The organism is Nocardia otitidiscaviarum NBRC 14405 (genome assembly GCF_000308635.1).
GTDB lineage: Bacteria > Actinomycetota > Actinomycetes > Mycobacteriales > Mycobacteriaceae > Nocardia > Nocardia otitidiscaviarum.
Genome location: NZ_BAGD01000104.1, coordinates 1 through 57,248, shown reverse-complemented (window position 1 = coordinate 57,248; position 57,248 = coordinate 1). Strand labels below are relative to the sequence as shown.

53 protein-coding genes and 1 tRNA gene (1 of these 54 running past the window's edge) are annotated in these 57,248 nt (G+C 69.2%); 34 read left to right on the top strand and 20 right to left on the bottom strand.

All coding sequences use genetic code 11. From position 1 onward, the window contains the following. Positions 1 to 1,063, bottom strand: partial view of a magnesium/cobalt transporter CorA gene (gene corA / locus ON31_RS23465; RefSeq protein WP_039816915.1) — the 5' portion only. The gene continues 8 nt to the left of window position 1, outside the view; the window shows 1,063 of its 1,071 coding nt (coding positions 1-1,063); it begins with the start codon at positions 1,061 to 1,063; its stop codon lies off the left edge, out of view. A 98-nt stretch (positions 1,064 to 1,161) separates the two neighbouring features. Here corA and ON31_RS23460 point away from each other — a divergent pair, with 98 nt between their 5' ends. Next, positions 1,162 to 2,025, top strand: coding sequence for a PHP domain-containing protein (locus tag ON31_RS23460; protein WP_039816873.1), 864 nt, complete (start codon positions 1,162 to 1,164; stop codon positions 2,023 to 2,025). Then, positions 2,022 to 2,291, top strand: a complete 270-nt coding sequence (locus ON31_RS23455; protein WP_081592682.1) for a hypothetical protein — start codon at positions 2,022 to 2,024, stop codon at positions 2,289 to 2,291. Before ON31_RS23460 ends, ON31_RS23455 begins: the two co-directional genes overlap by 4 nt. A 3-nt stretch (positions 2,292 to 2,294) precedes the next feature. On the opposite strand, the gene ON31_RS23450 is transcribed toward ON31_RS23455, so the two are convergent. Next, the gene (locus ON31_RS23450; RefSeq protein WP_039816871.1) at positions 2,295 to 2,735 is read right to left on the bottom strand and encodes a MarR family winged helix-turn-helix transcriptional regulator; all 441 of its coding nucleotides are present in this window, start codon (positions 2,733 to 2,735) and stop codon (positions 2,295 to 2,297) included. A 51-nt stretch (positions 2,736 to 2,786) separates the two neighbouring features. Here ON31_RS23450 and ON31_RS23445 point away from each other — a divergent pair, with 51 nt between their 5' ends. The 3 genes from ON31_RS23445 to ON31_RS23435 all read left to right on the top strand — a co-directional run bounded on the left by ON31_RS23445 (position 2,787) and on the right by ON31_RS23435 (position 7,129). Further along, entirely contained in the window at positions 2,787 to 3,809 is a 1,023-nt protein-coding gene (locus ON31_RS23445; protein ID WP_051037654.1) for a hypothetical protein, read from the top strand. 102 nt (positions 3,810 to 3,911) lie between these two features. Further along, complete coding sequence (locus ON31_RS23440) at positions 3,912 to 5,468, top strand: FAD-dependent oxidoreductase (protein WP_039816868.1); 1,557 nt, start codon at positions 3,912 to 3,914, stop codon at positions 5,466 to 5,468. Positions 5,469 to 5,911: 443 nt separating this feature from the next. Next, entirely contained in the window at positions 5,912 to 7,129 is a 1,218-nt protein-coding gene (locus ON31_RS23435) for an NAD(P)-dependent malic enzyme (RefSeq protein ID WP_081592681.1), read from the top strand. Between the two features lie 181 nt (positions 7,130 to 7,310). Here ON31_RS23435 and ON31_RS23430 read toward each other — a convergent pair whose 3' ends face one another. After that, positions 7,311 to 8,246, bottom strand: a complete 936-nt coding sequence (locus ON31_RS23430; RefSeq protein WP_051037652.1) for a glycine betaine ABC transporter substrate-binding protein — start codon at positions 8,244 to 8,246, stop codon at positions 7,311 to 7,313. Between the two features lie 274 nt (positions 8,247 to 8,520). Here ON31_RS23430 and ON31_RS23425 point away from each other — a divergent pair, with 274 nt between their 5' ends. The 5 genes from ON31_RS23425 (at position 8,521) to ON31_RS23405 (ending at position 12,779) form a co-directional block, all read left to right on the top strand. Further along, positions 8,521 to 9,414 carry an ABC transporter substrate-binding protein gene (locus tag ON31_RS23425; RefSeq protein ID WP_051037659.1) on the top strand — a complete coding sequence of 298 codons (894 nt, stop codon included), beginning with the start codon at positions 8,521 to 8,523 and terminating at the stop codon, positions 9,412 to 9,414. Between the two features lie 10 nt (positions 9,415 to 9,424). After that, positions 9,425 to 10,588, top strand: a complete 1,164-nt coding sequence (locus ON31_RS23420; protein ID WP_039816867.1) for an ABC transporter ATP-binding protein — start codon at positions 9,425 to 9,427, stop codon at positions 10,586 to 10,588. 252 nt (positions 10,589 to 10,840) lie between these two features. Further along, positions 10,841 to 11,578: an ABC transporter permease gene (locus ON31_RS23415; protein ID WP_051037651.1), complete on the top strand. Its 738-nt coding sequence runs from the start codon at positions 10,841 to 10,843 to the stop codon at positions 11,576 to 11,578. Beyond that, a complete protein-coding gene (locus tag ON31_RS23410; RefSeq protein WP_029931490.1) occupies positions 11,575 to 12,267 on the top strand; it encodes an ABC transporter permease in 693 nt (230 codons plus the stop codon). Before ON31_RS23415 ends, ON31_RS23410 begins: the two co-directional genes overlap by 4 nt. A gap of 89 nt (positions 12,268 to 12,356) precedes the next feature. Next, complete coding sequence (locus ON31_RS23405) at positions 12,357 to 12,779, top strand: CBS domain-containing protein (RefSeq protein WP_039816903.1); 423 nt, start codon at positions 12,357 to 12,359, stop codon at positions 12,777 to 12,779. A 111-nt stretch (positions 12,780 to 12,890) separates the two neighbouring features. On the opposite strand, the gene ON31_RS23400 is transcribed toward ON31_RS23405, so the two are convergent. Beyond that, on the bottom strand, positions 12,891 to 13,526 hold the full coding sequence (locus ON31_RS23400) for a TetR/AcrR family transcriptional regulator (protein ID WP_051037658.1): 636 nt from the start codon (positions 13,524 to 13,526) through the stop codon (positions 12,891 to 12,893). 69 nt (positions 13,527 to 13,595) lie between these two features. Between ON31_RS23400 and ON31_RS23395 the strand changes: the two genes are divergently transcribed. From ON31_RS23395 to ON31_RS23350, 10 genes are all read left to right on the top strand, one after another. Beyond that, the gene (locus ON31_RS23395) at positions 13,596 to 15,116 is read left to right on the top strand and encodes a flavin-containing monooxygenase (protein WP_039816864.1); all 1,521 of its coding nucleotides are present in this window, start codon (positions 13,596 to 13,598) and stop codon (positions 15,114 to 15,116) included. Between the two features lie 29 nt (positions 15,117 to 15,145). Beyond that, positions 15,146 to 15,976, top strand: a complete 831-nt coding sequence (locus ON31_RS23390) for an SDR family NAD(P)-dependent oxidoreductase (RefSeq protein WP_029931494.1) — start codon at positions 15,146 to 15,148, stop codon at positions 15,974 to 15,976. Positions 15,977 to 15,984: 8 nt separating this feature from the next. Next, positions 15,985 to 16,899, top strand: a complete 915-nt coding sequence (locus ON31_RS23385) for an alpha/beta hydrolase (protein ID WP_039816901.1) — start codon at positions 15,985 to 15,987, stop codon at positions 16,897 to 16,899. 125 nt (positions 16,900 to 17,024) lie between these two features. Then, complete coding sequence (locus tag ON31_RS23380) at positions 17,025 to 18,815, top strand: AMP-dependent synthetase/ligase (RefSeq protein ID WP_039816863.1); 1,791 nt, start codon at positions 17,025 to 17,027, stop codon at positions 18,813 to 18,815. Positions 18,816 to 18,909: 94 nt separating this feature from the next. After that, positions 18,910 to 19,329, top strand: a complete 420-nt coding sequence (locus ON31_RS23375) for a VOC family protein (protein WP_039816861.1) — start codon at positions 18,910 to 18,912, stop codon at positions 19,327 to 19,329. Between the two features lie 60 nt (positions 19,330 to 19,389). Next, positions 19,390 to 19,599 (top strand): type II toxin-antitoxin system VapB family antitoxin, encoded by a 210-nt coding sequence (locus ON31_RS23370; protein WP_039816859.1) that lies wholly within the window; start codon positions 19,390 to 19,392, stop codon positions 19,597 to 19,599. A gap of 259 nt (positions 19,600 to 19,858) precedes the next feature. Beyond that, complete coding sequence (locus tag ON31_RS37615) at positions 19,859 to 20,014, top strand: hypothetical protein (RefSeq protein WP_218007377.1); 156 nt, start codon at positions 19,859 to 19,861, stop codon at positions 20,012 to 20,014. Between the two features lie 184 nt (positions 20,015 to 20,198). Continuing rightward, positions 20,199 to 21,257, top strand: a complete 1,059-nt coding sequence (locus ON31_RS23360; RefSeq protein ID WP_039816900.1) for an NAD(P)H-dependent amine dehydrogenase family protein — start codon at positions 20,199 to 20,201, stop codon at positions 21,255 to 21,257. Then, a complete protein-coding gene (locus tag ON31_RS23355; protein ID WP_255222227.1) occupies positions 21,250 to 21,846 on the top strand; it encodes a TetR family transcriptional regulator in 597 nt (198 codons plus the stop codon). Before ON31_RS23360 ends, ON31_RS23355 begins: the two co-directional genes overlap by 8 nt. Beyond that, the gene (locus ON31_RS23350) at positions 21,834 to 22,541 is read left to right on the top strand and encodes a hypothetical protein (RefSeq protein WP_147286993.1); all 708 of its coding nucleotides are present in this window, start codon (positions 21,834 to 21,836) and stop codon (positions 22,539 to 22,541) included. The genes ON31_RS23355 and ON31_RS23350 overlap by 13 nt, the downstream gene beginning before the upstream one ends. 15 nt (positions 22,542 to 22,556) lie before the next feature. On the opposite strand, the gene ON31_RS23345 is transcribed toward ON31_RS23350, so the two are convergent. Continuing rightward, on the bottom strand, positions 22,557 to 22,874 hold the full coding sequence (locus ON31_RS23345; protein WP_039816853.1) for a hypothetical protein: 318 nt from the start codon (positions 22,872 to 22,874) through the stop codon (positions 22,557 to 22,559). Between the two features lie 139 nt (positions 22,875 to 23,013). Here ON31_RS23345 and ON31_RS36910 point away from each other — a divergent pair, with 139 nt between their 5' ends. Then, positions 23,014 to 23,238 carry a hypothetical protein gene (locus ON31_RS36910; protein ID WP_147286992.1) on the top strand — a complete coding sequence of 75 codons (225 nt, stop codon included), beginning with the start codon at positions 23,014 to 23,016 and terminating at the stop codon, positions 23,236 to 23,238. Positions 23,239 to 23,296: 58 nt separating this feature from the next. Here the strand turns inward: ON31_RS36910 and ON31_RS23340 are convergent, their stop codons facing one another. Together ON31_RS23340 and ON31_RS23335 are read right to left on the bottom strand one after the other, a co-directional pair. Further along, on the bottom strand, positions 23,297 to 24,238 hold the full coding sequence (locus ON31_RS23340; RefSeq protein ID WP_039816852.1) for an alpha/beta fold hydrolase: 942 nt from the start codon (positions 24,236 to 24,238) through the stop codon (positions 23,297 to 23,299). Between the two features lie 76 nt (positions 24,239 to 24,314). Beyond that, positions 24,315 to 25,208 carry an alpha/beta fold hydrolase gene (locus tag ON31_RS23335; protein WP_255222226.1) on the bottom strand — a complete coding sequence of 298 codons (894 nt, stop codon included), beginning with the start codon at positions 25,206 to 25,208 and terminating at the stop codon, positions 24,315 to 24,317. Between the two features lie 92 nt (positions 25,209 to 25,300). Between ON31_RS23335 and ON31_RS23330 the strand changes: the two genes are divergently transcribed. The 3 genes from ON31_RS23330 to ON31_RS34845 all read left to right on the top strand — a co-directional run bounded on the left by ON31_RS23330 (position 25,301) and on the right by ON31_RS34845 (position 28,581). Then, a complete protein-coding gene (locus ON31_RS23330; protein ID WP_039816848.1) occupies positions 25,301 to 25,861 on the top strand; it encodes a CGNR zinc finger domain-containing protein in 561 nt (186 codons plus the stop codon). Between the two features lie 238 nt (positions 25,862 to 26,099). Beyond that, positions 26,100 to 27,845 (top strand): sulfite oxidase, encoded by a 1,746-nt coding sequence (locus tag ON31_RS23325; protein ID WP_051037649.1) that lies wholly within the window; start codon positions 26,100 to 26,102, stop codon positions 27,843 to 27,845. A 115-nt stretch (positions 27,846 to 27,960) separates the two neighbouring features. Next, positions 27,961 to 28,581: a Uma2 family endonuclease gene (locus tag ON31_RS34845; RefSeq protein WP_051037648.1), complete on the top strand. Its 621-nt coding sequence runs from the start codon at positions 27,961 to 27,963 to the stop codon at positions 28,579 to 28,581. Here ON31_RS34845 and ON31_RS23315 read toward each other — a convergent pair. From ON31_RS23315 to ON31_RS23305, 3 genes are all read right to left on the bottom strand, one after another. After that, entirely contained in the window at positions 28,562 to 30,043 is a 1,482-nt protein-coding gene (locus ON31_RS23315; protein ID WP_051037647.1) for a DHA2 family efflux MFS transporter permease subunit, read from the bottom strand. The two genes, ON31_RS34845 and ON31_RS23315, sit on opposite strands and share 20 nt — an antisense overlap. A gap of 38 nt (positions 30,044 to 30,081) precedes the next feature. After that, positions 30,082 to 30,786 carry a PadR family transcriptional regulator gene (locus ON31_RS23310; RefSeq protein WP_255222225.1) on the bottom strand — a complete coding sequence of 235 codons (705 nt, stop codon included), beginning with the start codon at positions 30,784 to 30,786 and terminating at the stop codon, positions 30,082 to 30,084. 101 nt (positions 30,787 to 30,887) lie between these two features. Beyond that, positions 30,888 to 31,844 (bottom strand): helix-turn-helix transcriptional regulator, encoded by a 957-nt coding sequence (locus ON31_RS23305; RefSeq protein ID WP_039816847.1) that lies wholly within the window; start codon positions 31,842 to 31,844, stop codon positions 30,888 to 30,890. Positions 31,845 to 31,947: 103 nt separating this feature from the next. Between ON31_RS23305 and ON31_RS23300 the strand changes: the two genes are divergently transcribed. Next, entirely contained in the window at positions 31,948 to 33,072 is a 1,125-nt protein-coding gene (locus tag ON31_RS23300; protein WP_039816846.1) for an epoxide hydrolase family protein, read from the top strand. Between the two features lie 225 nt (positions 33,073 to 33,297). Next, positions 33,298 to 34,422, top strand: coding sequence for a GGDEF domain-containing protein (locus ON31_RS23295; RefSeq protein ID WP_255222224.1), 1,125 nt, complete (start codon positions 33,298 to 33,300; stop codon positions 34,420 to 34,422). Between the two features lie 47 nt (positions 34,423 to 34,469). Here ON31_RS23295 and ON31_RS23290 read toward each other — a convergent pair whose 3' ends face one another. From ON31_RS23290 to ON31_RS35775, 4 genes are all read right to left on the bottom strand, one after another. Continuing rightward, a complete protein-coding gene (locus ON31_RS23290; RefSeq protein ID WP_115061459.1) occupies positions 34,470 to 34,904 on the bottom strand; it encodes a PIN domain-containing protein in 435 nt (144 codons plus the stop codon). Further along, positions 34,901 to 35,116 carry a type II toxin-antitoxin system VapB family antitoxin gene (locus ON31_RS23285; protein ID WP_039816843.1) on the bottom strand — a complete coding sequence of 72 codons (216 nt, stop codon included), beginning with the start codon at positions 35,114 to 35,116 and terminating at the stop codon, positions 34,901 to 34,903. The genes ON31_RS23290 and ON31_RS23285 overlap by 4 nt, the downstream gene beginning before the upstream one ends. A gap of 152 nt (positions 35,117 to 35,268) precedes the next feature. Beyond that, positions 35,269 to 39,027, bottom strand: a complete 3,759-nt coding sequence (locus ON31_RS23280; protein ID WP_081592676.1) for a multifunctional oxoglutarate decarboxylase/oxoglutarate dehydrogenase thiamine pyrophosphate-binding subunit/dihydrolipoyllysine-residue succinyltransferase subunit — start codon at positions 39,025 to 39,027, stop codon at positions 35,269 to 35,271. 114 nt (positions 39,028 to 39,141) lie between these two features. Then, positions 39,142 to 43,365: an ABC transporter ATP-binding protein gene (locus ON31_RS35775; protein ID WP_051037645.1), complete on the bottom strand. Its 4,224-nt coding sequence runs from the start codon at positions 43,363 to 43,365 to the stop codon at positions 39,142 to 39,144. Positions 43,366 to 43,528: 163 nt separating this feature from the next. Here ON31_RS35775 and ON31_RS23270 point away from each other — a divergent pair, with 163 nt between their 5' ends. Then, the gene (locus tag ON31_RS23270; protein WP_218007376.1) at positions 43,529 to 43,756 is read left to right on the top strand and encodes a hypothetical protein; all 228 of its coding nucleotides are present in this window, start codon (positions 43,529 to 43,531) and stop codon (positions 43,754 to 43,756) included. Here the strand turns inward: ON31_RS23270 and ON31_RS23265 are convergent. The 3 genes from ON31_RS23265 to ON31_RS23255 are packed head-to-tail and all read right to left on the bottom strand — an operon-like array spanning position 43,736 to position 46,220. After that, positions 43,736 to 44,527 (bottom strand): ABC transporter permease, encoded by a 792-nt coding sequence (locus tag ON31_RS23265; protein WP_039816840.1) that lies wholly within the window; start codon positions 44,525 to 44,527, stop codon positions 43,736 to 43,738. The genes ON31_RS23270 and ON31_RS23265 overlap by 21 nt on opposite strands. 41 nt (positions 44,528 to 44,568) lie before the next feature. Then, complete coding sequence (locus ON31_RS23260) at positions 44,569 to 45,510, bottom strand: ABC transporter ATP-binding protein (RefSeq protein ID WP_039816838.1); 942 nt, start codon at positions 45,508 to 45,510, stop codon at positions 44,569 to 44,571. Beyond that, entirely contained in the window at positions 45,507 to 46,220 is a 714-nt protein-coding gene (locus ON31_RS23255) for a hypothetical protein (protein ID WP_029931518.1), read from the bottom strand. Before ON31_RS23255 ends, ON31_RS23260 begins: the two co-directional genes overlap by 4 nt. 479 nt (positions 46,221 to 46,699) lie before the next feature. On the opposite strand from ON31_RS23255, the gene ON31_RS23250 reads away from it, so the two are divergent. Next, on the top strand, positions 46,700 to 47,551 hold the full coding sequence (locus ON31_RS23250; protein ID WP_039816835.1) for a helix-turn-helix domain-containing protein: 852 nt from the start codon (positions 46,700 to 46,702) through the stop codon (positions 47,549 to 47,551). Between the two features lie 76 nt (positions 47,552 to 47,627). Next, positions 47,628 to 48,008, top strand: coding sequence for a VOC family protein (locus ON31_RS23245; RefSeq protein WP_039816886.1), 381 nt, complete (start codon positions 47,628 to 47,630; stop codon positions 48,006 to 48,008). A 173-nt stretch (positions 48,009 to 48,181) separates the two neighbouring features. Here ON31_RS23245 and ON31_RS23240 read toward each other — a convergent pair whose 3' ends face one another. Then, entirely contained in the window at positions 48,182 to 49,216 is a 1,035-nt protein-coding gene (locus tag ON31_RS23240; protein ID WP_039816833.1) for a glutathione S-transferase family protein, read from the bottom strand. A 98-nt stretch (positions 49,217 to 49,314) separates the two neighbouring features. Here ON31_RS23240 and ON31_RS23235 point away from each other — a divergent pair, with 98 nt between their 5' ends. From ON31_RS23235 to ON31_RS23225, 3 genes are all read left to right on the top strand, one after another. Next, on the top strand, positions 49,315 to 50,109 hold the full coding sequence (locus ON31_RS23235) for an enoyl-CoA hydratase/isomerase family protein (protein ID WP_039816831.1): 795 nt from the start codon (positions 49,315 to 49,317) through the stop codon (positions 50,107 to 50,109). Between the two features lie 114 nt (positions 50,110 to 50,223). Next, positions 50,224 to 51,468 carry a class I adenylate-forming enzyme family protein gene (locus tag ON31_RS23230; protein ID WP_039816827.1) on the top strand — a complete coding sequence of 415 codons (1,245 nt, stop codon included), beginning with the start codon at positions 50,224 to 50,226 and terminating at the stop codon, positions 51,466 to 51,468. Positions 51,469 to 51,765: 297 nt separating this feature from the next. Continuing rightward, positions 51,766 to 51,837 (top strand) — tRNA-Gln (locus tag ON31_RS23225). 1 nt (position 51,838) lies between these two features. Here ON31_RS23225 and ON31_RS23220 read toward each other — a convergent pair. Further along, a complete protein-coding gene (locus ON31_RS23220; protein WP_029931524.1) occupies positions 51,839 to 52,573 on the bottom strand; it encodes a tyrosine-protein phosphatase in 735 nt (244 codons plus the stop codon). 469 nt (positions 52,574 to 53,042) lie between these two features. Here ON31_RS23220 and ON31_RS23215 point away from each other — a divergent pair, with 469 nt between their 5' ends. Together ON31_RS23215 and ON31_RS23210 are read left to right on the top strand one after the other, a co-directional pair. Next, positions 53,043 to 53,480: a TetR family transcriptional regulator gene (locus tag ON31_RS23215; protein ID WP_081592674.1), complete on the top strand. Its 438-nt coding sequence runs from the start codon at positions 53,043 to 53,045 to the stop codon at positions 53,478 to 53,480. A gap of 117 nt (positions 53,481 to 53,597) precedes the next feature. Beyond that, entirely contained in the window at positions 53,598 to 54,773 is a 1,176-nt protein-coding gene (locus ON31_RS23210; protein WP_081592685.1) for an amino acid deaminase/aldolase, read from the top strand. Here ON31_RS23210 and ON31_RS23205 read toward each other — a convergent pair. Then, positions 54,770 to 57,248 (bottom strand): DEAD/DEAH box helicase (locus ON31_RS23205; RefSeq protein ID WP_157533758.1); only part of this gene is annotated, 2,479 nt, incomplete at its 5' end. The genes ON31_RS23210 and ON31_RS23205 overlap by 4 nt on opposite strands.

Here is a 57,248-nt window from a genome sequence, read left to right as displayed (position 1 = left end):
ACCTGTTGCGTCGGAAGAGCACGAGCAGCACGCCGCAGGCGCTCAGGATGATCCCCCAGATCAGTGGATAACCGAAGGGCCACTTCAGTTCCGGCATGTACTCGAAGTTCATGCCGTAGATGCCCGCGACCATGGTGGGCACCGCCGCCATGGCGGCCCATGCGGAGATCTTGCGCATATCGGTGTTCTGCTGCACGCTCACCTTCGCCAGCGCGGCATTGATGAGCGCGCTGAGCTGTTCGTTGAAATCGGTGATGCGCTCGGCCACCGCGGTGTGGTGGTCGGTGACGTCGCGCAGGTAGCGCCGGATCTCCTTCGGCAGCGGCAGCGCCGTGTCGTGGGTGAGGAATTGCAGCGGCAGCGCCAGTGGGTTCACCGCCCGGCGCAGTTCCACCACTTCGCGTTTGAGCTGGTAGATGGGTTCGACGGTGAGCTTGTTCCCCGGGGTGAACACCGCCTCCTCCATCAGGTCCACATCGTCTTCGATGCGCTCGGACACCTCCACGTAGGTGTCGACGACCCGGTCGGCCACGGCGTGCAGCACGGTGGCCGGGCCGAGGGCGAGATGGTCGGGGTCGGCCTCGAGTTCGTGGCGCACGCCGGTCAGGGCGGTGTGGTCGCCGTGGCGCACGGTGATCACGAAATCGGTGCCGAGGAACACCATGATCTCGCCGGTGCTCACGATCTCGCTCACGGTGTTCAACTCGTGTTCGTGGTAGTCGACGGTGCGCAGCACCACGAACAGCGTGTCGTCGTAGCGCTCCAGCTTGGGGCGCTGATGCGCCTGCACGGCGTCCTCGACCGCCAGGTCGTGCAGGCCGAACGTGCGCGCCACGTCCGCCATCTGGGTGGCGTCCGGCTCGTAGAGCCCGAGCCAGACGAAGCCCGCGCCGCGTTCGCGGACCTCGCGCAGGGCCTGCTCGTGGGCGAACCGTCCCGGAAGCCGCTTGCCCGCCACGTACACCCCGCAGTCCACGACGGCGCGCGCGGTCGGCACCGGAATGCGCGGTCGGTCCCCGTCGGCGGCGCGGCGCGGCCCGCGGAACGACGGCAGCGGCGGCATGGTGGGCACGGCCCGATGCTATCCGCGCGGGGGCGGTCGAACCGCGCGTGACGGGCGGGGGCGAACAAGATCGATACCGGCGCAGGCAAGATGGACCCGTGCGCATCGATCTCCACACCCATTCCACCGCCTCCGACGGCACCGACACCCCGGCCGAACTGGTCCGCAACGCCGCGGCCGCCGGACTGGACGTGGTGGCGCTGACCGACCACGACACCACCTCCGGCTGGGCCGCGGCGGTCGAGGCGCTGCCGCCGGGGGTGACGCTGGTACGGGGGATGGAGATGTCGTGTGTGGGCATGGGCGAGGACGGGTATCCGGTGCCGGTGCACCTGCTGGCGTACCTGTTCGATCCCTCCGACGAGTCGTTCGCGCAGGAGCGGGAGCGGCTGCGCGCCGAACGTGTGGTCCGGCTGCGCGGGATGGCCGAGCGCATGGCGGCCGACGGCCTGCCCGTCGATCCGGAGGAGCTGATGGCCTCGGTGGGTCCGTCGGCGGGTCGGCCGCATCTGGCGCGGGCGCTGGTGGCGGCCGGGGTGGTGCCCAGTGTGGACGCGGCCTTCCAGGATCTGCTCGCCCCGCACGGCCGCTACTACGTGGAGAAGGCGGATACCCCGCTGCGGCGTGCGGTGGAGATGGTCGCCTCGGCCGGGGGTGTGAGTGTGGTGGCGCACGCGCGGGCGCGCAAGCGCGGACGGCTGCTGGCGCTGGACGATATCCGCGATCTGGCCGCGATCGGCCTGGGCGGCCTGGAGATCGACCACCCCGACCACAATGCCGCCGACCGCACGGTGCTCACCGAGCTGGCGGCCGAACTGGGCCTGCTGACCACGGGCTCCTCCGACTACCACGGCAGCAACAAGACCATCCGGATCGGCGAATTCACCACCGATCCGGAGCAGTTCGAGGAATTGGTGGGCAAGGCGACGGGTGTGCCGGTGATCTCCAAGGGGACGTCATGAGGGTGGTGCGGGGGTTGAGTGGGGTGGTCGCCGGGGGGACGGCGGTGCTGGCGGCGACCGTGCTGGGAGCCGGAATCCTCGGGGCGCGCAAGGGTTTCCCGGGGCCCGGAGTCGGCGTGATCGCCTGGCACATCGCGGCGGCGGTGCTGGCGGTCGGGGTGCAGGTCTACGCCGATCGTCGGCGGACCTGGGGTGCCACGCTGGTCGGCGCGGTGATCGTACTGGCGACGGTCTCGGCGCTGCTGTGGACACAGTGGTGGGACTAGGTCTCAGTCGCTGTCGTTGTAGCGGCGCAGATAGTCCGCGAATCGGGCGACGTCGGCGTCGTCCCAGTCCAGGAAGCGCAGTGTGAACGCTTCCCGCCGCCGTTCGTCGGCCTCGCGGGCGATCTCGCGTCCGGCCGCGGTGGCGTGCAGGACATGGTTGCGCCGGTTGGTCGGATCCACTTCGCGCCGTAGGTAATTCGCCTGTTCGAGGGCACTGACCTGGCGGCTCACGGTGGACTTGTCCAGGGCGAAGTGCTGGGCCAGCTCGGCGGCCAGGCAGCCGTCGCGTTCGATCACCAGGTCCAGGATGGTGAACGCCACCAGGGACAGCTCCGGGTGCAGTTCCGCCGATCTGCCGCGGGCGCGGCGGGCGAAGGCGGTGAGTTCGCGCTGGATGCTCTGGATGGCCGCCGCACGGGTGGGGTAGGCGGGCTCGGAATTCATGGTTGTATCATACAACGATAATAGTTGTATTTACCAACCATTGGAGAGTGTATGGCCTCGCCTCAGCTGCGGCACCTCGCCGGTCACCTGCTCACACCGCTGCTCATGTGCCTCGGCATGGGCCTCGCCTACCTGGGCGCGTTCCACCAGCCCGAACCCCACCACCTCCAGATCGCCGTCATCGGTGACAGCCCGGAGGTCAAGGTCCTCGCCCAGACCCTGAAGGACGGCGGCGGCGCCGCGCTCGAGGTGGTGACCCTGCCCGACCGCGAGCAGGCCGTGGCGCGACTGCGCGACCGCGAGCTCTCCGGTGCGTACCTGCCCGGTCCGGGGCAGCCCGAACTGCTGGTCGCCAAGGCCGGTTCGGATACCACCGCCATGGCCGTGGAAGCGGTCTTCGGCCAGGTCGCCGCCCGGCAGGGCGCACCGCTGACCGTCACCGACGTGGCCGCACCCGCCGCGGGCGATCCCACCGCGCAGGGCCTGTTCTTCCTGCTGGTCGCGTTGAGCATCGGCTCGTACACCAGCGTCGCGGTGATCGGTGCGGCCGGTGCCGCGCTGCCCATGGGCGTGCGCGCTCTGCTCGGGCTGGGCATGTCGCTGGCGGTGAGCGTGATCGGCATCGTGCTGGCCGGTCCCGTCTTCCACATCGTGGATCACGGCTACGCGGGGGTCTGGGGTCTGGGCCTGCTGTACAGCGCGGGCATCGTGGCGGTGGGCATCGGCCTGCACACCTTCCTGCAACGCTGGACCACGCTGGCGCTCATGGTGCTGTTCGTCATGCTCAACTTCACCACCGCGGGCGGCGTGTACGGCCCCGAACTCCAGAACGGCTTCTTCGGCGCGCTGCACGCCTTCTGGAACGGCGCGGGTTTCGTGGAGGGCGCGCGCGGGCTGCTCTACTTCGACAATGCCGGACTGGGCGGACGGCTGCTGAGCCTGCTGCTGTGGTTGGCGGCCGGGGTGGCACTGGTGGTCGTGGCGGCGCGCTACGAACGCGCGCGGTCCGAGCGGTCGCGGCAGCCGACCGAGAGCGAGATCGAGGCGGAAATCGAGGAGGCCGTCGGCGTCTGAATTCCATTCCCCGAGTAATCGGTAACAACTCTGTCTCGGTGCGGAAATCGGAACGCGGATAACGGTTGCGGCCGGTTGAACTGTGGTCGAACATCTGTCGATATGACCGAGTTCGAGGCCGATGTGCTCGTATTGGGCGGTGGCCCGGCGGGCTGCTGGGCCGCCTTGGCGGCGGCCGCCCGCGGCGCTCGGGTTCTCGTGGTCGACAAGGCGCGCGCGGGAGCCAGCGGCCCCACCGCCTGCGGCACGGTCTCACTCTGGAATCTGCCGCCCGGTCCGGCCCGCGACGAGGCGGTGCGACAGGGCTTCGCGGGTGGCAAGGGCCTGGGTGATCCGGAGTGGATGTACCGGGTCCTCGACGAGACGCACCGGCGCGTGGAGCAATTGGTGCGCCGCGGGTTCCGGGTCGACGGCGAACCGGTGGCCGGACCCACCCGGGTGGTGCTCGACGGGGCCAAATACCTCGGCCGCATGCGGCGCAGCATGGTGATCGCGGGGGTGCGGATTCTCGACCGGCATCCCGCCCTGCAACTGCTCACCGATCGCGACGGCCTGGTCTCCGGCGCCGCCGGGATCGCCCTGGCCAAGGGGCACCGCACCTGGACCGCCCGGGCCGCCGCCGTGGTGGTGGCCACCGGCGGCTGCGCCTTCCTGTCCGGCGGGGCGGGCACCGACGTGGACACCGGCGACGGACTGCTCATGGCCGCCGAAGCGGGAGCCGAACTCTCGGGGATGGAATTCTCCAGCGCCTACGCCCTGGCGCCCACCGGGGTCGCGGGCGCGCCCGCGGTGTTCGCGCCGGATCTGCTCATGTACCTGGCGACCCTGCACGACGAGCGGTCGGCGGGCGGCGGTCGCGAATTCGGTTCCCGGGCCGAGGCGTTCGCCGCCATCGCGGACGGCCGACGGGTTTACGCCCTGGCCGACGACCTGCCGGACGCCCTGCGCACCCAGTTGATCCGCGCGGGCGGCCTGGACGCGGCCGGGCGGGTGCCGCTGCGGGCGGTGCTGGAGGGGACGGTGCGCGGTACCGGCGGCCTGCGGTTGACCGGACCCGACTGCGGTACCAACCTGCCGGGCCTCTTCGGCGCGGGCGATGTGACCACACGGGAGCCGATCACGGGTGCGGTGAGCGGCTTCGGCGGGCAGAACGGGGCCTGGGCGATCTCCTCCGGGGTGTGGTCGGGCGCCGCCGCGGCCCGGTTCGCGCGGGAGCGGCGCAAGATCGGCAAGACGCGCGCGGTGCCCGGAGCCGGACTGGGCGCGCGGTCCGGCATCGACCCGCGCGCGGTGGTCGGCCTGGTGCAGGAGCACACCCTGCCGCTGCGGCGTTCGTACTGGCGCAGCGAGGGCAGCCTGCGTGACAGCATCGGCGAACTGGACGGCGTGTGGCCGGGCGTGCGGTTCGATCTGGGCGGCGGCGGGGCGGACCGGTTGCGCGCCCGGCAGGCGGCGGCGCTGCTGGCGGTAGCGCGCTGGACCAAGTACAGCGCGCTCGCGCGCACCGAGACCCGCGGCATGCATCGCCGCACCGACCATCCGGGCCGCAGCCGCGCGGGGCGGGTGCGGCTGGTGTCGGGCGGCTTGGATTCGGTGTGGGTCCGTTCCGACCGGTCGGCGGCGAATACGGCCGTGGGGGAACTCACCGCAGCCGAGTAGACCGCATTGTGATGTCTCACCGAATCGTGACGCGGTCGTGCGAGTTCTCCCTTACCTCCGGTTAATTACCGTCCACTACGCTCTGAAAATGGTGAATGAGCGAGACGGACCGTAGGCCCGATTTGGCACGTCGTCGCGGCTGCTGGCAAGATATGACGATCCCCGTCCGCTGTCACCCCAGCCGGTCGGGAGATCCGGTGATCACGATCACCCCGGCACCATGCCCGGACACACCCGTCCGGTTTTCTCGCTCGACGATCTGTGCAGCGACACGCTCTTTCCAAACCGTCGGACCCTTGCCTATGTCACGTCGACCGACGACAGTGGCACAGTGCGTTTCGACGGCGTGGTCAGCGCACCTCAGAGCCCCCGAAAACCATTAATACCTATTACCGAACGGTAACCGTCAAACGGTTGAGTCCGCATCGAGCAGGAGTGAAATCGTGTCACCCGTGACTGAAGCAGTGAACGCCACCGCGACCCCGTCGACCAATGCGGCGAACCTGGCCGACATCACCACGGAAGAAATCTACGCGGGTCACCTCGGTGGCAAGCTGTCGGTCGAACTCACCGCACCGCTCGAGACCCAGCGCGACCTGTCCATCGCCTACACCCCCGGAGTGGCGAAGGTGTGCCTCGGCATCGCCGAGGACGAATCCCTGGCCAAGACCTACACCTGGGCCGAGCGCCTGGTCGTGGTGGTCTCCGACGGCACCGCCGTGCTGGGCCTGGGCGATATCGGCGCACGCGCCTCGCTGCCCGTCATGGAGGGCAAGGCGGCGCTGTTCAAGAAGTTCGCAGGTCTCGACTCCATCCCGCTGGTGCTCGACACCAAGGATCCGGACGCCATCGTGGAGACCCTCATCCGCCTGCGCCCGAGCTTCGGCGCGGTGAACCTGGAGGACATCTCCGCCCCCCGCTGCTTCGAGATCGAGAAGCGCGTCATCGAGGCGCTGGACTGCCCGGTCATGCACGACGACCAGCACGGCACCGCCATCGTGGTGCTGGCCGCCCTGAAGGGCGCGGCCGCGCTCCAGCAGCGCGATATGTCCGCCATGAAGGTCGTGGTCTCCGGCGCCGGCGCCGCCGGTGTGGCCTGCACGAACATCCTGCTGGCCGCCGGTGTCTCCGATATCATCGTGCTCGACTCCAAGGGCGTGGTGAGCCAGGACCGCACCGACCTCAACGACGTCAAGGCCGAACTGGCCCAGCGCACCAACCCGCGCCATATCACCGGCGGCCCGGCCGAGGCGCTCGCCGGTGCGGACGTGTTCCTGGGGCTGTCGGCGGGCACCGTCGCCGAGGAGCTCATCGCCGCCATGGCGCCGGAGTCCATCGTCTTCGCCATGTCCAACCCGAACCCGGAGATCCACCCGGAGGTGGCCGCCAAGTACGCCGCCATCGTGGCGACCGGGCGCAGCGACTTCCCGAACCAGATCAACAATGTGCTCGCCTTCCCCGGCGTCTTCAAGGGCGCGTTGGACGCGGGCGCGCGCCGCATCACCGAGGGCATGAAGGTCGCCGCCGCCGACGCCATCTTCGGCGTCGTCGCCGACGAGCTCTCCGCCGACAAGATCATCCCCAGCCCCCTCGACCCCCGCGTGGCCCCGGCCGTCGCCGAGGCCGTGGCCGCCACCGCCCGCGCCGAGGGCGTCGCGTAGCTCGGGAGACGTCACCGGGACGGGGGTCCGGCTCCATCGGAGCCGGACCCCCGTCGCGTGCGTCGGGCTAGCGCCGGGCTGTCCCCGGACGTGCGGTTCCGTCGGAACGTGCGATCCCGTCGGGCGTGGCGCGTCGGTGGTCCCCGCTGCGGCGGCGGGCGCGTGTGCGACCGACGTCCCGCTACAGGGCGTGGGCGTCGAGCCAGGAGCGGGCCAGGTCGGCGGGGGAGGCGTTGTGGTCGCGGACGTCGCGGACCATGGCGGCGAGGTCGGCGGTGGTGAGTTCGCCCGCCACGTAGTTCAGTTTGCGGGTCTGGTCGCCGGTGAGTGCGCCCTTGCGGATGACGGGGAGGACCTGTTGGGCGCGGAAGGCGTAGTCGGGGTCCGCGATGGTGGTGAGGTCTTCCGGGGTGGGGCCGGGCAGCAACGGCGGGGGGACGGACAGGACGGCCGCCTGGACCTCGCCGTTGAGCAGGGCGTTTCGGGTCGCGATATCGTCGGGGTACGCGGTGATCTGAGTGATGTTGCAGCCGTAGGTGTTTCGCAGCGGGTCCCGCACGTCCCGCGCGGGGTCGAGGGCGGGGCGCAGCGGATCGGTGGGTGTGCCGGTGGTGATGCCCACCCGCAGCTCGGCGCAGCGGGGAGCCAGGTCCGGCAGTGTGGCGGGGAGGTTCTCGGCGGCGCGGGTGGTGAGCGTGATGCGCAGATCGGTGCCGTCGGCGGGGTCGGAGACCACGATGCCCTCGGGCAGCGCCGCGTAGACGGCCGCGAGCACCTTCGCGGGGGCGGTCGCGGTGGCGTCGGCGTGCAGGGCGCGCAGCAGATCGCCGGTGTCGTCGCCGGTCACCGCGATGGTGGCGGCGTCGAGGGCGGCGAGGTAGTCGGCGCGGGTGCCGAGGTCGGCCGCGACGGCGGTGCGGGCTCCGGTGCGGGCCAGCGCGCCCGCGTAGATCTCGGCGACCACCCGCGCCTGCGCGGAATCACCCGCACCCACCACGATGGCCGGATCGTCGTCGCGGGCACAGGACACCATGGCCGCCGCCGACACCACCACCAGTGCCATACCGAGCAGCCGACCGAAACCATTCCGCCCGAAGCGAATCGTTGCGCCGAACATGTGCGACAGTCTGCCTGGCGGGGGTGCGGGCGGTGGACAGCGGCACACTCGATTGCGCGAAACGCCCAGGAGAAGTCAGCGACAACTCGGCGAGCCAGGCAATATGGACACCCATGAGCGGTCCGGTCCTCCCATCCCGTGGCCGCTGTCGATCCGCTGGGATGTCGGAAGGACAGTTGTGAAATCCCCGATCACCACGCGTGGCCGCCGCGGACTACGCCCCGCTTTCACCGTTGCCCGGGTGATCGCCGCGGCTGTCGCGCTCGCGGCCGCCATGGCGCTCACGGCGTGCGGCGACTCCGACCCGCTCTCGAGCGGCGGCGGCAGCTGCAGCACCGACGAGAACCAGGTCACCGTCGGCTCGGCCAACTTCCCGGAATCCGAGACTGTCGCCAACATCTATGCGGAAGCATTGCGCGCCAACGGTTTCAGCGTCGACACCAAACTCAATATCGGCAGCCGCGAGGCGTACGTCCCGGCGCTGCGCAGCTGCTCGATCGGCCTGGTGCCCGATTACACCGGCAACCTGCTCCAGTACCTGGACTCGGCGGCGACCGCCACCTCCGCCGACGAGGTGAACGCCGCGCTCACCGCCGCGCTCGGCGATCAGCTCGCCATCGCCGACCCGGCTCCCGCCCAGGACTCCGACGCCGTGGTGGTCACCCGCGCCACCGCCGACCGCTGGAACCTGCGGACCATCGGCGATCTGGCCCCGCACTCGGCCGAGGTCACGTTCGCCGCGCCCGCGGAATTCCAGGAGCGGCCGGGCGGTCTGCCGGGGCTGAAGAAGAACTACGACCTCGACATCGCGCCGGGCAACTTCGTGCCGATCGCCGACGGCGGCGGTCCGGCCACCGTGCGCGCACTCGTCGAAGGGCAGGTGACGGCCGCCGACATCTTCACCACCTCACCCGCCATCGCGGAGAACGACCTCGTGGTGCTGGCCGATCCGAAGAACAACTTCGCCGCCCAGAACGTGGTGCCGCTGTTCAACGCCGCCAAGAAGAGCGACAAGCTGGTGTCCGTCCTCAACGCCGTGTCGGCGAAACTCACCACGGCGGAACTGATTTCGCTCAATACCGCGGTCTCCGGCGCGAGCAAGACCGAACCGGCCGCCGCGGCGGCGGACTGGGTGCGGGCGCAGGGGCTCGACAAGCCGATCGCATAGGGAGGGCCACGTGTCCGATATCGAGTTCCGCGGCGTCACCAAGACCTATCCGGACGGCACCACCGCCGTACACGATCTGGACCTGCGCATCGAATCCGGTTCCTTCACCGTCTTCGTCGGCCCGTCCGGCTGCGGGAAGACCACCTCGATGCGCATGATCAATCGCATGATCGCCCCCACCTCGGGGACGATCACCGTTGCCGGACAGGATATTTCGGCGATCGACCCGGTGAAGCTGCGGCTCGGTATCGGCTACGTCATCCAGAGTGCGGGTCTGCTGCCGCACCGCACCGTCCTGGACAACGTGGCCACGGTGCCGGTGCTCCAGGGGGTGCGGCGCAAGCAGGCGCGCACGGCGGCGTTGGAGGTGCTGGACCGCGTCGGCTTGGACCGCGGTCTGGCGCTACGCTATCCGTCCCAGCTGTCGGGCGGTCAGCAACAGCGCGTCGGGGTGGCGCGGGCGCTGGCCGCCGATCCGCCCATCCTGCTCATGGACGAGCCGTTCAGCGCCGTGGATCCGGTGGTGCGCGCCGAACTCCAGACCGAAATGCTGCGGCTGCAAGCCGAACTGCACAAGACCATCGTGTTCGTCACCCACGATATCGACGAAGCGGTCACCCTGGGCGAACGCATCGCGGTCTTCGGGCCGGGCGGCGTGCTCCAGCAGTACGACACCCCCGACCATGTGCTGGCCCAGCCCGCCAACGACTTCGTCGCCGAATTCGTCGGCCGCGACCGGGGTTACCGGGCGCTGTCGTTCCGCTCCGCCGACACGGTGCCGATCCTGGGCGTCGCCACCGCGACCGAGGACGAGATCAGCGGGCAGCGGCTGCTGCTCGGTGACTGGGTGCTGGTGGTGGACTCCGAACGCAAGCCGCTCGGCTGGATCGACGTCACCGGCGTGGAAGCCTTCCGCGCCGGAAATCCGCTGCGCGACTGCATGTCCGCGGGCGGCTCCCTGTTCCCGCCGAACGGCGACCTGCGGCTCGCACTGGACGCCGCGGTCTCCTCGCCGTCGGGAATCGGGGTGGCCGTGGACGATACCGGCGCGGTGCGCGGCGGCATCGACGCCGGCGACGTGCTCGAGGCACTGGCCCGCCAACGCTCCGGCGAGGACACCGACCGCAACAAGCACTACTTCCAGGAAGCACCGACCGTCGACAGGGAGGCGTGAAATGCGCACCGTGCCGACCCGCCCGGCAACCACCGTAGCGGCGTGGCCGCCCGCCACCGCGGCGAGTCGGCGGACCACCACCGTGGTGACCCGGCTGCCCGCCGCTGTGGCGACTGGGCCGCTCACCGCCGCCGCGACTCGGCCGCCCGCCGCCGTGACCCGGCTGTCCGTCGCCTCGCCGACCAGGCCGCATTCCGCCGGTGCTGCGTGGGGTTCGCCCGTAGGCGGCTCGCGTCGGGGGAGCGGCGCGCGATGAGGTACCTCATCGACAATTTCGGCGAGATCGCCGGATACACCCGCACCCATCTGGTGCTGGCGCTGGTGCCGTTGCTGCTCGGGCTGCTGATCGCCATTCCGGCGGGCGCGGTGGCGCACCGGGTTCCGTGGCTGCGCCGGATCACCGTCACCGCCGCCGGAATCGCGTACACCATTCCGTCGCTGGCGCTGTTCGTGATTCTGCCGCCGCTGCTGGGCATTTCGACCATCGACCCGCTGAACGTGATCATCGCGTTGACCATCTACTCGGTGGCATTGCTGGTGGTCGCGGTGCCCACGGCGCTGGATTCGGTGCCCGCGGCGGTGCTCGACGCCGCCGACGCCATCGGCTACGCCCGCCTGCGCCGCGTGCTCACCGTCGAATTCCCGCTGGCCTTCCCGGTTTTCGTAGCGAATCTGCGGGTGGTGGCGGTCACCAATATCTCCATGGTCACCGTGGGCGCGCTCATCGGCGTCGGCGGTCTCGGCAAACTGTTCACCCAGGGATATCAGCGCGACTATCCGGACGAGATCATCGCGGGCATCATCGTCGTGCTGGTGTTGGCACTGGTGATCGACCGCCTGCTCTACCTGCTGGGCCGGTTGGCCACGCCGTGGCTGCGCACCGGCCGCACGCCCGGCACCCGGCGGCGGCTGCGCGGCGCGATCGATCCGGCGAAGGGTCCGGCGGCCCCGACCGGCGGTGCGGCTGCTCCGAAAGGTAGTGCGGCATGAACCTTTTCGTGCAGGCCTGGGAATACCTCAGCACGGCCGGCAACTGGTCCGGGCCCGCCGGTATCGCCGCCCGGTTGCGCGAGCATCTCTGGTACAGCTTCCTGGCGGTCGCGCTGTCCGCGGCGCTGGCCGTGCCGCTGGGCATGGTCATCGGCCACACCCGGCGCGGCTCGGCGTTCATCGTCGGCTTCGCCAACGCCATGCGCGCCCTGCCCACCCTCGGTCTGCTCACCTTCCTGGTGCTGCTGATGGGGCTGGGTCTGGTTCCGCCCCTGCTGGCGCTGATCACGGTGGGCATTCCGCCGCTGCTGGCCGGGGCCTACGCGGGGGTGGCCAATGTGGACCCGCTGGTCGTGGACGCCTCCCGCGCCATGGGGATGCGCGAGTACCAGATCCTGCTGCGCGTGGAATTCCCCAATGCGCTGCCCATCCTGCTGACCGGGCTGCGCGCGGCCACCCTCCAGGTGGTCGCCACCGCCACCATCGCGGCCTACGTCAATCTGGGTGGGCTCGGTCGCTACATCTTCGACGGTATCGGCCTCTACAAATACGACCGGGTGCTGGTGGGCGCGATCCTGGTCGCCGCCCTCGCCCTGGCGCTGGACGGCCTGCTCGCACTGGCCGTGCGGGCCTCGGCGCCGGGCGTCGGCGGTATGCGTCCGCTATCGGCCCGCAAATCCAACCATTGACCCCTGCTGTGAGGTGGGTCACGATGGATTCGGCCCGAAGTAGTGCCGGATTCACTCACCCCACCCTCAGGAGGATTGTTGTGAAGGCCATGAAGGCACGCGACATCATGCACCGGGACGCCACCTGCGTCCCCGCCGACGAAACCCTGGACAGGGCCGCGCAGCTGATGCGCAATATGGACGTCGGCGCCCTGCCCATCTGCAATGACGACCGCCTCATCGGGATGCTCACCGACCGCGACATCGTGGTGCGCTGCATCGCCGAGGGCCACGACCCGAGCCGGGTGCGGGCGGGCGATCTGGCGCAGGGCACCCCGCGGTGGGTATCGGCCGACACCGATGTCTCCGAAGTGCTCGAGATGATGGAACAGGCGCAGATCAAGCGCCTCCCGGTCATCGACACCCGCAACGGCAAACGCCTGGTCGGCATGATCTGCGAATCCGATCTGGCCCGCAATGTAAGCGACGAGCAGCTCGCCCACTTCGTGGAGGCCGTCTCGGTACCGCACTGAGAACGCCCGCCGGGTGCGACGGCCCGGACGCGGATGATGCCGCGCGGGCCGTTCGCGCCGCCGGGTTCCGACCAACTCGCCGCGTCGAGACACCGGCGTCCGGCGGGTCTCTCAGGCGCGCAGTGCCGCCGCGAGCACTGGATTCAGTGCCAGGGCCGGGAGCGAGTCGACGAGCATGTCGACCAGCGTCTCGCGGGGGATGGGTTCCTCGCGCAGCCAGGTGAGGGTGGTCTCCTCCACGAAGGCGATCCAGCCGCGCACGGCCAGGCGCAGGCGGGGGCGGTCCGGATCGTCGACGGCGATCGGGGATTCGGTGAGGATGCGGTCGACGAGGGCCAGACGGGTCTGGGTGACCAGGGCGACCAGTTCGGGGCTGGCGCTGGCCGGGCCGCGCAGCAGGGCCAGATAGGAGGTGCGGTTCTCGCTGACGTAGTCGACATAGCGTTCGATCGCGTCGCGCAGCATGTCGTAGAGCGGCAGGGTGCGGTCGGGTGCGGTCTTCTCCAGGAGTTCGGCATTGGCGTACTGGACGATCGCCAGGTGGAAGTCCTGTTTGGACGGGAAATAGTGGAACAGCAGGCCCCGGGAGATGCCGGCCTGGGCCGCGATCTCGCCGATGGAGACGTCTTCGAGCGCGCGTCCGCGCAGCATCTCCACGCCCAGCGTGATGAGCTGTCGGCGGCGTTCCTCCGGGCTCAGGCGCACACGCTTGGATACGGTCTGGTCCCGGCTGCGTTCCCTACTCACCACACCGATACTACTGAACGTGAGTCAATACTGTTGACTCCTGCTCAATAAGACCTTACGCTCGCTTATATGAGTCGCAAGGTTACAGACAAAGCTGTCGGCAACCGGCCTGCCCGTCACTCCCGCATCATCATCGTGGGCAGCGGGTTTTCCGGTCTGGGCATGGCGATCCGCCTGAGCCAGCAGGGGCACAACGATTACCTCGTGCTGGAGCGCGGGCACGATGTCGGCGGCACCTGGCGCGACAACACCTACCCGGGCGCGGCCTGCGATGTGCCCTCCCAGCTGTATTCGTACTCCTTCGCGCTCAACCCGGACTGGAGCCGCTCGTTCTCCAGGCAGCCGGAGATCCAGCGCTACATCCAGGGCGTCGCCGACAAGTACGGGGTACGCGACCGCCACATCTTCGGCTGCGAGATGACCGGTGCGCAGTGGAACGACGCCGCCGCGCGCTGGGAGATCCAGACCAGCCAGGGCGCGTTCACCGCCGACATCCTGATCTCCGCCGTGGGCGCGCTGTGCGAGCCCAACCTGCCGGATATCAAGGGCATCAACGAGTTCCAGGGCGAGATCTTCCACTCCGCGCGCTGGGACCACGACGCCGACCTCACCGGCAAGCGGGTCGCCGTGATCGGCACCGGCGCCTCCGCGATCCAGATCGTGCCGAATATCGCGAAGCAGGTCGCACACCTGGACGTGTACCAGCGCACCGCGCCGTGGCTGCTGCCGCGCATGGACCGGCCCTACCTGGCCCCGGAAAAGCTGGCGTTCAAGTACATTCCGGGCGTGCAGGCGCTCTCCCGCGCCGCCATCTACGCCGCCCGCGAAACCCAGGTGGTGGGCCTGGCGAAATTCCCGCCCGCCATGCGCATCCTGGAGACCATCGCCCGCGCCAAGCTGTTCGCCGAGGTGCGCGATCCGGAACTGCGCCGCAAGGTAACCCCGAACTTCCGCATCGGCTGCAAGCGCATGCTGATCTCCAACGACTACTACCCGGCGCTCTCGCGCGACAATGTGGACGTGGTCACCGACGGCATCAAGGAGATCACCGGCAACTCCATCGTCACCAAGGACGGCACGGTGCGCGAGGTCGACGCCATCGTGGTCGCCACCGGCTTCCACGTCACCGACTCCCCGGTGTTCGAGACCATCGCCGGTCGTGACGGCCGCACCCTCGCCGAGGTCTTCGACGCCACCGGCCAGCAGGGCTACAAGGGCTCGACCATCCACAACTACCCGAATATGTTCTTCCTGCTGGGCCCGAACGTGGGCCTGGGGCACACCTCGATGGTGTACATGATCGAATCGCAGATCAACTACATCGCCGACGCGGTCGCCACCATCGACAAGCAGGGGCTGCGCACCGTGGAGGTGCGCCAGGACGTGCAGGACGCCTTCAACGCCGAATTGCAGAAGAAGCTGGTCGGCTCCGTGTGGAGCACCGGCGGCTGCGCCAGCTGGTATCTCGACAAGCACGGCAACAACACCACGCTGTGGCCTGACTTCACCTTCCGGTTCCGTAGTCTGCTCGAGAAGTTCGACGTGGCGGCGTACGACACCACGACCGCCGCCGTCGCCAAGGCATCCTGAAACCGTCCACCCCAACCGAAAGAGTGACCGTGAGCAACGACGCTTACTTCCAGGACAAGGTCTGCGTGATCACCGGCGCCGGATCCGGCATCGGTCGCGCCCTCGCCGAGGCGCTGGCCCGGCGCGGCGCGAAACTCGCGCTCTCCGATATCGATACCGAGGGCTTGGCCGAAACCGTGCGCCGCTGTGAGAAGTTCGGCGTGCAGATCAAGTCGGACCGGCTCAATGTGGCCGAGCGCGAGGCCGTGCTGCTCTACGCCGACCAGGTCAAGGAGCATTTCGGCAAGGTCAACCAGATCTACAACAATGCCGGTATCGCCCACCACGGCGACGTGATCGCGACGCAGTTCAAGGACATCGAGCGCATCATGGACGTCGACTTCTGGGGAGTCGTCAACGGCACCAAGGCTTTTCTGCCGTATCTGATCGAATCCGGCGCGGGCCACGTGGTGAACGTGTCCAGCCTCTTCGGGCTGATCGCGGTACCCGGCCAGAGTGCCTACAACGCCGCCAAGTTCGCGGTGCGCGGATTCACCGAGGCGCTGCGGCAGGAAATGCTCATGAGCGGTGACCCGGTCAAGGTGACCTGTGTGCACCCCGGCGGCATCAAGACCGCCGTGGCCCGCAACGCCACCGTCGCCGAGGGCCTGGATCAGAAGAATCTGGCCGCCCTCTTCGACAGCAAGCTGGCCATGCACACCCCCGAGATGGCCGCCGAAACCATTCTCAACGGCGTCGGCAAGGGCCACGGCCGCGTGCTGATCGGTTGGGAGGCAAAGGTTCTGGACCTGTTCGTGCGCACCACCGCCTCGTACTACCAGCGCATCGCCGCCGTCGTGCAGAAGCGCGCTCTGCCCTGAAAGTGATCATGCCCGAGATCTCGCTGCCGCTGCCCGTCGCCCGCGCGGTACTCCGTCCGCTGTTCCGTGTCATGCTCAACGCCCGACTGCCGTTCACCGTGCAGCGTCGGCTCATGGACGCCGGTGCGGCCGGGCAGCTGCTGCCGCGCGGCACCCGGGTGGAACGCATCCGCCTGGGCGAGCGGCCCGCCGAAAGGCTCACCGCTGGACCGGTTTCCGATGCCATCACGGTGCTGTACCTGCACGGCGGCGGTTACACGGTCGGTTCCCCGGTGACGCACCGCGCCCTGGCCGCGGTGCTGGCCCGGGAGATCGGCTGCCGGGTGCACGTGCCGGACTACCGGCTCGCGCCCGAACATCCGTTCCCGGCCGCGCTCGACGACGCCGAAGCCGCCTTCCTCGATCTGGTCGCCACCGGCTACCGCCCGGAACGCATTGCGGTGGCCGGTGATTCGGCTGGTGGTGGACTGTCGATGGCTTTGGCGCTGCGGTTGCGGGACCGGCACGGATTCACCCCGGCCGCGCTCGGACTGATCGCGCCGTGGACCGATCCCAACGAGATCCCGGAGCGCTCCAGCGATCTCGTGCTCACCAAGCCGTGGTCGCGTGCCTGCGCCGACGCCTACCTGGGGGACGGTGACGGGCTCGACCCCGGCTACGCGCCGCTGCTCGCCGAACTGCACGGCCTGCCGCCCACCTATGTGCAGGCCGACGTGGACGAACTGCTGCACGGTCAGTGCCTGCGGTTGGTCACGAAACTGGAATCTTCCGGTGTTACGGTCGACTTCAGCGAGAGCCGTGGGCTCTGGCACGTCTCCCAAGCGCAGGCAACTCTGGTAGAAGCCGCCGCGCAGGTGACCCGCGAGCTCGCGGTATTCCTGCGGCAGGCCCTGCGACCTGCTCAAACACGGTCCATAGGCTAGTGTCCGAGCGCTTGTGACCCCGGCCCGGCGGCCTACCGCGGAACGTGTTCCGCCGGTCCCGCCGGGCGCTGCGCCGAAGCGTGGCGTAAATTACTGGCGAGTTAACCCACTGTGGAAGGGCAGCGATGCGAGAGTTCGAAGTCCCGGCTACCTACACCATTCCGGAGAACGCGAACATGTCGGACGGCGCGTTCCGGCATGCGAAGGAGACGCCGAACCTGGTCGTCTTCAACACCCCGGATGGTAACGGCGGCTGGAACGACGTCACGGCCACCGAGTTCGCCAAGACCGTGACCGATGTCGCCAAGGGCTTCGTGGCCTCCGGCATCGAGCTCGGCGACCGCGTCGCGATCATGGCCGCCACCAGCTACGAGTGGGTGGTCCTCGACTTCGCCATCTGGGCCGCCGGCGGCTGCACCGTCGCCATCTTCGACAGCTCCTCGGCCGAGCAGTGCCGCTGGATCCTGTCCGACTCGGCCACCAAGCTGATCATCGTCCAGAACGAGCAGCATCGCGCCACCATCGGCGAGATCGAGGGCGGTCTGGGCGAGCTGAACGAGGTGCTGCAGATCGAGGGCGGCGCCGTCGCCGAGCTGATCAAGCGCGGCGCGGACCTCGACGACAGCGTGGTGCACGAGCGCCGCGCCCAGGTGAAGGCGGCCTCCCCGGCCACCCTCATCTACACCTCCGGCACCACCGGCCGCCCCAAGGGCGTCATGCTCTCGCACGCCAACCTCTACGCCGAGTCGGCCGCCGACCGCTCCGCCATGAGCGAATTCCTGCGGCCCGACCGCAAGTCGCTGCTGTTCCTGCCGCTGGCGCACGTCTTCGCCCGCGCCGTGGCGTTGGCCGCGTTCGACGCCGGTGTCACCGTGGCGCACACCGCCGACTGGTCCACGCTGGTCGAGCAGTTCGGCAAGTACAAGCCGGACTTCATCCTCTCGGTGCCGCGCGTGTTCGAGAAGGTGTTCAACGGCGCCAAGCAGAAGGCGCACGACGGCGGCAAGGGCAAGATCTTCGACGCCGCCGCCGACGTGGCCGTGCAGTACTCCGAGGCGCTGCAGAACGGCGGCCCCGGTTTCGTGCTGAAGCTCAAGCACACCGTCTTCGACAAGCTGGTGTACGGCAAGCTGCGCGAGGCCATGGGCGGCCGCTGCGCCTCCGCAGTCTCCGGCGGCGGACCCCTGGGCGCGCGCCTGGGCCACTTCTTCCGCGGCGCTGGCGTCACCATCTACGAGGGTTACGGTCTGACCGAGTCCACCGCCGCCGTCAGCGTCAACACCCCCGAGAACATCAAGGTCGGCACCGTGGGCCGTCCGCTGCCGGGGCACGGTGCGAAGGTCGCCGAGGACGGCGAGCTGCTCATCAAGGGTCCGGTCGTGTTCGCGGGCTACTGGAACAACCCGGAGGCCACCGCCGACGCGTTCGCCGACGGCTGGTTCAAGACCGGCGACCTGGGCGCCATCGACGAGCAGGGCTTCATCTCCATCGTCGGTCGCAAGAAGGAGATCATCGTCACCGCGGGCGGCAAGAACGTCTCCCCGGCGCTGCTCGAGGACTCCCTGCGCCAGCATCCGCTGATCAGCCAGGTCATGGTGGTCGGTGACGGCCAGCCGTTCGTCGGCGCGCTCATCACCATCGACCAGGAGGCGCTGCCGGGTTGGAAGGAGCGCAACGGTGTTCCGGCCGACACCGCGATGGAGCAGATCATCGAGAACCCGAAGCTGGTCGCGGAGATCAACGAGGCGGTGGCCGCCACCAACAAGCTGGTGTCGCACGCCGAGGCCATCAAGAAGATCCGCATACTGCCGGTCGACTGGACCCAGGAGGGCGGCGAGCTGACCCCGAAGATGTCGCTCAAGCGCGCGGTGGTCATGAAGCAGTACGCCACCGACGTGGACGCGATCTACAGCTGAACACCGATGAGTTTCGGCCGCGGCCGTCGTCTCCATTGCGGGGGCGGCGGCCGCTGCCGTTTGCCCGACCGATCAGCACGTGAGGAGGCATACCGTGAACCTGAATCCGTACCTGCTCTTCAACGGCAACGCCGAGGAGGCGTTCACCTTCTACCAGAGCGTCTTCGGCGGCGAACTCGACATCACCCGCTTCGGTGAGATGGGCGGGGGCGAGGAACTCTCCGACGAGGCCAAGAACCTCGTCGCCCACGTAGCCCTCCCGCTGCGCGGCACCGCCCACCTGCTCATGGCCTCCGACTGCCCACCCGGCCAGACCGTCAACACCACCAACCCGCCCTACGCCGTCTCGGTGGACCTCGACCTCCGGGAGGAAGCCGAACGCATCTTCACCGAACTCGGGGCCGGTGGCGAAATCACCATGCCCTTCGGCAAGACCGAATGGTCGGAGGGGTTCGGCATGGTGACCGACAAGTTCGGGGTGCCGTGGATGGTGGGCTTCAGCCCGGTCGAGTAGTCCCGGAATGTTGGTGATGTACTCGTCCTTGTACATGACCAACATCAGCGGAGGCATGTCATGACCGTTACTCAAATCGATCTCGACGACGACGCCTTACAGCGCGCGATGACGCTCTCCAAGGCCAGGACCAAGAAGGAAGCGGTCAACCTCGCGCTGCGGTTCTACGCCGAAAGGCAAGAGCGCGCTGCCCGCATCGCTCAGCATTTCGACCGAGCACAGCACTGGGACGTCGTAGCGGATGCCGCACGCAGGCATGCGGCGGAATAGTCTCGATGATCTGTCGGCTGGATACTTCCGGTCTGGTCCGGTTGTTGTCCGACGAGAAGTTGCAGCGGGATGGTTCGATGCCATCGACGCCGAGGCGATCGGCTCGCGCTATCCGCAGCGGGCCGATCTTCTCGTCAGCGCCCGCGATCGTGCCGGGTATGACGGAATCACAGAAATGTACTCCGACCTGTATCCGGACGTCGCCGTGCCGAAACATGCCGATCGGTAGGTCGCTGCGACGCAGTACCGGATGTCCCGCGTGGGTGAGCACCGCAGCGCATCGGCCATTGCTCTGATCATTGCGGCGACTGCGGCGCACCACGGCCTGACGGTTCTGCACGACGACAACGATTTCGCCACACTCGCGTGCCATGCACCCGAACTCGGGCAGCACAATATTCGCGACATCGCCTGACCGTGCTGATTCCCGGCTCGCCGCCGGTGTGGGCGGACCGAGAGACCGCACCGGCTGTACGAACAGTTTCGCGACGTCCCGTGATGGATGGCGGCTGAGCCGTGGTTCTGCGCGGTTCGCGTTGCGGTGGCGTGCCCCTCGTGAGAGTCTATCTCTCATTAAGAGGCTCTACCGGGGAGTGTTCATGTTGCGGGTTGTCCAGTGGGCCACGGGCGGGGTGGGCAAGGCGGCGATCGAGGCGGTACAAGCTCATCCGGAGCTGGAGCTGGTCGGCTGCTATGTCCATTCCGAGGCAAAGCGCGGTAAGGATGTCGGGGAGATTCTCGGCACGCGGCCGGTGGGTGTCACCGCCACCGGCGATGTCGAGGAAATCCTGGCGTTGCCCGCGGACGCGGTGGTGTATACCCCGCTGATCCCGAATGTCGGTGAGGTGACGCGCATGCTGCGGTCCGGCAAGAATGTGGTCACGCCGGTCGGCTGGTTCTATCCGACCGACCGTGATGCCGACCTCGAACGGGCTTGCGTCGACGGTGGTGTCACGTTGCACGGGATCGGCATCAATCCCGGTGGGACCACCGACCTGCACCCGCTGGTGCTCTCGGCGATGTCGTCGAAGGTGACGTTCGTGCGCGCCGAGGAATTCTCCGACATGCGCACCTATGACGCTCCCGACGTGCTGCGGTGGGTGATGGGCTTCGGCGGCACCCCCGAGCAGGCCCGCGAATCCCCGATGCGCGGTCTGCTGACCGGCGGATTCACCCAATCGGTGCGCATGTGCACGGACACACTCGGATTCGGTGACGCCCCGATCCGGACTTCGCACGAGATCGCCGTCGCCGCCGCGCCGATCGAGTCGCCGATGGGGATCATCGAGCCGGGTCGGGTCGCGGGGCAGCGATTCGTGTGGGATGCGATGGTCGGTGATCAGCCGGTCGTGCGAATCGCGGTCAACTGGCTGATGGGAGCGGAGCATCTGGAGCCGGGCTGGGAGTTCGGGCCGGAGGGCGAACGCTACGAGATCGAAATCAAGGGCGACCCGGACACTTTCGTGACCATTCGCGGTTGGCAGCCCGCCTCGATCGCGGAGGGGCTGAAGCGCAACCCGGGCATCGTGGCGACCGCGAACCACTGCGTCAATTCGATCCCGTACGTGTGCGCGGCCGCACCCGGCATCAAAACCAGCCTGGACCTGCCCGTGGTCGCGGGCCGCGCACATGCGGACCTGCGGGGTGCGCGTGGCTGATTCATTGCGGGATCGGCAGAAGGCACAGATCCGCGGGGACATTCAACGCGCAGCGGTGCGACTGTTCGCCGAGCGCGGTTTCGACGCGGTGACCACCGAGGAGATCGCGGCGGCCGCGGGTATCGGGCACAGCACCTACTTCCGCTATGTAACCAACAAGGAGGACCTGCTGCTGGGCATTCTGCGCCGGGCCGGTGCGGCCATCGTCGCCAATCTGCGGGCACGGCCGCACAGCGAGTCGGCCGAAGAGGCGCTGTGCCAGGCGAGTCTGCGGTGGAGCCGAGCATTCGTCGCCGAGCAGGAGTCATTGGACCACTGGCGCACCGCGATTCGGGCCGCACCACACGTCCTCGACCGCGTGGCGGTGGTCGGCCAGGTCGAGCGCGCGCAGTTGACTGAACTCGTCGGTGAGCGCATGGGTGCGCGACCCGACGCGGACATCCGACCCGGGCTGCTCGTCCACACCGTGCTCGCCGGCGCCGAGTTCGCTTTCCTGCGCTGGCTCGACAACGGCAATCCCCGCGACCCCACCTTGCATCAGCTCACCGAGCAAGCTCTGGAAGGAATCAGGTTCCAATGTTGGAAGTAGACGACCCCGCGGTGCGCAGCGCCGGAATTCTCCGAGTCTGGATGGTGGTCGCCGCATTCGTCGTGGTCGGTGCCGCGGTACCGATTGCCCTGCATATCGCGCGCTACGGCGTCAATGTCGGGCAGATCGTGCTGGTGACGTTCACCTGGATCAACGTGATGATCGCACTGTGGGAGATCTCGCTGAATCTGCGCATCTCCCTCGTCGAGCGCCAGCACCGGCGATTCGTCGCGGACTACCGCGGGCGCGAACTCGACCGTGTGATCGACTTCTTCACCGCACCCATCCGAATCCGTGAGATCGTACGACCGAGCACCTGGGCGCAGGTCTGGTCGTCGTACTCGCTGTTCGATCCCGCCTATGCCAACCGCAAGTCGTTCGGCTTCTGGGTGGACTCCGGCAACGGGTACGTGACGCTGATCCCGTCGCTGCTGTTCATCTACGCGCTCACCTTCGATATCGTGCCCGCGCGCGCATTGGGGATCATCGGCCTGGTCATCTTCTGGATGATGTTCTATGGCACGGTGCTCTACTACGTCGTCTACTTCGTCAACAAGGAATACGTTGGGCACACCGCACGCAACCTCGCGATCTTCATCGGCGGGACGAACAGCCTGTGGCTCTTCGCCCCGGCCTGGGGCATGGTCGCCAGCATCATCTTGATCAACACCGACTCCTACGGATTTCTCCGTTGATCGGTGCAACTCGGTCTACGCCTGGATGACCTCGATCCCCACCAATGCGTTCAGCGAGTCGCAGCTGGCCCAGGACTGGTTCTGCCCATAGTGTGCCGGGCCGTACTTCCAGTAGATGAACGGTATGGGCCACGCGACACAGGTGAGCTTCACCTGGTGCCAGGTCGGCAGCTCGCAGGTGGACATCCCGCCGGTGTTGAAGATGTTGTACACGTGACAGTTGGCCTGCCATACCGGCACGTCAGCCTGTGCCGTGCCGCCACCGGCGAGTACGGTGGCAGCGGCCGCACCGGCTACGACGGCGCTGGCGGCGAGTCGCTTCGCAGATAACATCCCGAACCTCCTGAATGGGTGATGCCAGACACATCGGACCGAGGTAGCTGTCGTGTTACTGAATGCCTCGGGCGCTGCTGCCGCGCACCCGGAACGTCGTCGTCCCACAGGGGCGGCCCTGGGGCCAGGGTCGTTGATCATGGAACTTCTCCTGACGATCGCGGTGCCGGCGGGATGCTGGTGGGTGTTTCGTGCGGTTCGGGGCAGACAGCGGAGAGGCGTGCTGACCAACACGCCTCCCCGCACGTATGGAGATCTGCCGCTTCCGGGGTATGACCCGACCGAGAGCAGGGCCGCCGAGAACTACGTCGAACAGATCGACAAGGACGACCGGCCTCCTGGATTCCGCCTCGGTGACAGCTGACCTCTCGCGTTGTTCGCGCGTCGCGCCACGCGGGAGCACTGCCCGCGTGTGGGATCGGTCAGCGCAGGAAGGTGGTGAGCAGGGGGATGGTCTCGGCCGGGCAGTCCTCGTGCAGGGTGTGGCCGCAGCCGGGGATGACGGTGGCCGTCGCATCGGGGAGCCGCTCGGCCAGGCGGCGGGCCTGGGAGGACGGGAGCCAGGCGTCCTGGCCGCCCCACAGCACCAGGGTCGGCGCGGTGACGTCACCCAATCCGGCGTCGGTCAGGCGGTAGTCCAGATTGCGCCACAGCGCGAGGAATCCGGCGCGGTTGGCCGGGCGGGAGAAGGGCGCGTAGCCCTCGTCGATCATCTCGTCGGTGACGAGTTCCTGGTGCGCGAAGGTGCCGCGGATGCTGTCGGCGTAGAAGGAGCGGTCGGTGAGGGTGGTGGCGAGCTCGCCGAGCAGCGGCGTTTTGAAAAGCGATGTGATGGGCGCTTTTTCGGCATCCAAGCCGGGGGAATCCAGGAGGGCCAGCCGCTCCACGCGATCCGGGTGGCGTTGCGCGAAGTACAGACTCCACGCGCCGCCCCAGGAGTGGCCGACCAGGGCGGTGCGCTCCAGGCCGACCGCGTCCAGGAAGCTCGCGATGGCCTCCGACATGGCGGGAAGGTCGTAGGCGAAGTCGTGCCGACGCAGCTCGGTGTAGCCCTGGCTGGGCAGGTCGACCGCGTACACGGTGTGCTCCCGCGCCAGCTCGGGAACCACATCGCGCCAGGAGTACCCCCACAGCGCACCGCCCGCGATCAACACGACCGGCGACCCGCTACCGGCCACCGTGTAGTGGAAGCGTGCGAGATCGGTATCGGCATACCGTGATTCGACGCGAGTGAGGTACTGCGACCGGTAGTCCGAACGCGGCCCCTCCCACGCGTACGCGACCGGCACGGCAAGGGCGAGCAGGACGGCGAGGGTAACGGCGAGGGCGACGCCGATCCGCCGCGACCAAGTTCTGAACATCATCAGGCTCTCCGATTCGAGTGGGCTGGTGCGATTCAGACGAGCGGGCCCACCCGAACGTGACGGGCGGTGAGCTGATTCACCTCCGAGCGGACCGAACGGCGGGGGTGTGGACGCGGTCCAGGAAGTCGGCGATGAGTGGGGCGATGTCGGCCAAGTGGGTTTCCAAGGCGAAGTGGCCGGTGTCGAAGAGGTGTAGTTCGGCGTCGGGGAGGTCGGTGCGGTAGGCGTGGGCGCCGGGGGCGGGGAAGAAGGGGTCGTTCGCGCCCCAGGTGATGAGGGTGGGGGGTGTGTGGGTGCGGAGCCAGGACTGCCATTCGGGGTAGCGGGCCACGTTGGTGTGGTAGTCGAAGGCCAGGGCGAGTTGGGCTTCCTTGCGGCCGGGGAGGTCGAGGTAGTGCTGGTCCAGGGTCCAGCTGTCGGGGGAGAGCAGGGTGGGGTCGGGGACACCGTGTTCGTACTGGCCTCGGGTGCCTTCCGGGGTGAGCAGTTGGCGGATGGTGGCCTCCGCGCCGTCCTGGTCGGGGCGCAGGGCGATGAAATCCCTTGCGCCGTGGGAGAGTCCGGCCTCGTAGGCGTTGCCGTTCTGCACCACGAGGGCGGAGATCCATTCGGGGTGGCGGGTGGCGAGGCGGAAGCCCACGGGTGCGCCGAAATCGAAGACGTACATGGCGAAGCGGGTCAGGCCGAGACCCTCGACGAAACCCTCGGTGATATCGGCCAGACGGTCGAAGGTGTAGTCGAAATCGGCTGGGGCGACGGTGTTCCCGAAACCGGGGTAGTCGGGGGCGATGAGGCGGTAGCGGTCGCCGAGTAGGTCGATGAGGCGACGGAACTGGTGCGAGCCGGAGGGGAAGCCGTGCAGGAGCAGCAGGACGGGCGCGTCGGCGCGGGTGGGGACCGATTCGCGGTAGTGGACCTCGACGTCGTCGACGGTGCGAGTGCGGTACTGGGCCAGGGGGAGGGCGCTCACGTTATTCACATGCTTTCTCTCGGTGATGATGCATTAGTTTCTAGCCCATGGCTTTCTAATGTGTCAACAGCTTGAGTTAGCATTAGGGAGTGATGGAGCTCGAACCGCTGATCGGCGAACCACTGGCCCTGGACCTGGTGAACACCCGGCCGGTCGGCGGTGACCTGCTGGAAACCCCGGAGCAGCTGGGAAACTGGTTGCGGCTGGAGGGCGACCGGCTGCCGGAAACGGTGAACGCGCATCCCGGACCCGCCGAACTGGCGGCGGTGCGGGCCGTCCGTGAGCACACCGCCGCCGTACTCGACGCCCTGCTGCGCGAACGCCGTCCCCCGGCGGCGGCGCTGCGCGGACTGTACGAAGCGCAATCCGCCGCACCCGCCGTCCGTCGGCTGGACTGGAACGGTGCGACCCTCACCGCCGCCCCGCGCCGCACCGGCGACCCGACCGCCCACCTGGCCGCGACCTTGGCCGACGCCGCCGTGGATCTTCTCACCGACCCCGCCCTCACACGGGTGAAGCGTTGCGCCGCAGACGATTGCGTCATGCTCTTCCTGCCCGCCCACCCGCGCCGCCAGTGGTGTTCCCCCGACCGCTGCGGCAACCGGGCCCGCGTGGCCCGCTACTACCAGCGACACAAAGGCGACGCGCACTGACCGGTCCCGGCACGCATCGTGGATGCCGACGGGGAGTTGGTCGCGCGGGCCAGCCAGCGGCTGTATGTGCGGCGAGCGCGGGAGAACGGCGCACCCGCATCGCCCTGACCTGTCCCGTATCGCCGCGGCGCAGGGTGTGCTCGCACGTGCCGGGTCCCGGCCACCCTCTACCCGACGTCACCGGAATGTCATAACTCGCCGCAGCTCAGCGGCTCGCACCGGCAGTAGGGTCGATTGGGTGGCCGAACGGGAACTGCGGATAGCGAGCGGCGTCGTGGCGGCCGGGGCGATCCTCGGCGTGGCCGAACTGCTCGCCGCGATCGTCGCCGTGCAGAGCGCGCCCCTGGCCGCCGTCGGGGCCGGGGTGGTCGACCACACCCCGGACGCGGTGCGCGAGTGGGCGATCGACACCTTCGGCACCAGCGACAAATTCGTGCTGAACCTCATCATGGGCGCGGTCGCGGTGACCGTGGCCGCCGGTGCGGGCCTGCTGGAACGGGCGCGCCGACCGCTCGGATCGATTCTGTTCGGTGCCTTCGGCGTGCTGGCAACCGCTGCCGCCCTGGACCGTCCCCAAGCGGCTTGGACTTGGGCGCTCCCCACGGTCATCGGCGTACTCGCCGGAATCACGCTGCTGCGCAGGCTGATCCGCCGAGTCGAAGACCTTTCCGCGGAGACGAGTGTCGCCGAGTCGGGTCGCGCGCCGGGCATCGGCGGCACAACCTCAGGCTCGTCCGGATGCCTGTTGCCGGGTGATCCGGGATCAGGCGGCATCACGGAGCCGAGCGTCGGGTCCGGTCGCGCGAGCGCCCGCCCCGGCTCGTCCGACGGCCCGAAGTCCGGTGAGCGTGCGGTCGCAGGCGACGCCTTCGGGGTGGGCGGTCCCGCTTCCGCTACGGCGGCAGCGGCCGCCCGGGTGGATCGTCGGCGGGTGGTGCGCGGGATCGCGGTCGCGGGTGCGGCGGCGGTGGCGACCGGGGTGGTCGGGCGGTGGCTGGGGGCGCGGGCGCGGGATGTGTCGGGGGAGCGGGCGGCGGTGACGCTGCCGCCGCCGAGCGGGCCGGTGACGGTGCTCGAGGGGGAGGCGGATCTGCGGCTGCCGGGGTTGACGCCGTATGTCACGTCCAACGCCGACTTCTACCGGATCGACACCGCGCTGATCCTGCCGCAGGTGAGCAAGGACGACTGGTCGCTGCGCATTCACGGCATGGTGGATCGGGAAATCCGGCTCGGCTACGCCGATCTCGCGACCCGGCCCGCGATCGAACGGCTGGTGACCCTCGCCTGCGTCTCCAACCCCATCGGCGGCGACCTCATCGGCAATGCCAGCTGGCTGGGGTACCGCCTGGACGATCTGCTCGCCGAGGCCGGGCCGCATCCGGACGCCGATATGGTGCTCTCCCGCAGCGCCGACGGCTGGACCGCGGGCAGCCCGCTGTCGGTGCTCACCGACGGCCGCGACGCCATGCTCGCCGTCGGCATGAACGGCGAACCGCTGCCGGTCGCGCACGGCTATCCGGCCCGGCTGGTGGTCCCGGGCCTGTACGGCTACGTCTCCGCCACCAAATGGGTCACCGAACTGGAGGTCACCAGATTCGATCGCGCCCAGGCGTATTGGACCCGGCGCGGCTGGTCGGCGCGCGGTCCGATCAAGACCGGCACCCGCATCGACACCCCGCGCTCCCGCTCCCGCCTGAGCCCGGGGCGGGTGGTCGTCGCGGGTGTCGCCTGGGCACAGCATCGCGGCATCCGCGCCGTGGAGGTGCGCATCGACGACGGTGACTGGCAGCCCGCCCGGTTGGCCGCCGAACCGTCGGTGGACACCTGGCGGCAGTGGGTCTTCGAGTGGGACGCCACGCCCGGCGAGCACACCGTCACCGCCCGCGCCACCGACGGCACCGGCGCGGTGCAGACCGCTGAACGCCGGGACGTGGTGCCCGACGGCGCGACCGGGCATCCCACGGTCACCGTCCGGGTCGGATAGCCGAATTCAGACCGGCAATCGGACATACGGCACGCCGTACCGAACTACCGGTCTTCCCGCGGTGGTGTGGGCTTAGTATCTCTTCCGGCCGTCGACGCCCACCCGAGGAGCGTGCATGACCGGTGTACTGGATTGGGCTCGGCCGGAGAACCTCCAGCCCGAGCCCATCACCCTCGATATCTGGAAGAAGCTGCCGCGCGAGTTCTGCCGACTCGTCGAGGTGGTCAACGGTGATGCCGTGCGGGCCGACAAACCCACCCTCGCGCAGCGCAATGCGGCGCGGCGACTGTCGTCCATGCTGGAGACCGCGGCCGAGAAGCATATGAACCGCTACAACGACGGTTGGCTGTTCGTGGCGACCGACCTCGATGTGCTGCTGTGGGATCTGCCGCGCGTCACCGTGCGTCGCCCGGACGTGGCGCTGTTCTGCGGTGAGCCCTCCGATTTCGGCCCCATGCCCGCCGCCCGCATCAAGATCGCGGTGGAGGTGGTGTCCCCGGCCACCGAACGCGTGGACACCGCCGACAAGACCGCCGAATACGCGCTGGCGGGCATCCCCTGGTACTGGCTGGTGCGGATGGACGGCGAGCGGGTGGCGTCCATCGACATCCATGTGCTGGTGCTGCGCCAGTACCGGCTGCACAAGCGGCTCCAGGCCGATGTCGAGTCGACGCTGGTGGAGATGCCGATCGAGATCCGGGTGGACTGGCACCGCCTCACCGGTCTGCTGCTCTGACCGCGCGCGCCGGTTCGGATTTCGGCTGGTCCGCGCCGGGGCGGCCGACGAACAGCGCGGCGGCCACCACACCGATCAGCAGCACGCAGGCGGGCAGGTACATGGACTGGCTCAACGCGGTGCTGAGCTTGTCCAGCACCTCCGGCGGCATCGCTCCCATGCCCGGCGCGCCCTCACCGATCGGACTGTCCGACGGCAGCCCCTGCGCCGCGATGCGCGCCGAGAGCAGCGCGGCCACGGCGGCCGACCCCAGCACCGAACCCACCTGACGCGTGGTGTTGTAGACGCCGGCTCCCGCTCCGGCCTGCTGCACCGGCAGATTGTGGGTGGCCGTGGTGGCCAGCGGCGCCCAGATGCACGCGTTGGCGATACCGGCGATGCCACCGATCACCAGGAACACCGGAATCGGCGTATCCGGCGTCATGAAGATCGCGAACCCGAAGGTGGTGGTCGCGAACAGGGCGAAACCGACGGTCGGGAGGAGGCGCGGCGGCGTCCGATCCGACAGCTTGCCGATGATCGGCGCGCACACACCGGTGATGATGGCCATGGGGGCCAGCACCAGCGCCGAACGCGTCGGCGACAGGTCCCGCACCTGTTGCAGGTAGAAGTAGAACGGCACGAAGATCGCGGTCACCGACGCGCCCATGGCCGCGATGCCCAGATTGGACAGCGCGAAATTGCGATCCCGGAACAGGCTCAGCGGCACCAGCGGTTCCCCGGTATTGCGAGCCTGATTGATCACGAACAACCCGAGCACCACCAGTCCGGCGATGATCAGCGCCCAGATGACGGCGTCCCAATCCCGGCTGTTGCCCTCCTGAATGCCGAAGACCAGCAGGAACATACCGACCGCGCTGAGCACCACACCCACCAGATCGAACTTGTGCGAATGGGTGTCCAGGGCGGGCACCAGCCAGACGGCCAGACCGAAGGCGATGACGCCGACCGGAACATTGATGTAGAAGATCCACTCCCAGCCGTGCGAATCCACCAGGAAGCCACCCAGAATCGGGCCGACCAGCGTGGCCAGACCGGCGACGCCGCCCCACAGTCCCATGGCCGCGCCGCGCTTGTCCGGCGGGAAGGTGCGGGTGATGACCGCCATGGTCTGCGGGGTCATCAGGGCCGCGCCGAGACCCTGCACCGCGCGCGCCGCGATCAGCATCTCGATGGTGCCGGACATGGCGCACCACAGCGAGGAGGCGGTGAAGACGGCCAAGCCGAGCAGGTAGATGTTCTTGGGACCGAAGCGATCTCCGAGTCGTCCGGTGACCAGCAGCGGGACCGCGTAGGTGAGCAGGTAGGCGCTGGTCACCCAGATGACGCTGTTGATGTCGGCGTGCAGGTCGGTCATGATCGCCGGATTGGCCACCGCCACGATGGTCATATCCAGCAGGATCATGAAGAACCCGACGACCAGCGCGTACAGCGCCAGCCACGGATTGCGTTGAGCGGGCATGGGTTTCGTTCCTCGTCCGAGTGGTGGGGATGGGCGGTTCATGGGGTCGGGGAGGTGTCACCGCCTTTCCGCACCTCGTCGAAGATGTCTTCGGAGATCGAGGCGGCCCAGTCGTGCCCGAGCCGCTCGTCGGGGTCGGGCAGGCGCTCGCCGGTCTCCGGATCGAATGCCTCCCAAGTGAGTTCGCCGCTCTCCAGTTCGGCGACGAAATCGCGCAGCCAGCCGACCTCGGTGGCCCGCTGGGCGCGCAGGTAGTCCAGGACCATCCAGTAGCGGCGGGGCACACTCCTGTGGCGTACCCAGTCGCGCAGGGCGTCGAGTTCGGCGATGTCACCGTCCAGCCGGGCGATGCGTTCACGCAGCGCCGCGAGCACCTGCTCGCGGGGCAGATTGTGGGATTCGGCCAGCGCCACCGGGAAGATCGGGTATTCGCGCAGCGGCTGGCGGAGCAGTTCGGTGACCTGGCCGCGCAGGGCGGCGCGGCCCGCGTCGGTAATCCGGTAGATGGTGCGCTCCGGGCGGTTTCCGGCGCGGTCGGTGCCCTCGGCGGCCGCGAAATCGTGCTGGGTGAGGCGGTCCACGGTGTGATACAGCGAGCCGGGGCGGATCTTGATCAGGTGATCCTCGCGCCGGGTCCTGAGCAGTTGATACATCTCGTACGGATGCATCGGCCGCTCCTCCAGCAGGGCGAGCACCGCGATCGCCATCGGCGTCAGCGCCGCACCTGCCGCCTTCTTCGCCACCGTCAGATTCCTCCCAGCGGATGTCCCGAACCAAATATTCCATGCGGAATATACGGCGCGGAAACGTGGGGCGACAAGGCGGTGTGAGGCCCTTCACGCGCTCAGTCCGGCAGCGCCCGGCGGTAACGCGCGATGAGGGTGCGCAGCGCGTCGGCCAGTTCCGGCGCGTCCACCACCTCGAAGTCGGCGTCGAGCATGCCCACGTACAGGGCGAGCTGGAGCGGATGGTCGGAGCCCGGCGTGAAGGCGCACCGGTCGGGACCCTGTGCTTCGATCTCCACCGGAATCGGAAGTCGCTCCCGCACATGGCTTTCCGGGGCGTGCACGATGATCCGCGCCCGGTACCGCCAGGTGCCCTCGCCGACACCGCGCTCCACCCGTGCGCTGATCTCGTGATCCGGCGGCAGCGCGCGGGGGGTGAAGCGCGGTCCGGTGGGCGTGCGCGGGCGGATGCGATCCACCCGGAAGGTGCGCCAGTCGTCGCGTCCGCGATCCCAGGCCAGCAGGTACCAGCGCTGCCGATGGCTGACCAGGCGATAGGGCTCGACCTCGCGTCGAGTGTCGGCCCCGGAGTGCGAGCTGTAGTCGAAGCGCAGCCGCTCGTTGTCGCGGCAGACCCCGGCGAGCACGGTGAGCACCTCGGGGTCGACCAGCGGCCCACGGGCCGGAACCGGCAGGGTGTGCGAGCCGAAGGCGCTCACCCGGTGGCGCAGGCGGGCGGGCAGGATGCGCTGCAGTTTGGTGAGTGCGCGCAAGGACGTCTCCTCGATGCCCGCAATGGAACCCGTTGCGGCAGTGCGCAATCCGATGGCCACCGCCACCGCTTCGTCGTCATCGAGCAGCAGCGGCGGTAGCGCGCCGCCCACGCCGAGCCGGTAGCCGCCGTCCACACCGGGACGGGCCTCGACCGGATAGCCGAGTTCGCGCAGGCGCTCGATGTCCTTGCGGACGGTGCGCGTGGTGACGCGCAGACGATCGGACAGTTCGGCGCTGGTCCAGTCGCGGCGGGACTGGAGCAGCGAGAGCAGACGGAGCAATCGGGCGGACGTTTCCAACATTTCTCGATTGCACCTCCAATTGCGGAACGAACCCTTCCGCAATTGTCCCTACCGTGGCTTTACCAGCGCAAGACAGCGCAACCGCACCGAACGGAGTTCCGAGATGCACGCCGATATCCGCCCCTTCCGCCTCGAGATCCCGCAGTCCGACCTCGACGACCTGCACGACCGGCTGGCCCGCGCCCGCTACGCCCAGCACGTGCCCGGCACCGGTCCCGAACGCGGCATCCCCGTGGACGACCTGCGGGAGTTGGCCGACTACTGGCGGACCGACTTCGACTGGCGCGCCCAGGAAGCGGCGCTCAATGCCTACCCCCAGTACGTCACCGACATCGACGGGCAGCACGTTCACTTCCTGCACGTGACCTCGAGCCATCCCGATGCCACGCCGCTGCTGATAACCCACGGCTTCCCGAGTTCGGTCGCCGAATTCCTGCACCTCATCGAGCCGCTGGTGAATCCCGAGCAGGGCCAGGCATTCCACGTGGTGGCCCCGTCGTTGCCCGGCTACACGCTGTCGACGCCGCTGAGCGGCACCGGCTGGAGCATGGCGCGCACCGGGCGCGCCTGGGTGGAACTCATGCGCCGCCTCGGCTACGAGCGCTACGCCGTGCACGGCGGCGATGTGGGCGCGGGCATCTCCGGCATGGTGGCGAGTTTCGACCCCGAACACGTCATCGGCATCCACGTGGTCACCGATCCGTTCACCGCCGCCGCGACCGCGACCTTCATCCCCGGCATGGCCGACCGCCTGGACGCCGACGATCCGGTCGACAAGCTCATCCTCACCCGCATAGCGGAGTTCCAGCAGGACGGCTCCGGCTATCTCGCCATCCAGAACACCCGGCCCCAGACCGTCGGCTACGGCCTGGTCGACTCCCCGATCTTCCAATTGGCCTGGATCGCCGAGAAGTTCGCCGAATGGACCGAACGGCCCGTCGACCGCGATCAACTCCTCACCACGGTCAGCCTCTACTGGTTCACCGCCTCCGGCTCCACCGCCGCTCACACCCTCTACGACCAGGCCCACAGCACCGACTGGGGCGGCCCCACCAGCGTCCCCCAGGGCTTCGCCGCCTTCGGCTCCGACGACACCGTCCGCCGCCTCGTCCCAGCCCCCGACAACGCGCACTGGACCGACTTCCCGCACGGTCTCCACTTCCCCGCCATGGAGGCCCCTGCCGATCTCGCCGCCGACCTCCGCGCCTTCTTCGGCCCGTTGCGCTGAGGACACCGGGACGGTCCGCGAGTACGAACTCGCGGGCCACCGTCGTCGTGCGGGGTTCAGTTGTCGCGCGAGCGGGCCACGTCGACATGGAGCCTCCCATCGCCGAACCAGGCTAAGGGGGGTTGCCCGTATGGGCGGTTTGTGCTGGGGTGTGTGCACCGGGGCGCGGTCGGGGGATCGTCCCATATGGCGGGATTCGGTGTTCGGCGGAAGAAGGGGCGTTCTTTGCCGACGGGTAGTGAGCGGGACAGGTGTGCGATCGTCCGCGCCTGGTGGAACGATCCGGTGGACTACCGGTGGCTGCTGCGGACCTTGGCGGCGCGATCGGCGGACTGGCCGGTGCGGATCGTGGTGGGTGCGGGCGGGGCCGTCATGGTGGTGATCTCGGTGCTCACCTGGATCTCACCGGCGGGGCCGCACGGGACGGCCGGGCATATCGTCTTCGCGTTCGTGACCGGCGGGGCGACGCTGTGGGCGCTGCGCTGGTGGTTGGGGCCGTGGCCGGGGGAGAACGAATCGCTGCTGTTGATCGGGGCGGCCGACCTGCTGGTGGTGTCGGCGTGCCTGATGGACCAGGACCGGGTCTACGGCTCGATCGGGGCGTTGCTGCTGGTGGTCACGGGCGGCTACGTGAGCGTCTTCCACAGCCCGCGGGCACTGACCGCGCATGCCGTGTTCTCCCTGGTGTCGGTGATCGTGCTGGCGGCGCGGCTGGCGGGGGAGACCGGTGACGTCGCGCTGGCGGTCGCCATCGTCCTGATCATGGCCGTGGCCATCGTGGTGGTGCTGCCCACCGTGCACTTCTGCTACTGGGTGCTGCGCACCGACGCCCTCACCGACGCGCTGACCGCGCTGCTGAACCGCCGCGGCCTCGACTACTACCTGTCCGGTCGGTTCGGCGTGGACGACGGTCGCGCGGTCTGCGCCATGGTCATCGACCTGGACGACTTCAAGGCGGTCAACGACACCTACGGGCATTCGGCGGGCGACGACATCCTGGTCCGCACCGCGGCCCGACTACGCGCCTGCGCCGACGGCGACACTCTCGTAGCCCGAAGCGGCGGTGAGGAATTCGCCGTCCTCGCGCACCTGGACCCGGCCGCCGCACAGGCTGCGGCCGAACGCGTCTGCCGCGCCATCGCCACCATGACCGGCCCGCACACCCCGATCACCGCCAGCGTCGGCGTCGCCGCCTTCGAACACGGCGCCACCGCCGACGACCTGCTGCGCTGCGCCGACGCCGCCATGTACCGGGCAAAACAGCTGGGCGGCAACACGGTGGTGCTCGCCGGTCGGGCCGCAACCAATCCTGTCTCAGCCGCACCGCGGCGAGGCGTGCCGCGAGCGTAGGCGCGGCGAGGCTCGAATTGTCCGCGGCCTCATGTCACCGGCTCATGTCACGAAGGTTCTATTCGGACTTGCTTCAGCTCGGGCACTGCGCGCTGGATGGTGCCGAAGTCGGTGTCGTTGTGCACCACGGTCGCGTCGTGACGCAGTGCGATAGCGGCGATCTGGATATCCGTGGTCTGCGCGCCACGACCGGCGCCGATCTTCCACAGCGCGCCGCGAATCCGGCTTACCTGCTGCTCGACATCCGCATCGGTGGCGAGCCAACGGAATACCGAGCCGTAGAGCTCGGTGAGGAATGCCAGGTCCCGCTTGTTGCGCGCACTGAAACGAGCCTCGTCCATAGTGACCATCGAGGAGCACAGCACTCCGTGTACCGCCAGTTCATCGACTCTTCGGCGGATGCTCGGCTGCGACCAGTAGTGGGGCATCACCGACTGGTCCAGGAGATAGCGGGGACGATAACCGGGAAGAGGGAGCGTCACGATCGATCCGCGGCCGACGGGTCGTCGAGCTCCTCATCGGTGAGGAACGGATTGTGGTCCATGCGCTTCAGCCGAGTCAGTGCCTCGCGCTGCCGGTAGCCCTGGACCAGCTCTGTCATGGCCAGGTTGATGACGGCCTTCTTCGTGGAGAGTCCGGTGAGGCGCATCGCCTCTGCCAGGATCTCGTCGGGAATCTCGACGGTCGTTGCCATCCGAACCCCCATATTATGAATCCTCGATATTCATAATATGTCGGTTTCGTGATATCGGGAGTCGCGACGGCGGAAGTCCTCCGGCCGCGACGCCGGGTGCGAACCGTTCGAAGTGAACGGCGTCGACCCGGCGTCGAGGACGTGGCTTCGCCTTACGAGGTCGCCGCGAACGCCTCTTCGATGATCTCCTGCTGCTCCACGGCGTGCACCTTCGACGAACCCGAGGACGGGGCCGACATGGCGCGGCGCGAGATGCGGCGCAGCTTGCCGAACCGGGCCGGGAGGATCTCCGGCAGGTTCAGGCCGAAGAACGGCCACGCACCCTGGTTGGCGGGCTCCTCCTGGATCCACACCAGATCGGTGGCGGCGGCGTAGCCCTCCAGCGCCTCGTTCAGGCGGAACTTCGGAATCGGGTACAGCTGCTCGACGCGCACGATGGCGACATCGTCACGGCCCCGCTTCTGCTTCTCCGCCACCAGCTCGTAGTAGAGCTTGCCCGAGGTGAGCAGCACGCGCTTGACCTTCGACCGGTCGCCGTCACCGCTCTCGTAGGTCGGCTCCTCCAGGACGGTGCGGAACTTGTTGTCCGTGAAGTCCTCGATATCGGAGATGACGGCCTTGTTGCGCAGCATGGACTTCGGCGTGAAGACCACCAGCGGGCGGCGGATGCCGTCCAGCGCGTGGCGGCGCAGCAGGTGGAAGTAGTTCGACGGCGTGGACGGCACCGCCACCGTCATCGAGCCCTCCGCACACAGCTGGAGGAACCGCTCGATACGGCCGGAGGTGTGGTCTGGGCCCTGACCCTCGTGACCGTGCGGCAGCAGCAGCACGACCTCGGAGAGCTGACCCCACTTGGCCTCACCGGAGGAGATGAACTCGTCGATGATGGTCTGCGCGCCGTTGACGAAGTCGCCGAACTGCGCCTCCCACAGCACCAGCGCGTCCGGGTTGCCCAGCGAGTAGCCGTATTCGAAACCGACGGCGGCGAATTCGCTCAGCGCCGAATCGTGCACCGCGAACCAGCCGGCGTTCGTCGACCCGATGTTGTGCAGCGGGGTGTACTCCGCGCCGGTCTTGCGGTCGATGATCACCGAGTGGCGCTGGGTGAAGGTGCCGCGACGGGAGTCCTGACCCGTCAGGCGCACCGCGTGCCCCTCGTCGATCAGGGTGCCGAAGGCGAGCAGCTCGGCGAACGCCCAGTCCACCTTGCCCTCGTAGGCCATTTCGCGGCGGCGCTCCAGCACCGGCTTGACGCGCGGGTGCACACTGAAGCCCTCGGGCACGTTCACGAACGCGTCGCCGATGCGCTGCAGCACCGTCTTGTCCACGGCGGTAACCATATTCGGCGGAATCTGCTGGTCGTCCTCGACCGACTCCGACGGTTCCGGCCGGTACTTCTCCAGCTCGCGGACCTCGTTGAAGACGCGCTCCAGCTGACCCTGGTAGTCGCGGAGGGCGTCTTCGGCTTCCTTCATGGAGATGTCGCCACGACCGATCAGGCTCTCGGTGTAGATCTTGCGCACCGAACGCTTGGTGTCGATCACGTCGTACATCTGCGGCTGGGTCATCGACGGGTCGTCGCCCTCGTTGTGCCCGCGGCGGCGGTAGCAGATGAGGTCGATGACGACGTCCTTGTTGAACTTCTGCCGGTAGTCGACGGCCAGCTCGGCCACCCACACGCAGGCTTCGGGATCGTCGCCGTTCACGTGGAAGATCGGCGCACCGATGAACTTCGCGATATCGGTGGAGTATTCGGTGGAGCGCGAGTACTCCGGCGCGGTGGTGAAGCCGATCTGGTTGTTGACCACGATGTGCACGGTGCCGCCGGTGCGGTAGCCGCGCAGACCCGACAGGTTCAGGGTCTCGGCCACCACGCCCTGGCCCGCGAAGGCCGCGTCGCCGTGCAGCATGAGCGGCACGACGGAGAAGTTGCGCTCCTCCTCGCCCTTGGTGGACAGGTCCTCCTTGGTGAGCAGGTCCTGCTTGGCGCGGACCAGGCCCTCCAGCACCGGGTCCACCGCCTCCAGGTGCGAGGGGTTGGCGGTCAGCGACACCGTGATGTCGTTGTCGCCGAACATCTGGATGTAGGTGCCCTGCGCGCCCAGGTGGTACTTCACGTCACCGGAGCCGTGCGTGGCGGCCGGGTTCATATTGCCCTCGAACTCGGTGAAGATCTTCGAGTAGGGCTTGCCGACGATATTGGCCAGCACGTTCAGGCGGCCACGGTGCGGCATACCGATGACGACCTCGTCGAGGGCGTGCTCGGCGCACTGGTTGATGACCGAGTCCATCATCGGGATGACCGACTCCGCGCCCTCCAGCGAGAAGCGCTTCTGACCCACGTACTTGGTCTGCAGGAAGGTCTCGAACGCCTCGGCGGCGTTCAGCCGCGACAGAATGTACTTCTGCTCGGCGACCGACGGCTTCTCGTGCTTCTGCTCGACCCGGTCCTGGATCCACTGCAACTGCTCGGGATCGAGGATGTGGGTGTACTCCACGCCGACGTGGCGGCAGTAGGCGTCGCGCAGGATGGACAGCACGTCGCGCAGCTTCATGCGCTCCTGGCCGTGGAAGCCCGCCACATTGAATTCGCGGTCCAGATCCCACAGGGTCAGGCCGTGCTCGGTGACGTCCAGGTCCGGATGCGAGCGGAACTTGTCCTTGACCAGCCGCAGCGGATCGGTGTCGGCCATCAGGTGGCCGCGGTTGCGGTACGCGGCGATGAGCTCCTGCACGCGCACGCTCTTGTCGATGCCGCGCTCGGTGACGTCGCGGCGCCAGCGCACCGGCTCGTAGGGCACGCCCATGCCGTGGAAGATCTCGTCGTAGAACTCGTCGGAGATCAGCAGCTGGTGGATGGTGCGCAGGAAGTCGCCGGACTCCGCGCCCTGGATGATGCGGTGGTCGTAGGTGGAGGTGAGCGTCATCAGCTTGCCGATACCGATCTCGGCGAGCTGGTCGTCACCCATGCCCTGGAACTCGGCCGGGTACTCCATGGCGCCCGCACCGATGATCGCGCCCTGACCCGGCATGAGCCGCGGCACCGAATGGTTGGTGCCGATGGTGCCCGGGTTGGTCAGCGAGATGGTGACGCCCGAGAAGTCCTCGATGCCCAGCTTGCCGTCGCGGGCGCGGCGCACGATGTCCTCGTAGGCGCTGTGGAACTGTGCGAAGGTCATGCCCTCGCAGTTCTTGATGGCCGCCACGACCAGGGAGCGGTTGCCGTCCTTGCCGGGCAGGTCGATGGCCAGACCCAGGTTGGTGTGCGCCGGGGTGACCGCGTTGGGCTTCCCGTCGATCTCGGCGAAGTGCCGGTTCAGGTTCGGGAAGGACTTGACCGCCTGCACGATGGCGTAGCCGAGCAGGTGGGTGAAGGAGATCTTGCCGCCGCGGGTGCGGGCCAGGTGATTGTTGATGACCAGACGGTTGTCGATCATCAGCTTCGCCGGGATGGCGCGCACGGAGGTGGCGGTGGGGATGGTCAGGGACGCCGACATGTTCTTCACGACCGCCGCGGCGGGCCCGCGTAGGACCTTGGCCTCATCGCTCACGTCCGCCTTCGGCGCACCCGCGGTGGGGGCGGCGTTGGAGGCGGGGGCGGGAGTGGTCTGCGGGGAGCGCGCCTGCGCGGGAGCCTTGGCCGGTGCCGGTGCCGGTGCGGGCGCGGCGGCGGGCTTCGGAGCGGCGGGCCGCGGCGGGGCGGGAGCCGGAGCGGCGGCGGCAGCGGCCGGGGCGGCGGCCTGGCTGTTGCCGTCGGCGTTGTTCTCCGGTGTGTAGTCGGCGAGGAACTCGTGCCAGCTCTCATCGACAGACGACGGGTCCTGTTTGTACTTCTGGTACATCTCGTCGACGAGCCACTGGTTCTGTCCGAACTGGTCTGTTGAGCTGCTCACAGCAGGTGTTCGCCTCATTTCGTTCTTCGCGCTGCGACGTTTGTGACGTGCCCGGCACGGGTAATCGGCAAGATGCGCGCCGATGCGCCCCCACTGAGGATATGCCCCCGCCCGATCGCCCGTGGGCGTGGACTACCACCGGGTGGACATCTCCCTTGGTGACGACTCGTCCCCGCCCGAGAATATTCCTTTCTCCGCACCCGCCGCAGCCCACAGGCGGGAGTACGTGCCCGCGGCGGCCAGCAGTTCGTCGTGGGTGCCGATTTCGGTGATGCGGCCGTGCTCCACGACCGCGATCCGATCGGCCTGGGCGGCGGTGGCCAGGCGGTGCGCGACAATGATCGCGGTCCGCCCGCGCGTCACCGATCTGCTCGCGACCAGCACCGATGCCTCGGCCGCCGGGTCGAGCACGGCCGTGGCCTCATCGAGCAGCAGCAGATCCGGGTGCACCAGCTCGGCCCGCGCCAGGGCGATGAGCTGCCGCTGGCCCGCCGACAGTCCCCGTCCTCGTTCGCCGACCGGCTGCCCGAACCCGCGCGGCAGGGCCGCGATGGTGTCGAGCGCTCCCACTTCATCGGCTGCCCGCGCGATCTGTGAGGTGGTGGCGAAAGGTTTGCCAAATGAGATGTTGCTCGCCACGTCGCCGGTGAAGAGGTGAGCTTCCTGCGGCACCACACCCAATCGGGAGCGGTAGTCGGTGAGCCGGTAGTCCCGGATGTCGACGCCGTCGACGAAGACGCCGCCGGAATCCGGATCTCGGGGCAGGTCGTAGAGCCGGGCCAGCAGTTTGACGATCGTCGACTTGCCCGCACCCGTCGCGCCGACGAGCGCGAGGCTGCCACCGGCGGGGATGCGGAAACTCACCCCGTCCAGGGCCGGGGTCGAGGCGGTCGGGTACCGGAAACGCACATTCTCGAATACCACCTCGCCGCGCAATTCACCCGCGATCGGGACCGCGTTCTCCGGATCGGCTGCGATGGACGATTCGGTGCGCAGCAGTTCGCCGATGCGCCGCAGGCCCACCCGCGCCTGCTGATAGCCGTCGAAGAGCTGGGACAGCTGGTGGATGGGGCCGAACAGCAGGCCCAGGTACAGCACGAACGCCACCAGCGTGCCCGCTGTGGTGGTGCCCCGGGCCACCTGCCAGGCTCCGGCGAACACCACGGCGGCCAGCGCCAGATCCGTCCACGCGCCGACGAAGGAGAAGAACACCGCGATGGCGCGCTGCGCCCGCATCCGGCTGGCCCGGTAGTTGTCGGAATACCGGGCGAAGCGGCGCGCGGCCCGCGGCTCGTGCCGGTACGCCTGCACCACCCGCAGCCCCGACACGTTCTCCTGGAAGTCGGCGTTCACCGTGGCGGCGTGCTCGCGCGCCGCGCTGTAGGCCGAATTCGACACCCGGCGGAACAGCCAGGTGGCCAGCGCCAGCGGCGGAATGGCGGCGATGATCACCAGTGCCAGCTGCGCGTCGATCAGCAGCAGCGCCGCCGCGATGCCCACCACGGTCAGCAGGCTGACCACCACCTCGGGCACGCCGGTCTGCAGGAAGGTCGACAGCGCGTCGATATCGGTGGTCATCCGGGTCATGATCCGACCGGACAGTTCGCGCTCGTAGTAGTCCAGGCCGAGTCGCTGCAAATGCGCGTAACTGCGCACTCGCAGCCCGTACAGCACCCGCTCCCCGGCCCGCGACCCCCACAGCAGCGCCGCCGAGGCCACCACCCAGCCGACCGCGACCAGCACCGCGCCACCCCCGGCGGCCCACCCCAGCGCCCCGCCGTTCCCGGCACTCACACCATGGTCGATGGCGAACCGCACGAGGGACGGGAATCCCACGCTCACCAGTGCATCCAGCCCGAGCAGCAGCACGGTCGCCGCCACCAGCCACCGCACCGGCCGCAACGCCCGCCGCAACCGGAACCCGGGATCGGGCTCCCGCAACCCCCGCTCGTCCACCCCGGGCAGCTCGGTGGCCGGTGCCAGCTTCCGCAGCGACCGCCGCACCTCGGGCGGTGTATCCGGATCGAGCTGAGTGGGACCGGCCGCGCCGTGCCCCACGGAGACGGCATCCGGGTCGGGTCCGCCGTCCGCGGCGGTGCTCACGTGATGCTCGCGGCCCGGACTCGAAGTGTCCGAGTGGTGGCTGCTGTCCGAACCGGCGGCCCCCACGTGGGGCCCGCTGTCCGTCGGGGTAGCCGTTGGCGACTGTCGGCCCGAGCTGACGTCCACGCGCCCGTCCGGTGGGTCCGATGCGGGTGCGGGTTCGCCGTGCGGGGACCCGCCGTGTGCTCGGGGTTCGGTGGGCGGTTGCTCGGTCGTGGTGACCGGTCGGTGATCGGTTGCGGGTAAGGACTCGTGGTGGGGTGGTTCGGTGCTTGCCCGGTGGTCGGTGTCGTGGCCGTTGCCCCTCGATCGGTGGTCCGACCGGGCGTACTGGCGTTCGGCCGGTGCGGGGAGTACGCCGGAGGCATGGGACGACATCCCCAGCGGACCCCGTTCTACGGGGTGCTCATGCTGCTGTTCGTCATGCTCGCCGGGCTGTGGGTGCGCGACTGGTCGGTCGTGTGGTTGCGGGTGCTCGGGTTCGCGACGCTGTTCGTGGTGGCCGTTGCCGGGTTCCTCATGACCTTCCGCGACTATTCCTGACGGCACGGTGAGGTCCGGGCCGGGGAGGCGGATGACGCGGTCGGCGCGGGCCAGGGTGGATTCGCGGTGGGCGAGGATGATGGTGGTGCGGCCCGCGCGGTGGGGGAGGGCGTCGAAGATGGCGGCCTCGGTGACGGCGTCGACGGCGGAGGTGGCGTCGTCGAGAACCAGGATGCGCGGATCGGTGAGCAAGGCGCGGGCCAGGGCGATGCGCTGGCGCTGACCGCCGGAGAGGGTGAGCCCGCGCTCGCCGACCACCGTGTCGTAGCCCTCGGGCAGCGTCTCGATGAATTCGGCGGCCGCGGCGATGTCGGCGGCGGCGCGGATCTCGGCCGCGGTGGCGTCGGGGCGGCCGAGAGCGATATTGGCGGCGATGGTGTCGGAGAACAGGAACGGCTCGTCGAACACCACACCGATGGCCGAACGCAGGTCGGCGGCCCGCAATTCGGCGAGATCGGCCCGGGTGTCACCGCCGCGCAGCATGATTCGACCGGCGTCGGGCGGGTAGAAGCGGGGCAGCAGCAGCGCGAGGGTGGACTTCCCCGACCCCGCGGGACCGATGATCGCCACCGTCTCGCCCGGTTCCACCGTCAGCGTGAAATCGCGCAGGATGGGCTGCTCCGGATCGAATCCGAAGCTCAGCCCGTCGATCTCGATGCCGAGCGGCCCGCTGGGCAGGGCGACCGGATGCTCCGGATCGGTCCGGAGCGGGGCGCTGTCGATCACCTGGTGCACACGTTCGGCGGCGGCGCGGGTCAGCTGCGCCATCACCAGCACCGAGGAGATGGTGCGGGCCGCCGCGGTCATGGTCGCCACATAGGCCGTGAACGCCAGGAAGGTGCCGACGCCGATCGATCCACGCAGCGCCAGCAGCCCGCCGACCGCGATCACGCCGACCAGCCCGGCCTGCGGGATGGCCGCCAGCGTCGGCGCGAATCGGGCATCGAGTCGCGCCGCCCGCATGCGCTCGGCGAACAGCCGCCTGCCGTGCCCCTCCAGTACGCCGACCATGCGGGACTCCTGCCCGAAGCCCTTCACCACCCGGACTCCGGTGACGGTCTCCTCCACATGCTGGGCGAGATCGGCCGCCCGCTGCTGCGCCGACCAGGTGGCCGCGTACAGCCGTGGCCGGATCCGGTACACCACCACGGCGATGGCGGGCACCACCAGCAGTGCGGTCAGGGCCAGCGGCGGCGACAGCCACAGCATCACCGCGGCCGCCAGCACGAATTGCAGGGCCGCCATGGTCGACCAGGGCGCCATGGCCAGCAGTCCCTGCACGAGTTGCAGATCGGTGATCGAGCGTGAGACCACCTGCCCGGTCCGCAGCGCGTCCTGCCCCCGCCCGTCGAGCCGCTGCAGCGCCGCCAGCAGATCCAGCCGCAGTTCGTGCTGCACGTCCAGCGCCAGCCGTCCCGCCAGCCAGCGCCGGGTGAAGGTGGCCGCGAACCGCCCCACCGCCAGCACGGCCATGAATCCGGCCATCACCCCGATGATCGCGGTATCGCCCGCCGTCGCCCCGTCCAGTGCGCGTTTGGCCAGCAGCGGCCCGGTCACCTCGACCACGGCCCCCGCGAGCAGGGCCGCGGTGATGCCGAGCAGCACCCACGGATGCTCCCGGCAGCGCGCCCACAAGCGCCGAATCCACCCGCCGCGCGCGGCGCCCGCCGCCGGTCGGTTCCTCGGCTCATCAGTCTCGATCGCAGTCATCCGTATCGACGGTATCTACCCGCACCGACGCGATTTTGTTCCCGCCGGATCGGGACGCCCGCTTGTGGACCGTGCTGGTCGGAGCCGCCCCGCCGATTCAGCGCGTCGATCACGCCGTTCTGTTCGTCCCCGACCGGAGCGCTCGGCCGCGTTCCGCGGAGTGGTGCTCGGCTTCCGGCGGATGGGCGGCTTCCCGGGCCGGGTGTTCCGCCAAGTCCGCTGGCTGGTTTCGGATGCCGCGGTCGAGCGGGAACTGCGCGCGCCGACCCGCCCGCTGGACCTGGCCGCCGAGATCGCCGTGTACGGGACCGACACTCCGGTGGCCCGCCACGGATCACACCGTGTGGCAGCGGGTTTCGATCGTCACCGACTAGAGGTCGCGCACCCGTAGGAACCACCAGGCCGCGGTCACCGTGCCGACGGTCCACAGCAGCAGCACCACGATGGCCGCCGGGGTGTGCGCGATGAAGGCGGCATCGGCGAACGCGCCCGCGGTGGCGGTGGCGAGGGTGGCCGAGACCGGCAGCACGGTGGCGAAGCCCGGAATACCCGCCCCCTGCACGACCAGCCACACCAGCGGTTCCAGCACCGTCCACCCGACGATGACAGCGACGGCTTGGACGGGTGAGCGCAGCAGGTACCCCAGTGCCGCACCCAGCAGCGCCCAGCACAGCGCGCTCAGCAGCACGCCGCCGAGCAGTCCGAAGAACCAGGCGTGCAGTTGCAGCCGCTCGCTGCCGAACAGCAGGAAGGCCCCGAGACCGAGCACCTCGGTGAGCAGCACCGTGCCGACCGCGAAGGCCGCTGTCACAGCCAATTTGGAGCCGAACAGCAGATTTCGGTCCGGGGTGAGCAGCGCGCTCACCGGCAGCGTGTGGTACCGGTACTCGGCCCCGGAACCGATCGCGCCGAATATTCCGGCCAGTACGATGGCCGCCGCCAGCGTCGCCCCCACGGCGAGTAGCGCCGACCCGGCCGCCATGGTGTGTGAGATGCCGTCGCTGGCGATGGCGGTCTCCACCGTGAGTCCGGCGACGGTGAACACGATCGCCCCGACCAGCACCAGCGCCCCGGCCATGGTCCGGTTCATGCGCAGCGAGGTGACCTTGCGGACCTCGGAGGTGCCCGCCTGGAGCACGGCGGGCGGCACGGTGCGGATCATCGACTACCTTCCGGTCGGAAACCTGTGCGGCACGGCGGATGTCACCGCGGCATCGCGTACAACGCCGGGGACGGCGGGGCGGGCGCGCCCCGGGTGAGGGTGGCGAGCACCTGATCCGGGTGGACGTGTTCGGCACTGACCTCGGTGAGCTGCACCCGCGCCGCCGCGGCGGCCGTCTCCAACTGGGCGAGGGTCACCTCGGCGACGGCGAGCCGACCGTCCGGCCGCATCACCGCGTCCGTGAAGCCGTGGGCGGCGAGCGTGGTGGCCAGCGCGATCTGGCTGGAGGACTTGACCAGCAGCCGATCCGGGTGGCTGCGGCGCAGTCGCGCCGGACTGCCCTGGTAGGCGATGGCCCCACGGTCCAGCACGATCAACTCGTCGGCCATCGGCAGCGCCTCGCTGAGGGTGCGCGCGGTGAACACGACGGTGCCGCCGCGCCTGGCATGCGCCCGCAGGAACTCGGTGAGCCACGCCGTTTCCCCGGGGTCCAGGCCCAGGGTCGGCTCGTCGAGCACCAGCAGCGGCGGATCGCCGAGGAGTGCGGCGGCCAGGGCCAGCCGGGTGCTCATGCCCGGTGTATAGGACTGGATGCGCTGACCGCCCACGGTGTCCAGGCGCACCAGGGCGAGCAGTTCGTCCACCCGAGCATCGGAAACCCCTGCGGCACCGGCGAATACCCGCAGCTGATCGCGGGCGGTGCGGGCGGGGTGCAGTCCGCGCGGGGTGAGCGCGGCGCCCACCGCGCGCCGTCCCGGACGCACGCCCGAACCGGGGCCGCCGATGTGCACGGTGCCGGAGGTGGGTGGCAGCAGGCCGAGCAGCATGCGCAGCACGGTGGATTTGCCCGCCCCCGGCGGGCCGACGAGTGCGGCGACGGTTCCGGCCGGCACCACGAAACTCACATCGCGGACCACGGGCGCGGTATCGAAGGTCTTGTGCAGGCCCGCGACGGCGAAGGCGAGCGGCCGCGCCGGGCTCATCGCGCCTGCTTGTCTGCCGCGTCCAGGGCGGGCAGCGGGTCGGCGTCGATGACGTGTGGTTGCGGCCAGGTGCGCGGCGGGGTGCCGAACGCCTGCCGGGAGTTGTCGATGAGCCGGTGGCCCAGCGCCCGGTTGCCGAAACCGCCGACGGCGGCGCCGATTCCGGCGGGCAGCACCTTGCCGAACATGAGCGCGCTGCGTTTGGTGATGAACTGCACCAGGAATCGCTTGAGCAGCGAATCGTTCATGCTGCTGATGCCGGGAATCTTGTTGGCCAGCAGGGTGCCCCAGTTCTTGGCGGAGTGACCGACGCTCTTCTGCACGATCTCCATACCGCTCTCGCCCAGCACCACGGCGAGCACCAGCGCGCGGCGGCGCTCCTTGTCCTCGGGTGCGACACCGTGCACGGCGGCGACGGCGAGGGTGAACACCGCGGAGGCCTCCAGGAAGAACGCGGTCTCCGCGGAGATGGCCGCCACCGAGGCGACGGTTCCGACGCCGGGCACCGCGGCGGCGGCGCCGACGGCCGTGCCGCTGCCGGTCACCGTGGTCAGGTACAGCTTCTCCAGTCGCGTGATGATCTGCGCCGGGGATTCGTCCGGATGGGCCTTGCGCAGCCGTTCCACGTATTTGGCGACGGCAGGCGCCTGCACCTGTGATCCGTTGTCGAGCAGCGAGACGACCGTCTTCTCCAGTCCGCCCTTGAACATCGACAACACCCCTCTCCTCCGGTCCGCTGACCAGAACTCTATGGCACGAAGACAACGATCCGCGATGTACGGCGGTTCCGGGTCGATCACCGGCTGTACCCGGGCGAGCGGCTGCCGCCGTACCGGCGGACACCTGTGCAATACCCAGAATGCGGCCTCCCGCTCGCCCGCGCCGCGTGGCGGACGCGACGCTCCGTACGGGCGAGGCGGTGACGCACCGCGTGTCGGGCCGCGGTGGACCGCGAGGCGTGTGCTGGCTGCCCGCACGCGCCGGGGCCGTGAGCTTTGGTGCCGGGTTCGGTGGACTCGAGGCTTCGGGCTTGGCGGCAGGTGACGCACCGCATGCTGCTGGTGGCGGTGGACCGTGACGCTCGCTGTGGTCGGGTGGCGGCCCACGGATGTTGCGGTAGCGGTGGCGGGCCCCGGGAGCTTCGCGCGGCGGGGTGGTGGCTGTCGGTGCGCGGGCTTACCGTGATCAGGTGACCGGAGTGTCCGAGGGCGCTCGGGGCCTGCCCGATCCGCGTCTGCGACCGTATGTCCTCTCCTACGAGGGCTACCTGTTGCGCGGCTTCGCGCCGGGGACACATGTGGGCATGCCCGCGACCACGCTGACCATGCTGGTCACCATCGACGAACCGGTGGACGTGCCGGTGTCCTCGCATCCCGAGCAGGCGGGCGGGCGCTGGGACATGTTGGCCAGCGGATTGACGGTGCGCCCGGCCCTGGTCGCGCACGATGGTTTCCAGCACGGCATCCAGTTGGGTTTGACCCCGCGCGGGGCACGCGCGCTGCTGGGTGTTCCCACCGCGGCGCTGGGTTCGTGGGTGGTGGATCTCGGTGACCTGCTGGGCGCGCGGGCGGTGGAGTTGCGGGACCGGATCTCGGCGACGCCCGCCTGGTCGGAGCGGTTCGCCGTGCTGGACGACATCCTGCTGCGCGAGGTGCGACCGGTGCCCTGGGCCGACGAGCTCACGCGGGCCTGGGATCTGCTCTCCGGGCCCGGCCCCTGGGTGCGGGTCGGCGACGTGGCCGCCGATATCGGTTGGAGCCGCAGGCATCTGGTCAACCGGTTCACCGCCGAATTCGGCATCTCGCCGAAGGACGCCGCCCGCATCGCCCGCTTCGAGCGCTCGCACCGACTGCTGCGGTTGCCGGACGTGCCCGCGCTCGCGGAGGTCGCCGCCCGCACCGGATACTACGACCAGGCGCACATGGCCCGGGAATGGCGCGAATTCGCCGGTCTGCCGCCGTCGGTGTGGCGGGAGCGCGAGGTGTTCCCATTCGTCCAAGACCAGCTCCCGTACGCGGCGGGATCCTCGTCCCATGACTGAATCGACCGCCGCTGAATCGACCGCCGCTGTACCGGCCTCCGTTGCGTCGACGCCCACCGCGCCCACCGGCACAGCGATCTGGCCGTGCCTGACCTACCGTGACGCCCGCGCCGCCATCGACTTCCTGGAGCGGGCCTTCGGATTCGAGACCCGCGCCTGCTACGCCGAAGGAGAGGTGGTGCACCACGCCGAGCTGGCGTGGCCCGGCGGTGGCGGGGTCATGCTCGGCTCCTGGCGGGAGGACATGGCCGCCAGGGAGCTGCCGCCCGGCGCGGGCTGCGTTTACATCGCCCTCGAGGACGTGGACGCCCTGCACGACCGCGCCCGCGCGGCCGGGGCGAGGGTCACCCGGGAGCTGCGGGAGGAGGAGGGCTACGAGTCCCGCGGCTTCACCGTCCGCGATCCCGAGGGCGTGTACTGGAGTTTCGGTACCTATCGGGGGCACGGAGAGTCCTGACGACGCCGCCGACACCGGACGCGGAACCGCGACCCACCGGTGCTGGGGCGGTCCGTCTTTCGCGCCCGCGTGGCCGGGGCGAGGGTCACCCGGGAGGTTGGGTGCCACCGCCTCCCCGGGGGCCGGGTGCCGCTGCCCGCCCTGATGATCGGACTGTGCCCCGGCTTGTCCCGCTACGCCGCCCCGTGTTCGGCAGGCACCCGCTCGGCCTCCACCGGCGGCGGGGGCGGGGTGCCGTCGCCGAACGGCTTGCCGCCCAGCGCTTCCCGTCCGTGTGGGGTGAGCCAATTGGACAGTTCCGGCCCCTTGGGCACGATCCCCGTCGGGTTTATGTCCCGGTGGACGATGTAGTAGTGCTGTTTGATCTGCGTGAAGTCGACGGTGTCCCCGAAGCCGGGCGTCTGGAACAGGTCGCGGGCGTAGGCCCACAGCACGGGTAGTTCGGTCAGCTTCTCGCGATTGCATTTGAAGTGCCCGTGGTACACGGCGTCGAATCGCACCAGCGTGGTGAACAGCCGCACATCGGCCTCGGTAATGGTGTCGCCCACCAGGTAGCGCTGCCCGGCGAGCCGTTCGGAGAGCCAGTCCAGCGCCGTGAACAGCCGGTCGTAGGCGGCGTCGTAGGCGTCCTGGGAGCCCGCGAATCCGCAGCGGTAGACGCCGTTGTTGACCTCGGTGTAGACCCGCCGGTTCACCGAGTCGATCTCGGCGCGCAGCTCCTCCGGATACAGCCGCGGCGCGCCCGCGCGGTGGTATTCGGTCCACTCCGTGGAGAAGTCGAGTGTCATCCGGGCGTAGTCGTTGGTGACGACCTGCCCGGTGCGTTCGTCCACGACGGCGGGGACGGTGATGCCGCGCGGGTAGTCGGGGAAGCGCGCGAAGTACGCGTCTGCCAGGAAGTGGATGCCGAGTACGGGATCCACGCCGCCCGGGTCGAGATCGAAGGTCCAGCTGCGCTTGTCGTGTGTGGGCCCGCAGAGGCCCAGCGACAGTACCGGTTCCAGGCCGAGCAGTCGCCGCACGATGAGCGTGCGATTGGCCCACGGGCAGGCGCGCGCCGCGACCAGTCGGTAGCGGCCGGGCTCCACCGGGTAGCCGTCGGGCCCGTCGGCGGTGATCCGGGTGGTGATGTAGTTGGTGTCCCGCGTGAACTCGCCGGGTTCGACGTAGCTGCCGCGCTGCGAAGTGTCCGAAGCCGAAGTAGTCACCCGGCCAGTCTGTCAGAAGGCGCGCGCTCCCAGTAGGGCGTGACACCGTCGGTGGGCAGGGCTGTCGCCCGGTCGCGCCAGCGCCTAGATTCGCCCTCATGACCGACACCAAGCCGACCCGTCTCGAGTACGTCACCACCGAGGGTGGCGCGCGGGCCGCCGTCATCACCGTCGCGCATCCGCCGCTGAACCTCTTCGACAAGGCGCTGATGGAGGCCCTGGCGGCCGATATCGCCGAGCTGTCGGCCACCCCGCCGCGGGCACTGCTGTTGCGCGCCGAGGGCAAGCTGGTGTCGGGCGGCGTGGACGTGCACATCTTCGACGGCCTCACCCCCGATCAGGGCGCGGAACTGTGGCGGACCCTGTTCGCGCGCATCATCCACCCGTTGGAGGCGCTGCCCTGCCCGGTCGTGTTCGCCGCGCACGGCCTCACCCTGACCGCCGCCTTCGAGGTCGCGCTGGCCTGCGATGTCATCCTGGCCGCGCCCAAGGCCAAGTTCGGGTTGGTGGAGACCGTGGTGGGGCTGACCCCGTCCATGGGCGGTCCGCAGCGGCTGGCCGAGCGCGCCGGATCCGGCCGCGCCCGCGAATTCGTCATGACCGGCGACCTCTACGACGCCGCCACCATGGCCGACTGGGGCGTGGTCAACGCCGTCCACGAGGACGTCGACACCGCCGCCCGCGCGCTGCTGGCCCGCCTCGCCGACGGTCCCACCAAGGCGCACGCCGCCACCAAGCAGATCATCGAGGCGTGGCGCTCCGGCGGTGTCGCCCACGCCGATTCGGTGACCCCGGCCGTCTCCGGCGCGCTGTTCGACACCGCCGATCTGCAGGGCGCGGTCCGCAGCTTTCTCGAGGTCGGCCCAGGTAAGGCCACCTATACCGGTCAGTGAGTCGGTTTCAGCCGGGTGACGGCTGAAAGACGTTTGCCGACAATCCACCCTAGAATGTGACGTGCATCATATAGTCACTGGTGCCTGATGGCTCGGAGGCACTCGGAGGGACGGATGTCGCAGTTACTGGTCGAATATCCCCAGGCGTCGTGCGAATCGCGAAAAGCCTGGAGCGACAACCCCCTTGCGCGCGGTGCCGACGGCGTGCTGCGGTACGGCAACCTGAATCCGGCGCTCACCGAGCTGCTGGACATCCAGGTGCACACCTTCGCGGCGCGGGAGGCGGTGGTCGAGATCGGCGGCCCCCGCCTCACCTACCGCGAGCTCTGGTACTCGGCCTCCCGCATCGCGGGCGGGTTGCAGGAGCACGGGATCGGCTACGGCGACCGGGTGGCGGTGCGCATGCCGGTCGGGGCGCGCTGGGTGCAGGCGTTCCTGGGGGCGCTGCTCTCCGGTGCGGTGCCGGTACTGGTACACGAGGGCCTCCCGGATGCGCTGGCGGAACGGGTGATCCACGACAGCTGCGCGGACTACATCCTGGACGGCGGCGGCAGTGCGGCCGGATTCCGCGAGGCGCTGCCCGACGGCGCGGCGTTCATCGACGACGGCGCCTCGCTGACCGAGTTGGCCCTGCTCTGCTACACCAGCCCCGCCCACGGCGCGGACCCCAAGGGCGTGGAGCTGACCAACGAGAATCTGCTCTCGGCCATCCGCTCCGTGGTGGGCGCGCTGGATCTGCCCACCGACGGGCTGCGAAATCTGCTGCTGCTGCCACTGTCGCATGCCAGCGGCTGCGTGGACCAGCTGCTGCCGACCTTCGCGGTGGGCGGCACCGTGGTGCTGGCCCCCGACCCGGAGGCGGTCGCGGCAGCGCTGGTGTCCGAACGCATCGACATGGTCTCGGCCACACCGCGGGTGTTCGCCGGGCTGGTGCCCGAACTGGCGGGGCTGCGCCTGGACCGGGTCGGGCGGGTGTGCAGTGCCGGTCATCGCGCCGAACTCGCCGCCGCCGAACCCGGGATCGCCGATACGGTCGCCGCCGCCCTGCGCGACATCTTCCCCGAGGCCCGCCAATGGTCGGTGTGGGGTGCGACGGAGACCAGCGGCATCGGACTGGCCCGCGACGACACCGCCACCCGGGACGCGCTCGGATTCGCCTTCGGCGGAACCGAACTCGCGCTCTGGGGCCCGCGCGCCGACACCGGCCACGGCGAACTCCTCTGCCGCGGCCCCAATGTCACCCGGCGCTACTGGAACGACCCGCAGACCACCGAATCCCGTTTCACCGGAACCTGGTTCCACACCGGGAATCAGGTCAGCATCGACGCCGACGGCCTCGTCCGCCGCGCCCACCGGTAGACGGCGCGTTCCGCCCTCGCATCACCGAGTGCTGCCGACGCAATCCGCCCGGTGCCGCCGTCCTTCCCGGATCGCCGTTGTCCGGTGCCGCCGCCATCTGGGCTCGCCGTTCCCTGGTGCCGCCGTCACCAGGGACGAGGGGCTCGAACGGTGGTGCACGCACCGGAAACGAGGTCGACGCTCGGCGACCGGGGCGCGGACTCCGCATCCGTGCTCGGCACTGATGCGTGGTGGTCGCCGATAATCGTTTGTCGGAAACCGTATGGATCGGCGAGGATCGGTCTCCCGCACCAGCTTTCGCCCGTGGTGTAATCGGCAGCACGCGAGATTTTGGTTCTCGCTGTCCAGGTTCGAGTCCTGGCGGGCGAGCTCACTCCAGCAGGCGGGCGCGCAAAGCCTCGCGGCGGTCGGGGGTGATGCCGATCTCGACGAGGTAGCCGTCGATGCCGCCGTACATCTCCACCATGGAGGCGGTTCCCGCCGCGAGGTAGTCGGCGCGTACGCCGAGCAGATCGTCGGAGAGTTCCTCGTCGCTGCCGGCGGCGATGATCGCGCGCAGGGTGGGGACGGCGTCGTTGCTGCGCAGGTAGTCGGCGAAGATGTCGTCCTCGGTGACGTCGACGGCGCGCAGTACGGTGGCGACGGCCCAGCCGGTGCGGTCCTTGCCCGCCGCGCAGTGCACCAGCGCGGTGCCCGCCAGGATCGAGTCGGCCAGGGCGGCGATGGCGGTGTGCGCCTCGGGCAGGGCGGGGAACCGGCGGTAGACCTCGAGCATGTGCGCGGAGGCGGTGCTGTGGCGGCGGGCCTCGTGCGGCGGGGCCTCGCCCATGCGCGGATCGAACGGGGTGACGTTGAGCCGCACGCCCTCGGGTAGCGAGTCGTGACCGATGTAGTCGATCTCGGCGTGGCCGCGCAGGTCGTGCACGTCGGTGATGCCGAGTTCGAGCAGGGTGGCGTGGCCGTCGCCGTCGAGGCGGCTGAGTTCGGCCGACCGCATGAGGATCCCCGAGCGGACCTTCGCGCCGCCTCCGGTGCGCGCGCCCGCGACGTCGCGGTAGTTGAAGGTGCCGGGGATGAGGAACTGATCGGAGCCCGCTGAAGTCACCGACCCAGGCTATCGGTACGGCGGTATACCGTGGGTGTCGATGTCGGATCGATGGGACGAATTCCTGCTATGACCAGGGGGCTTTACGGCTTACACCTGTGTCATATGGCACAGTATGTGGCATTGTCCCGAATCGAATCCATAAAATACCGTTCGGTCGCCAAAGTCGGCGTTTACCAGGTCGCCAGCCTAATTCCGAACATTCCCGTTCGATCGCGTCACTGTTCCGATTAGGTAACAAAACCGTCTTCAGGTACGAAAATGGCTATCAAAGCTGGTCGAGCACCCAGAAAAACCTTTACCATCGGTACCCGTTGAGCGGTTGCATCCGAGGTGGAAGCCTGGGGGGATCAGTGTCGATCCGGCAACCCGCTGAGCGAGCCGCGCAGTGCGAAGTGCGCGAGTTCTTTCGCTGAGGGAGTCGTCGTTGAGCGCTGGAGAAACAATTCACATCGGAGTGCGGCCCGCCATGACCGAGTCGATCGAGAAGGCCGCCGCCTCGCTCGATTTCACCGGTACCCGGGCGCTGCGCGTACTGCTGCACGCCGGAATCAGCGCGCTGTGGCCGATCATCAAGGCCACGCCGGACCGGCAGATCGAGGCGTACGAATCCACCCTGGCGGTGTTGCGCCGCCGCTGGGAAAACCAGTCGGTCTGCACCCCGGATCCGGTGGCGTCGGCCATGTACCGGCAGATGGACGCCGATGTCGTGTCCTTCCTGCATCTGTGCGCCGAGCGTTCGGGCACCGAATGGCTGGAGCCGGTCGAGGCCATCGCCGCTTACCTGGTCGCGGTCATGCAGGGCATCGTGTTGCGCTGGCTGGCCGACTGCGATGACGAAACCGCCCTGGTGGTGCTGGACGACCTGGTCTCGAGCCTGTCGACCAAGGCGCTCGATCGCGGTTGAGTCGAAGCGGTGCGCCCGGTGGCAGCGGGCGCGTCGGTCGGGGTAGTCCTGGAGTGGGCGGGTTCGGCACGTCCGGAATGCTGGACGGATGACCAGTTTCATGGTTGAGTGGCCTATGTGACCGATTCGTCGCTGATCAGCGGGCTGCACGCGGCCACCGCCGATCTGGATCCACCGTTGGCCGCCGTCGACCTCGCCGCCCTGCGGGCCAATGCGAACGACCTGGTACGCCGCGCGAACGGCGTACCGATCCGGGTGGCGAGCAAATCGGTGCGGTGCCGGGCCGTGCTGGAAGAAGTGCTCGGCAAGGACCTCACCGCCGACGGCGGCTTTGCCGGCATCATGGGCTACTCCCTGCGCGAGGCCATCTGGCTGGTGCACGAGGGCGCCCGCGACATCCTGCTCGGCTACCCCACTGCCGACCGCGCCGCCCTGGCCGAACTGGCCGCCGACGACACGCTGCGCGCGGCCATCACCCTCATGGTCGACGATGTCGATCAGCTGGACTTCATTCGTGCCGCCGTCGGCACCGAGCACGTGCACCCGCGCGTCTGCCTCGACGTGGACGCCTCGCTGCGGATCGGCCCGCTGCACCTGGGGGTGCGCCGCTCGCCCATCCGCACCCCGGAGCAGGCCGCCGCCCTGGCCGCCGCGGCCGTCCGGCGCGGCTTCGAAGTGGTCGGCGTGATGACCTACGAGGCGCAGATCGCGGGCCTGCCCGATACGAATCCCGCTGTGCGCCTGGTGAAGAAGATGTCCGCTGCGGAAATCCTGCGGCGTCGCCGCACGGTGCTGGAGGCGGTGCGCGCCGAGGTCGGTGAACTCGAGATCGTCAACAGCGGCGGCACCGGCTCCATCGAGGTGAGCATCGCCGACCCGGACGTCACCGAGGTGACCGCCGGTTCCGGGCTCTATCTGCCCACCCTCTTCGACGGCTATCGCAATCTGGCCCGGCGCCCGGCCATGCACTTCGCCCTGCCCGTGCTGCGCCGCCCGGCCCCGGGCATCGCCACCGTCTTCTCCGGTGGGTTCATCGCCTCCGGTCCGGCGGGTGCGTCACGGGTGCCGAAGCCGGTGTGGCCCTTGGGATTGAAGCTGATCGGCACCGAGGGTGCGGGTGAGGTGCAGACCCCGCTCACCGGCGCGGGTGGACTGCGCATCGGCGACCGCGTCTGGTTCCGCCACGCCAAGGCCGGTGAACTCTGCGAGCGATTCACCGAAGTTCACCTGGTGAAGAACGGTATTCGCACCACCGTGCCCACCTACCGCGGCGAGGGGAAGTGCTTCGGCTAGACCCGATCCAGCTGCAGGAACGCCGCCAGATCCGACAGCTCCGCCGTGCCGCTGGGCAGATACTCGGTCAGCAGCGGTGAACGCACGATGACCGCCGCCCACATGGCGCGGGAGATAGCGCTGGTCAGCCAGTGTCGGGAGAGCAGCGCCGCGACACCGTGCGGGGCGTCCTTGGGGGCCGAGGTGGTCATGGAGACCAGCACCACCGCGGCCTCGCGACCCTGGAAGTGATCGGGGGTGCCGACGAGCACATCCTCGATCCGGGCGCGGGACAACGAGGTTCGAATCCGGGCCACCTGCGCGTGATACGGCGCGACCACCAGAATGTCGTGCGGATGCAGGCGACGCGTGACGGCCCCGGTATGCCAGGGCAGCCCGAGCAGGGTGCGCACCTGGCGCACGATTTCCCGGGCCTCCTCGGCGGATTCGGCGGCATTGCCGTGATGTTCGACCGTCACGGTGCGGATGCCGGGCGCGACGCCGTCGAGTTCCCGTGCCAGCGTGACGGTTTCATTGGCCCGCAGCCGATTGTCGTAGCGCAGCCGCGACACCGGGCCGCACATGCGCGGATGCATGCGCCAGGTGCGGTCCAGGAAGTAGCCGTACTCGGCGGGCAGCGTCCGATGCGGTCCGATCAGCCAGCCCAGCACCGCCTCGTCCACCGGTTCCGGATGCGCGCCGTGCCCGGTGCGTGGTGCGGGATCGCCCACCAGCAGCAGGTTTCGGGCGCTCACCGCCACCGCGACGGTATCGGCCAGGGGGAAGCGACCGGCGTCGGCGATCACCAGCAGATCCAGGCTGTCGCGCGGAATCCGTTCGGTATCGGTGAAATCGTCGGGCAGGCCACCGACCACGCAGCCATTGACGGCATTGTCGAGGAAACGTGCATAGCGGTCGGCGTCGATGCCCAACCACTCCGGGGCCACCGTCTGCGCGTCCGCCTTGGCCACCAGTTCCGGCAACACCCCGACCCGGACCACCGCGTCCAGCAGATGTTCCACCGCCACATGGGAGCGCGCCACCACGCCGACCCGCCACCGGTACCGGGTCACCAGGCGTTCCACCGCGCGGGCGGTGGTGTCGGTCTTGCCGGTGCCGGGCGGACCCTGCACCGCCACATAGGAATCCGCGAGATCCAGGACGGCCGCGGTGATGGCGGCCGCATGGTCGCCGAACACCTCCGGCAGCGCCCCACCCGACAGCAGACGCGGCGGGCGGCGGCACAGCAGGTCGAAGGTCGCCGTCGGCGGCACCTCCGGCAGGGTCACCAGCAGATCGTGCGCCACATCCTCGATGGCGTCCTCGAGCCGGTCGGCGCGCGCGGGCGGGCACGGGGCGATGGCGGCGGGCAGTTCGTCGAAGGGTTCGCAGCCCGCGGGCAGCAGTTCCACCACCCGCACCACATCGTCGAAATTGGCGTCCAGCGCACAGCCCAGCACGGTCGCGCGAGCCAGCGGGCGGCGGCCGGGACGAGCCGGGATATCCGGTGCCGCACGGTCGTACAGGGTGACGACCGGGGTACCGGGCGGGGGTGCGTGACCGGTGCCGAGCCGTCCGGTCAGGGTGAGATAGCGGCGCATGGGATGCTGGCCGGTGCGGTGCCAGTTGGTGTCCACCGTGCCCCAGTCGGCGATGAGCACGCCCGGAGTGTCGGCCCATTCCTCCACCGGATGGTCGAGGCGGTCCGCGTGTGCCCAGCGCAGCGGGCGACGCTCACGACGGTGGTAGCCCAGGGCGGCGGCGGTCAGCGCGGCCGCCAGCCGGGCGTCGTCCCGCTGCCCGTCCACGTCGTACGCCGCCCCGCCACCCGATCGCGCCGCATCGCCGCGGGCCGGGCCGGTCGCGAACTCCCGCAACGCGGCCTCCACCGCGGCGGGCACCGGCTCGGCCACCATCTCGTCGGGACGCCCCCGAGGATGAACGGCGTACCCCTCGGCCAACTCCAGCAGCCAGTCACGCAGCCGCGCCACGGCAACCCAGTCACCCGCACTATCCGCCGCGGCCGCGCAATCGGAATCGAGGTGCGCGAGCGCGGCATGCTCCAACTCGGTCAGCGCCGGCGCGGGCAGCAGGGACTCGGTGAGCCCCGCACCCACGAAAGCCGCCTCCGCCCATACCGAGTCGGCCGGTTCGGCGACCGAGATGAACTCGTAGACCGCGCGATATGTGCGAGCCCCGGTTCCCCCGGATCGGGCCACCGGCTGCGTCCGTTCCGCATCGGCCTCGACGAATTCCACACCGGCGCTCCCCGCCCCCACCACATCCGCTCGCCCGGTGCCAGTGACTTCGCCCGGCACCCCGTCGATTCGGGACGTATCGACGAGACCGTCGTCGATGTGCGAGACGTCGGCGTGCACCGCATCGGCGATTCCGGTCCGCGCGGCTGCGGTCGATGTCGTCGCCGACTCCGATTCCGGTGCGGCGGTAGCCGTATCGGTCGGTGCTGTTGCCGTAGCGGTCGTGGCTGCGGTCGTC

Coding starts and splice junctions, on each gene's coding strand:
- ON31_RS23425 (WP_051037659.1), top strand. CDS start 8,521: ATGGCGCTCACGGCGTGCGGCGACTCCGACCCGCTCTCGAGCGGCGGC.
- ON31_RS23445 (WP_051037654.1), top strand. CDS start 2,787: ATGGCCTCGCCTCAGCTGCGGCACCTCGCCGGTCACCTGCTCACACCG.
- ON31_RS23410 (WP_029931490.1), top strand. CDS start 11,575: ATGAACCTTTTCGTGCAGGCCTGGGAATACCTCAGCACGGCCGGCAAC.
- ON31_RS23370 (WP_039816859.1), top strand. CDS start 19,390: ATGACCGTTACTCAAATCGATCTCGACGACGACGCCTTACAGCGCGCG.
- ON31_RS23405 (WP_039816903.1), top strand. CDS start 12,357: ATGAAGGCACGCGACATCATGCACCGGGACGCCACCTGCGTCCCCGCC.
- ON31_RS23450 (WP_039816871.1), bottom strand. CDS start 2,735: ATGAATTCCGAGCCCGCCTACCCCACCCGTGCGGCGGCCATCCAGAGC.
- ON31_RS23430 (WP_051037652.1), bottom strand. CDS start 8,246: ATGTTCGGCGCAACGATTCGCTTCGGGCGGAATGGTTTCGGTCGGCTG.
- ON31_RS23380 (WP_039816863.1), top strand. CDS start 17,025: ATGCGAGAGTTCGAAGTCCCGGCTACCTACACCATTCCGGAGAACGCG.
- ON31_RS36910 (WP_147286992.1), top strand. CDS start 23,014: ATGGAACTTCTCCTGACGATCGCGGTGCCGGCGGGATGCTGGTGGGTG.
- ON31_RS23345 (WP_039816853.1), bottom strand. CDS start 22,874: ATGTTATCTGCGAAGCGACTCGCCGCCAGCGCCGTCGTAGCCGGTGCG.
- ON31_RS23235 (WP_039816831.1), top strand. CDS start 49,315: ATGACCGACACCAAGCCGACCCGTCTCGAGTACGTCACCACCGAGGGT.
- ON31_RS23305 (WP_039816847.1), bottom strand. CDS start 31,844: ATGTTGGAAACGTCCGCCCGATTGCTCCGTCTGCTCTCGCTGCTCCAG.
- ON31_RS23415 (WP_051037651.1), top strand. CDS start 10,841: ATGAGGTACCTCATCGACAATTTCGGCGAGATCGCCGGATACACCCGC.
- ON31_RS34845 (WP_051037648.1), top strand. CDS start 27,961: ATGACCGGTGTACTGGATTGGGCTCGGCCGGAGAACCTCCAGCCCGAG.
- ON31_RS23300 (WP_039816846.1), top strand. CDS start 31,948: ATGCACGCCGATATCCGCCCCTTCCGCCTCGAGATCCCGCAGTCCGAC.
- ON31_RS23230 (WP_039816827.1), top strand. CDS start 50,224: ATGTCGCAGTTACTGGTCGAATATCCCCAGGCGTCGTGCGAATCGCGA.
- ON31_RS23340 (WP_039816852.1), bottom strand. CDS start 24,238: ATGATGTTCAGAACTTGGTCGCGGCGGATCGGCGTCGCCCTCGCCGTT.
- ON31_RS23455 (WP_081592682.1), top strand. CDS start 2,022: ATGAGGGTGGTGCGGGGGTTGAGTGGGGTGGTCGCCGGGGGGACGGCG.
- ON31_RS23285 (WP_039816843.1), bottom strand. CDS start 35,116: ATGGCAACGACCGTCGAGATTCCCGACGAGATCCTGGCAGAGGCGATG.
- ON31_RS23440 (WP_039816868.1), top strand. CDS start 3,912: ATGACCGAGTTCGAGGCCGATGTGCTCGTATTGGGCGGTGGCCCGGCG.
- ON31_RS23350 (WP_147286993.1), top strand. CDS start 21,834: ATGTTGGAAGTAGACGACCCCGCGGTGCGCAGCGCCGGAATTCTCCGA.
- ON31_RS23385 (WP_039816901.1), top strand. CDS start 15,985: ATGCCCGAGATCTCGCTGCCGCTGCCCGTCGCCCGCGCGGTACTCCGT.
- ON31_RS23265 (WP_039816840.1), bottom strand. CDS start 44,527: ATGATCCGCACCGTGCCGCCCGCCGTGCTCCAGGCGGGCACCTCCGAG.
- ON31_RS23395 (WP_039816864.1), top strand. CDS start 13,596: ATGAGTCGCAAGGTTACAGACAAAGCTGTCGGCAACCGGCCTGCCCGT.
- ON31_RS23255 (WP_029931518.1), bottom strand. CDS start 46,220: ATGTTCAAGGGCGGACTGGAGAAGACGGTCGTCTCGCTGCTCGACAAC.
- ON31_RS23280 (WP_081592676.1), bottom strand. CDS start 39,027: ATGAGGCGAACACCTGCTGTGAGCAGCTCAACAGACCAGTTCGGACAG.
- ON31_RS23260 (WP_039816838.1), bottom strand. CDS start 45,510: ATGAGCCCGGCGCGGCCGCTCGCCTTCGCCGTCGCGGGCCTGCACAAG.
- ON31_RS35775 (WP_051037645.1), bottom strand. CDS start 43,365: ATGACTGCGATCGAGACTGATGAGCCGAGGAACCGACCGGCGGCGGGC.
- ON31_RS23315 (WP_051037647.1), bottom strand. CDS start 30,043: ATGCCCGCTCAACGCAATCCGTGGCTGGCGCTGTACGCGCTGGTCGTC.
- ON31_RS23330 (WP_039816848.1), top strand. CDS start 25,301: ATGGAGCTCGAACCGCTGATCGGCGAACCACTGGCCCTGGACCTGGTG.
- ON31_RS23360 (WP_039816900.1), top strand. CDS start 20,199: ATGTTGCGGGTTGTCCAGTGGGCCACGGGCGGGGTGGGCAAGGCGGCG.
- ON31_RS23215 (WP_081592674.1), top strand. CDS start 53,043: ATGACCGAGTCGATCGAGAAGGCCGCCGCCTCGCTCGATTTCACCGGT.